The 57671-nt window shown below is 35.6% G+C and carries 51 protein-coding genes, 1 pseudogene and 1 other annotated feature (2 of these 53 running past the window's edge); of the genes and pseudogenes, 11 read left to right on the top strand and 41 right to left on the bottom strand.

The window, feature by feature from the left end; all coding sequences use genetic code 11:
- A protein-coding gene (locus IGJ02_RS00815; protein ID WP_430602858.1) for a 5'-nucleotidase C-terminal domain-containing protein crosses the window boundary here: on the top strand, positions 1 to 786 show its 3' end. The gene continues 2961 nt to the left of window position 1, outside the view; only the last 786 of its 3747 coding nucleotides appear in the window; its start codon lies off the left edge, out of view; it ends in the stop codon at positions 784 to 786.
- A 562-nt stretch (positions 787 to 1348) separates the two neighbouring features.
- Here the strand turns inward: IGJ02_RS00815 and glmU are convergent.
- Complete coding sequence (glmU, locus tag IGJ02_RS00810; protein ID WP_010761945.1) at positions 1349 to 2731, bottom strand: bifunctional UDP-N-acetylglucosamine diphosphorylase/glucosamine-1-phosphate N-acetyltransferase GlmU; 1383 nt, start codon at positions 2729 to 2731, stop codon at positions 1349 to 1351.
- Between the two features lie 438 nt (positions 2732 to 3169).
- On the opposite strand from glmU, the gene IGJ02_RS00805 reads away from it, so the two are divergent.
- From IGJ02_RS00805 to IGJ02_RS00785, 5 genes are all read left to right on the top strand, one after another.
- Positions 3170 to 3817 (top strand): FusB/FusC family EF-G-binding protein, encoded by a 648-nt coding sequence (locus IGJ02_RS00805; RefSeq protein WP_430602856.1) that lies wholly within the window; start codon positions 3170 to 3172, stop codon positions 3815 to 3817.
- Between the two features lie 775 nt (positions 3818 to 4592).
- The gene (locus IGJ02_RS00800) at positions 4593 to 4715 is read left to right on the top strand and encodes a hypothetical protein (RefSeq protein ID WP_430602855.1); all 123 of its coding nucleotides are present in this window, start codon (positions 4593 to 4595) and stop codon (positions 4713 to 4715) included.
- Positions 4716 to 4751: 36 nt separating this feature from the next.
- A complete protein-coding gene (locus IGJ02_RS00795; RefSeq protein WP_430602854.1) occupies positions 4752 to 5303 on the top strand; it encodes a hypothetical protein in 552 nt (183 codons plus the stop codon).
- 962 nt (positions 5304 to 6265) lie between these two features.
- Positions 6266 to 7405, top strand: a complete 1140-nt coding sequence (locus IGJ02_RS00790; RefSeq protein WP_430602852.1) for a C47 family peptidase — start codon at positions 6266 to 6268, stop codon at positions 7403 to 7405.
- Between the two features lie 238 nt (positions 7406 to 7643).
- Positions 7644 to 8018 (top strand): type II toxin-antitoxin system HicB family antitoxin, encoded by a 375-nt coding sequence (locus IGJ02_RS00785; protein WP_430602851.1) that lies wholly within the window; start codon positions 7644 to 7646, stop codon positions 8016 to 8018.
- 643 nt (positions 8019 to 8661) lie between these two features.
- Here IGJ02_RS00785 and IGJ02_RS00780 read toward each other — a convergent pair.
- Complete coding sequence (locus tag IGJ02_RS00780) at positions 8662 to 9135, bottom strand: hypothetical protein (protein ID WP_010761948.1); 474 nt, start codon at positions 9133 to 9135, stop codon at positions 8662 to 8664.
- Positions 9136 to 10089: 954 nt separating this feature from the next.
- On the opposite strand from IGJ02_RS00780, the gene IGJ02_RS00775 reads away from it, so the two are divergent.
- A complete protein-coding gene (locus IGJ02_RS00775; RefSeq protein WP_430602850.1) occupies positions 10090 to 10566 on the top strand; it encodes a GHKL domain-containing protein in 477 nt (158 codons plus the stop codon).
- 849 nt (positions 10567 to 11415) lie between these two features.
- On the opposite strand, the gene IGJ02_RS00770 is transcribed toward IGJ02_RS00775, so the two are convergent.
- From IGJ02_RS00770 to IGJ02_RS00695, 16 genes are all read right to left on the bottom strand, one after another.
- Positions 11416 to 11559 carry a hypothetical protein gene (locus tag IGJ02_RS00770; protein WP_430602849.1) on the bottom strand — a complete coding sequence of 48 codons (144 nt, stop codon included), beginning with the start codon at positions 11557 to 11559 and terminating at the stop codon, positions 11416 to 11418.
- A 300-nt stretch (positions 11560 to 11859) separates the two neighbouring features.
- Complete coding sequence (locus IGJ02_RS00765; protein WP_430602848.1) at positions 11860 to 12030, bottom strand: helix-turn-helix transcriptional regulator; 171 nt, start codon at positions 12028 to 12030, stop codon at positions 11860 to 11862.
- Positions 12031 to 12331: 301 nt separating this feature from the next.
- Entirely contained in the window at positions 12332 to 12688 is a 357-nt protein-coding gene (locus IGJ02_RS00760) for a YtxH domain-containing protein (protein ID WP_430602846.1), read from the bottom strand.
- 31 nt (positions 12689 to 12719) lie between these two features.
- Complete coding sequence (locus tag IGJ02_RS00755) at positions 12720 to 13148, bottom strand: DUF948 domain-containing protein (RefSeq protein ID WP_430602844.1); 429 nt, start codon at positions 13146 to 13148, stop codon at positions 12720 to 12722.
- A gap of 33 nt (positions 13149 to 13181) precedes the next feature.
- The gene (locus IGJ02_RS00750) at positions 13182 to 13928 is read right to left on the bottom strand and encodes a hypothetical protein (RefSeq protein ID WP_430602843.1); all 747 of its coding nucleotides are present in this window, start codon (positions 13926 to 13928) and stop codon (positions 13182 to 13184) included.
- Positions 13925 to 14899, bottom strand: coding sequence for a DUF5067 domain-containing protein (locus IGJ02_RS00745; protein WP_430602841.1), 975 nt, complete (start codon positions 14897 to 14899; stop codon positions 13925 to 13927). The genes IGJ02_RS00750 and IGJ02_RS00745 overlap by 4 nt, the downstream gene beginning before the upstream one ends.
- A complete protein-coding gene (locus tag IGJ02_RS00740; protein ID WP_430602840.1) occupies positions 14899 to 17508 on the bottom strand; it encodes a YfhO family protein in 2610 nt (869 codons plus the stop codon). The genes IGJ02_RS00745 and IGJ02_RS00740 overlap by 1 nt, the downstream gene beginning before the upstream one ends.
- Before the next feature lie 17 nt (positions 17509 to 17525).
- Positions 17526 to 18161 (bottom strand): signal peptidase I, encoded by a 636-nt coding sequence (gene lepB / locus IGJ02_RS00735; RefSeq protein WP_430602839.1) that lies wholly within the window; start codon positions 18159 to 18161, stop codon positions 17526 to 17528.
- Between the two features lie 26 nt (positions 18162 to 18187).
- Positions 18188 to 18940, bottom strand: coding sequence for a signal peptidase I (gene lepB / locus IGJ02_RS00730; protein WP_430602837.1), 753 nt, complete (start codon positions 18938 to 18940; stop codon positions 18188 to 18190).
- A gap of 21 nt (positions 18941 to 18961) precedes the next feature.
- Entirely contained in the window at positions 18962 to 19627 is a 666-nt protein-coding gene (locus IGJ02_RS00725) for a YccF domain-containing protein (RefSeq protein ID WP_430602836.1), read from the bottom strand.
- 17 nt (positions 19628 to 19644) lie between these two features.
- A complete protein-coding gene (locus tag IGJ02_RS00720) occupies positions 19645 to 20721 on the bottom strand; it encodes a DUF916 and DUF3324 domain-containing protein (RefSeq protein WP_430602835.1) in 1077 nt (358 codons plus the stop codon).
- A gap of 90 nt (positions 20722 to 20811) precedes the next feature.
- A complete protein-coding gene (locus IGJ02_RS00715) occupies positions 20812 to 21597 on the bottom strand; it encodes a WxL domain-containing protein (protein ID WP_430602833.1) in 786 nt (261 codons plus the stop codon).
- Positions 21598 to 21627: 30 nt separating this feature from the next.
- On the bottom strand, positions 21628 to 22437 hold the full coding sequence (locus IGJ02_RS00710; RefSeq protein ID WP_430602832.1) for a WxL domain-containing protein: 810 nt from the start codon (positions 22435 to 22437) through the stop codon (positions 21628 to 21630).
- Positions 22438 to 22441: 4 nt separating this feature from the next.
- Entirely contained in the window at positions 22442 to 22783 is a 342-nt protein-coding gene (locus IGJ02_RS00705) for an LPXTG cell wall anchor domain-containing protein (RefSeq protein WP_430602830.1), read from the bottom strand.
- Positions 22784 to 22800: 17 nt separating this feature from the next.
- Positions 22801 to 28176 (bottom strand): MucBP domain-containing protein, encoded by a 5376-nt coding sequence (locus IGJ02_RS00700; RefSeq protein ID WP_430602828.1) that lies wholly within the window; start codon positions 28174 to 28176, stop codon positions 22801 to 22803.
- A 195-nt stretch (positions 28177 to 28371) separates the two neighbouring features.
- Positions 28372 to 29076: a winged helix-turn-helix domain-containing protein gene (locus IGJ02_RS00695; protein WP_430602826.1), complete on the bottom strand. Its 705-nt coding sequence runs from the start codon at positions 29074 to 29076 to the stop codon at positions 28372 to 28374.
- 298 nt (positions 29077 to 29374) lie between these two features.
- On the opposite strand from IGJ02_RS00695, the gene IGJ02_RS00690 reads away from it, so the two are divergent.
- Both IGJ02_RS00690 and IGJ02_RS00685 read left to right on the top strand, forming a co-directional pair.
- On the top strand, positions 29375 to 30127 hold the full coding sequence (locus IGJ02_RS00690; RefSeq protein WP_430602824.1) for a LytR/AlgR family response regulator transcription factor: 753 nt from the start codon (positions 29375 to 29377) through the stop codon (positions 30125 to 30127).
- A gap of 248 nt (positions 30128 to 30375) precedes the next feature.
- On the top strand, positions 30376 to 31467 hold the full coding sequence (locus IGJ02_RS00685) for a sensor histidine kinase (protein WP_430602822.1): 1092 nt from the start codon (positions 30376 to 30378) through the stop codon (positions 31465 to 31467).
- A gap of 170 nt (positions 31468 to 31637) precedes the next feature.
- Here the strand turns inward: IGJ02_RS00685 and IGJ02_RS00680 are convergent, their stop codons facing one another.
- Complete coding sequence (locus IGJ02_RS00680) at positions 31638 to 32783, bottom strand: ArgE/DapE family deacylase (RefSeq protein WP_430602821.1); 1146 nt, start codon at positions 32781 to 32783, stop codon at positions 31638 to 31640.
- A gap of 294 nt (positions 32784 to 33077) precedes the next feature.
- Between IGJ02_RS00680 and IGJ02_RS00675 the strand changes: the two genes are divergently transcribed.
- Positions 33078 to 34781: an IS1182 family transposase gene (locus tag IGJ02_RS00675; RefSeq protein WP_430602820.1), complete on the top strand. Its 1704-nt coding sequence runs from the start codon at positions 33078 to 33080 to the stop codon at positions 34779 to 34781.
- On the opposite strand, the gene purR is transcribed toward IGJ02_RS00675, so the two are convergent.
- The 5 genes from purR to ispE form a co-directional block, all read right to left on the bottom strand.
- A complete protein-coding gene (gene purR / locus IGJ02_RS00670) occupies positions 34766 to 35593 on the bottom strand; it encodes a pur operon repressor (RefSeq protein ID WP_084013317.1) in 828 nt (275 codons plus the stop codon). The genes IGJ02_RS00675 and purR overlap by 16 nt on opposite strands.
- A gap of 266 nt (positions 35594 to 35859) precedes the next feature.
- Entirely contained in the window at positions 35860 to 36696 is an 837-nt protein-coding gene (locus tag IGJ02_RS00665) for a metal ABC transporter permease (protein WP_430602819.1), read from the bottom strand.
- Entirely contained in the window at positions 36669 to 37349 is a 681-nt protein-coding gene (locus IGJ02_RS00660) for a metal ABC transporter ATP-binding protein (protein WP_010761980.1), read from the bottom strand. The genes IGJ02_RS00665 and IGJ02_RS00660 overlap by 28 nt, the downstream gene beginning before the upstream one ends.
- A 75-nt stretch (positions 37350 to 37424) precedes the next feature.
- Positions 37425 to 38393, bottom strand: a complete 969-nt coding sequence (locus tag IGJ02_RS00655) for a metal ABC transporter substrate-binding protein (protein WP_430602817.1) — start codon at positions 38391 to 38393, stop codon at positions 37425 to 37427.
- A gap of 532 nt (positions 38394 to 38925) precedes the next feature.
- Positions 38926 to 39777, bottom strand: a complete 852-nt coding sequence (ispE, locus tag IGJ02_RS00650; protein ID WP_430602815.1) for a 4-(cytidine 5'-diphospho)-2-C-methyl-D-erythritol kinase — start codon at positions 39775 to 39777, stop codon at positions 38926 to 38928.
- Positions 39778 to 40252: 475 nt separating this feature from the next.
- Here ispE and IGJ02_RS00645 point away from each other — a divergent pair, with 475 nt between their 5' ends.
- The gene (locus tag IGJ02_RS00645) at positions 40253 to 41773 is read left to right on the top strand and encodes a lytic polysaccharide monooxygenase (protein WP_430602813.1); all 1521 of its coding nucleotides are present in this window, start codon (positions 40253 to 40255) and stop codon (positions 41771 to 41773) included.
- A 442-nt stretch (positions 41774 to 42215) separates the two neighbouring features.
- Here the strand turns inward: IGJ02_RS00645 and IGJ02_RS00640 are convergent, their stop codons facing one another.
- The 17 genes and pseudogenes from IGJ02_RS00640 to IGJ02_RS00560 all read right to left on the bottom strand — a co-directional run.
- Entirely contained in the window at positions 42216 to 42461 is a 246-nt protein-coding gene (locus IGJ02_RS00640; RefSeq protein WP_010761984.1) for a Veg family protein, read from the bottom strand.
- A gap of 133 nt (positions 42462 to 42594) precedes the next feature.
- Positions 42595 to 43155 (bottom strand): sigma-70 family RNA polymerase sigma factor, encoded by a 561-nt coding sequence (locus IGJ02_RS00635; protein WP_430602812.1) that lies wholly within the window; start codon positions 43153 to 43155, stop codon positions 42595 to 42597.
- An 86-nt stretch (positions 43156 to 43241) separates the two neighbouring features.
- Complete coding sequence (locus IGJ02_RS00630) at positions 43242 to 43772, bottom strand: NYN domain-containing protein (protein ID WP_010761986.1); 531 nt, start codon at positions 43770 to 43772, stop codon at positions 43242 to 43244.
- 84 nt (positions 43773 to 43856) lie between these two features.
- Positions 43857 to 44696: a 23S rRNA (guanosine(2251)-2'-O)-methyltransferase RlmB gene (gene rlmB, locus IGJ02_RS00625; protein ID WP_430602811.1), complete on the bottom strand. Its 840-nt coding sequence runs from the start codon at positions 44694 to 44696 to the stop codon at positions 43857 to 43859.
- Positions 44686 to 45084: a Mini-ribonuclease 3 gene (locus tag IGJ02_RS00620; RefSeq protein ID WP_010761988.1), complete on the bottom strand. Its 399-nt coding sequence runs from the start codon at positions 45082 to 45084 to the stop codon at positions 44686 to 44688. The genes rlmB and IGJ02_RS00620 overlap by 11 nt, the downstream gene beginning before the upstream one ends.
- Positions 45081 to 46493, bottom strand: a complete 1413-nt coding sequence (gene cysS, locus IGJ02_RS00615) for a cysteine--tRNA ligase (protein ID WP_430602810.1) — start codon at positions 46491 to 46493, stop codon at positions 45081 to 45083. The genes IGJ02_RS00620 and cysS overlap by 4 nt, the downstream gene beginning before the upstream one ends.
- Complete coding sequence (gene epsC / locus IGJ02_RS00610; RefSeq protein ID WP_430602809.1) at positions 46490 to 47026, bottom strand: serine O-acetyltransferase EpsC; 537 nt, start codon at positions 47024 to 47026, stop codon at positions 46490 to 46492. Before epsC ends, cysS begins: the two co-directional genes overlap by 4 nt.
- A 119-nt stretch (positions 47027 to 47145) precedes the next feature.
- Positions 47146 to 47346 (bottom strand) — a binding site (T-box leader).
- A 1-nt stretch (position 47347) separates the two neighbouring features.
- The gene (gene gltX / locus IGJ02_RS00605) at positions 47348 to 48805 is read right to left on the bottom strand and encodes a glutamate--tRNA ligase (protein ID WP_430602808.1); all 1458 of its coding nucleotides are present in this window, start codon (positions 48803 to 48805) and stop codon (positions 47348 to 47350) included.
- Between the two features lie 15 nt (positions 48806 to 48820).
- A complete protein-coding gene (gene ispF / locus IGJ02_RS00600) occupies positions 48821 to 49294 on the bottom strand; it encodes a 2-C-methyl-D-erythritol 2,4-cyclodiphosphate synthase (protein WP_010761992.1) in 474 nt (157 codons plus the stop codon).
- 10 nt (positions 49295 to 49304) lie between these two features.
- Positions 49305 to 50030, bottom strand: a complete 726-nt coding sequence (ispD, locus tag IGJ02_RS00595; protein ID WP_010761993.1) for a 2-C-methyl-D-erythritol 4-phosphate cytidylyltransferase — start codon at positions 50028 to 50030, stop codon at positions 49305 to 49307.
- The gene (locus tag IGJ02_RS00590) at positions 50017 to 51159 is read right to left on the bottom strand and encodes a PIN/TRAM domain-containing protein (RefSeq protein WP_010761994.1); all 1143 of its coding nucleotides are present in this window, start codon (positions 51157 to 51159) and stop codon (positions 50017 to 50019) included. Before IGJ02_RS00590 ends, ispD begins: the two co-directional genes overlap by 14 nt.
- 89 nt (positions 51160 to 51248) lie before the next feature.
- Positions 51249 to 52619 (bottom strand): DNA repair protein RadA, encoded by a 1371-nt coding sequence (gene radA / locus IGJ02_RS00585; protein ID WP_430602807.1) that lies wholly within the window; start codon positions 52617 to 52619, stop codon positions 51249 to 51251.
- A gap of 103 nt (positions 52620 to 52722) precedes the next feature.
- Positions 52723 to 53202, bottom strand: a complete 480-nt coding sequence (locus IGJ02_RS00580; protein ID WP_010761996.1) for a dUTP diphosphatase — start codon at positions 53200 to 53202, stop codon at positions 52723 to 52725.
- 111 nt (positions 53203 to 53313) lie between these two features.
- A complete protein-coding gene (locus IGJ02_RS00575) occupies positions 53314 to 54681 on the bottom strand; it encodes a hypothetical protein (RefSeq protein WP_430602806.1) in 1368 nt (455 codons plus the stop codon).
- Positions 54682 to 55192: 511 nt separating this feature from the next.
- Positions 55193 to 55351 (bottom strand): annotated as a pseudogene (locus IGJ02_RS00570) (IS110 family transposase); the annotation flags it as partial.
- On the bottom strand, positions 55327 to 55569 hold the full coding sequence (locus tag IGJ02_RS00565; protein ID WP_430602805.1) for a hypothetical protein: 243 nt from the start codon (positions 55567 to 55569) through the stop codon (positions 55327 to 55329). The gene IGJ02_RS00565 and the pseudogene IGJ02_RS00570, both read right to left, overlap by 25 nt.
- Positions 55570 to 55599: 30 nt before the next feature.
- Positions 55600 to 57671 carry the 3' portion of a hypothetical protein gene (locus IGJ02_RS00560; protein WP_430602804.1) on the bottom strand. It continues 571 nt past the right edge of the window, so 2072 of the gene's 2643 nt are visible here — the last part of the coding sequence; the start codon falls outside the window, past its right edge; its stop codon occupies positions 55600 to 55602.

The raw sequence follows: 57671 nt of genomic DNA, 5'->3' as shown, positions 1-57671 counted from the left end.
CCAGGTAAAGTGACGTTAGGTGATGTCATTGCTGTTATGCCTTTTGGTAATAGTATTTCTCAAATAAAAGTGACAGGTAGTCAAGTTAAAGAAATGTTTGAACTTTCGCTTCGTTCAATGGCGCAAAAAGACGAAAATGGCACAGTAATTTTAGATGAATACAACCAACCGAAACTAGGGGCAAATGGTGGTTTCCTTCATGTTTCAAGTACCATTCGTGTACACTATGATTCAACGAAAAAAGGCTCTCTACTGCCAGCAGATGAAGGAAACGGAACAGACAAAACCATCATCGGTGAACGAATCTTACAAATTGAAATTCAAGACCGCAAGACTGGAAAATTTGCACCAATCGATGAAAAAGCCACTTATCATATGGCAACGAATGATTTTCTGGCAGCTGGTGGTGATGGCTACGATATGTTAGGTGGTGAGCGTGAGGAAGGACCTTCTTTAGATACCGTTTTGATCGATCATCTAAAACAAGGAACAAACATTCGTCTATACGATGCCGCAACAAATATCGATCTCGCACAATACAAAGAACCCTTTCCAGGTGAACGGATCATTTCTATTTCAGAAGCTGAGTTTAATAAGAAAAACAAACCAGATCCTGTACCTAACCCAGATCCAAAAGATCCAATTATAACAAAACCTGTTGGAAAAACAGCAGATTATCCAAAGATGGGTGAAACGATTGTTACTTATGGAAGTTTAGGGTTACTTATCATTGGTCTTTCAAGTTATAGTTTTTATAAATATAACCGAAAGCGGAAAATAGGATAGATAAAAAAGAGAGCTAGCCACCTGCTTAGCTCTCTTTTTTGTCTTCTAATATATTTGGCGAATAATGGTTTTCTTTTTTTATACATCCACGCTCTTTCTGATTGTTTCTCGTTAACACTTTTCTTTATAAATGTTAGTTTATTTGATCTATAATTCTTTGTTTGAGCTCATAAATATAACTCATCACGTCTATATCATTGCGTTCAATATATCTCCACAGAATAGCGCCCCAAAAAAACAAATTCCCTAACACCAAAAAAGAAATAATCTTTTTGTTTCTTGCAGAAATATACGCCTCTCGCCATTTAGGATCATTTCGTCGCTTTTTTAAGAATTCATAGGTATGGTATGCCATAAGTTCACTCCTTTAACATGCTACAAACCAACATATTATTTTCTTCATGTTACACTTATAATTAATTATGACATAAAAAGAAAACAATAACTATAAAAATATGTATGATTTTTAATATTAAGTAGGAATAATGTTTTGCAGACGTGATAAAACAAATAAAAAAGAAGATGAATGCCAAAATATCAGCATTTATCTTCTTTTTATTCTTTACTTCTCGTTATTCATATAAGGCATATTCTTCCCATAGCCTTCTTTATTCACTTGTCTTGCTCGAGCAATTGCCAAGTCAAATTCTGCCACATCATCCGTAATCGTTGAACCTGCTGCGATAACAGAATTCGCTGCAACATTCACAGGAGCAATCAAGTTTGTCGCTGACCCAATAAATGCATGATCGCCAATGCTAGTCCGATGTTTGTCTTTGCCATCATAGTTCACAAAAACTACACCGCAGCCAACGTTAATATTTTTACCTAAGTCAGCGTCCCCAACATAAGTCAGATGACCGACTTTAGTATCTTCTGCCACCGTTGCATTTTTGATTTCCACAAAATTACCAACGTGAACACGTTCGCCGATTTCAGCTTTTGGACGGATATGCGCAAATGGCCCTACATCCGCATCTTTGCGAATAATACTTTCTTCGACAACTGATTGGGTGATTTTCACATTATCTTCAATTACACTATCAACGATTTCAGAATGGGAACCAATAAAACAATCATCACCGATCACTGTTTTCCCTTTTAAATGCACACCAGCTTCAATCACTGTATCTGAACCGATCACGACACCTTCGTCAATATACGTTGAGTCAGAATCGACAAATGATACACCATTTCTCATATGCATCGTATTCAAACGACGGTGCATGATTTTATTCGCCTCAGCTAAGGCCACACGATCATTGATTCCCATCGCTTCTTCAAAATCAGCCATTTGATAGGCCGCGACAGTTTTACCTTCTTTTTTAAGGATCTCAATAATATCTGTTAAATAGTATTCCCCTTGGGCATTGTTGGTATTGATTTTAGATAAAGCATTAAACAAGGCTTCATTATCAAAACAGAATGTTCCAGTATTGATTTCTTGAACACGAGCTTCTTGTTCTGACGCATCTTTTTGTTCTACGATTTTTTCAACGATCCCTACATGATCGCGAATGATACGACCGTATCCAGTTGGATCTTCCGCATGCGCTGTTAAAATCGTCGCACTTGCGTTTTTACCTTGATGGTAATCAAAAAGGTTCGCTAATGTTTCGGAAGTCAAAAGCGGTGTATCTCCTGTAATAACCAGAGTCGTTCCTTTTTTTCCTGCTAAATGCGATTCTGCTTGCAACACAGCATGTCCTGTTCCTAATTGTTCTGCTTGTAAAGCATATTGGCTACGCTCACCTAAATGGCTTTTGATTGCCTCTGCCCCGTGCCCTACGATTGTGACAACTTCACTTGGATTCGTTTTTTCGACTTGGTCCATGATGTGCTCTACCATTGGTTTTCCAGCGACAGGATGCAACACTTTATAAAGTTTTGATTTCATACGTGTTCCTTTACCAGCAGCGAGGATAATGACATATCTGTTTTCCAATTGCTTCACTCCTAAAATTTGTTTTATTTTCAATAGTTTAGTTCGATTTAAAATAGCGCCATGTTTTAGTTTAGCCTACTCTTTATGGTTTTTCAACTGAACCAATTGCTTTTTTGCTATACCAATTTATAATTTTACGTGTTTGCGTTATAATATATCTACTTATACGTTATCTAGCTACACGAGCTAACCTTTCGAAAAAAAGATAAAAATGGATTGTGACAAAAAACGTCACATTCAATTTTTCCTATTTTTCTGTCAAGGTTGAACGAGCTCGTTTCGCTTTTATTTAGGGGGGTGATAATATGATACTTAAACAAACACACGTATCTCATTCAAAAGCCCATTCAGGTTTGACATAATAAAGTGCTTTGGTTGTTGAAGGATTGCCTTTACGCAAAGTACTTTATCACTTGAATGATAGAGAGGAAATCCATTATGACAAAACAAATACAACCATATCAATTTAATTTTATTAGAAAACAAGCCAATATTTTGCTACAAGCTCATTTATCTGTAAATGATAAAAATACAATCAAAACACTACAAGCGATCGTTCTTGAAAAAGTCAATGAACAGTTTGGTACAGACAAAGAACAGTTACAGCCTTTATTAGATGGATTTTTAGAAGCTGCGACTTCTAAGCCTAGACTGGAACAGTATTTGGAAGGGTTAAAAGAGGCGGTTATTCCGTTTGATCCGCCTTCAAAACAACAACTGACAAAGCTCTTTAAAAAGACGAAGAAATTGAAAATTCCAGACTGGGAAACAATGGATTTGAGAGATTATACTTTTTATAGTTGGAATGATAGTGGAAAACAGCAGAAATTTATTATCGCTTCAATCGATGGACAGCTAGTCGGCGTTTCAGGAACGATTGCTCCTACGACTCAAAAAGGCATCTGCCCGATTTGTCATGAAACATCAGAAGTTTCGATGTTTCTGTCTAAGGTGAAAGAATCTGGTGATGGTATGTACACAAAGCGTGGGAATTATATTTGCTATGACAGTGAGAAATGTAATCATAATATTGAACGTAGAGAAGAGTTAGAAGCGTTCGTTCAGAATGTGAAGTTTATGAAGTAAAACATTACCTAGAGGAAATCGCCTCTAGGTTTTTATTTTTTTGACTTTCTCAATTTTGCTATTGGCAAGGAAAAATTGGGGGAACTTGATGTTTTTATCAAATTTAGCCTGATTTTTAGAATCATTTGACTATTTGGCATTATTAGATTAACTAGCTATTTCTCTTTAAACTAAAATGATTTATTCTGTCAAAAAGATCTTAAAAAAAATAAGCTAACAGTTGAACAAATACGCATTACTGCGTATCATACTCTATATAAATAGAATGAGATTTAAAATAAAACACAGCTCATTTTTTAGTATGTTGTGTGTAAAAATTGAGTATACGTATATTTAACAGTAGACAGGGTTTGTAATTTTTCTTTTTAAATAGCATAAATTTTATACCGATAAATGTCACAAACTAATATTATATTGAGAAGAACAGCTATTTACTGAGGTCCATTCGTCTATTGTGCTGAATAAGTCGAAAAAAAGTGTGCTATTTAAATAAAAAGTGACATTATTTTTTTAGCGGTAATTTTGAATGGAAATAAATTGTAGAGTACAATATCGACAGGGCTGATGTCCGACTTTAAAAGCATGAAAAGCACTATGATGAAAATCGTAGTGTTTTTTCATACCGTGTACAGAACTTTCGGGCTGAACTTAAAGAATAATATATTATGCAAATAAGCATGATTTTCATATTAATATTTACAAATAATGAAACTAATGTTATTTTAAATTATGTAAAGTGTAACGCTTACAAAAATAGAATATGGAGGTCAGCTAAATGAAAAAAATGTTAGGTTTAGTATTGTGTACCATAATTACATTAAGTTTTGCAGCACCGACAGTATCTTTAGCAAATGAACAATTAGAGCCACAGTCTGAAGATTCGGTATCACCAATTTAAAATCCTCAAGGTACTTTTGAGAATTTTAAAAGTTTCGTGGATAGTAAAATCAGTTTTAATGGAAATAAATATGTTCTTGATGACCCTATAGAAATTAAGGAAGTTTTGATTCAAAATGAAAATCAAATCAGTTTAGAAATTAATTCAGAATTTTCAGGTTTAGCATACTTTGATTTCATTATAAAAAATATTGAAGATATGAATGCTAAATTAGTAAGTGGGAGTTACCATGTAGCTGCTGATAATGGAATTGAAAAAAATACCTTAGCAGTAAGAAAGCCAGCTCCTGAAAAACCATATCAGTTGACTTCTCATTGGTGGGGATTGAAATTTCAGTCATTTGGACACAATGGAACTATAGACATAAAAACATTATTTACTAAATCAGTTACATTACAAGGAATAGCAGCAGGAGTATTGGGATGTACTCCCGCGCAAGTTTTAGGGATTATTCCAGCACTTGGTGGTGGATTTGATCTATTGATTGTAAATTCAATAGATGGTCTTATTGATAAAGAACAAGATAAAAAAGGTATTCAGGTAGATACAAATAATTGGGTGCCACATTTTTCTGTTTATGCAAATTAAAAAATAGATTGGAATGATTGATTATGAAAGAAGTAAGTAATTGGGTAACGTTGGTTCTTTTAATTTTAGCCTTATTTCTTTTATACTCGTATTTTTATGTTGGGCAAGAAATTCAATTTTTGCTATGCGCTATATTTCTTTTAGTTGTTTGTAGCTACCGTTTAGTTAAAAAATTTGTAAAGTGAGATAACAATGATAATTATTTTATATCTTAGTAATTGTTTGCATAGTTAGGCTTATTAAAAAAAGTAATCCGATTAAAACTATGAACAGGATGAATGATTATGAAAGAGATGAATAACTGTCTAACCTTAATATTTTTAATAGTGGGGCTGTTTCTTCTATATTCGTATTTATTTATGGGACATGCAGCCCAGTCACTAATTGGTGCAGCAATTCTTCTAATCGTTTGTTTATATCGTGTGATTAAAAAGTACAGATACTAGACAATAAGAGTATACGTAGATATAAAATTAAAAGATTTAAAAAGAAAAACATAAGGATATTAAAGACCGACAGATCTTTAATATCCTTATGTTTTTTATCTAGGAGGAGAAAAAATGGAGCGACAAAAATGGACAAAAAACATTTTTTTATTAGGTATTTTTTTTTGTATTTAGTTTTTCGTTTTTAGCAGATAGCAAAACTGTACAAGCAGATTTTGTACCACCAGAAGTAGAAACAGTTGTGATACCTGAATATAATCAACCATTCAATAAAGTATTTACTATGCAACCTACACCATTATCAGTAGTGAATGTATTAAATTTGGTTGAAGGATCAACTAGTCGACAAGTGAATCAATTACTCAAATATACTTATCCCTCTTACAGCGATGCTCAATTAAAGTCTGTAACAGCGAACCTAGAGCAATCAAATAAATTTTTGACTAGCCAAGGCTATAAAACTAAAATCAGTACAGGTCCTTATATAGTTTTCATAAATAAGAGAGGTGGATACTAATGAATCAGTACAAAAAAATAGGAATTTCACTGGCTTTAAGCTTTTCGTTCATGGTTGGTTTTTCTTCACAACAGTCTGAAGCAGCAGAGTTATTTGTGAAATCTGAGGAGATCCCTTCAGATATAACTGAAACAGCTAAACTGAAGTGGGAAGGCTATTTACAAAATATGTTGTATTTAGAAGGTTCCAATTTAGGAGACTATTATTTAGGACAACCATTCACCATTAGTTATTCTGAAGGACTGACATACAATTTTCCAATTGTAAAGAATGAAAACAAAGAGATTAAATACGTATTGCAGGTAAATAAGGACGATCAGCAGACTGATCAGTCAATTATCTTAACACAAGCGATAGCAAAGCAACTAGAAAAAATAAGTACTGAGTTGAATACTACGAATAATCAATCAATTTCTTTAAAAGGAAATGTACAGAATGTGTATTATGAATTTAAAGAAATAGAAAAACCACTGATTTTAGTAGATGATGATGTGAAAAAAGTAGAAGATACTAATACTGAAGAAAATGAAATATCTAAAGATATCACTCAACCGCTTGCTACACCGAGAAAAAAATTATTGCGATCAGCTGTTGAATTTGAGCATAATATACTACCATGGAAAGCCTATGAGTTACAAACAACTCAACCATGGTGTCATTACTTTTCAGTAGCAGCAATTATTAATTATCAAGCTGGAAAACAAATTACTAGTGCAAGCAATCTTATACACGGAACTTATCCAAATGCAACTGAAGCACAATTAATGGATGTAAAATGGATTGTAAATGAATCAAAATACATGAATGTCATTAATTATACAAATAAAAAATATAATATGGCTATTAAATATGACCCAACTAAAGTTCCTTTTTCAAAAGTGAAAAGTGAAATTTCAGCAAATGCTCCATTAGCTGCGGTGTTACGAGATTATGAAGGAAAGACTGATGGTCACTCAATTAATGTAATTGGTTATACAGCGCCTAAAAATGGAGATACCAAAACGTATCCACCCTATTATTACTACTGGAACCCATGGTGGGAAGAAATATTTGTCGTCTCAAGTTCTTCCGATTATATGACATTAGGACAAACTAAGTATAAATGGAATGAGACAGAGTACAACTACAGATATAAATAAAAGAATAATAAATAAAAGCAATTTAGAGAATGCCTCTAAATTGTTTTTATTTGTCTTTACTAATTTGTTCAGTAGAGTATACTCATATTTTACATAGAAAGGACTGCTTTTTGGGAAACACGTTTTTAAAATATACTGACACAATAATTTTATGCCAGCTCTATTTTGTTCGATCAGTAGTTTTAAGATTTCATATCGTTTTTTTGATTTCCTCAATTTTACTATTATCAAGGAAAAATTGGGGGAACTTGATGTTTTTAATCAAGAAGGAAATAACTATAATGTTACATTTCCTGATGTTCCAGAAGTAATGACATTCGGCAATGGTATCGATCATACTGTAGACATGGCTCAAGAAACTTTGGGTTTGGCAATTTATAATAAAACAGAATTGCCTACCACATCTGATCCAAGAAAAATAAAATTAGACAATGAAACGAATTTCGTCTTAATGATCACGTTAGATCTAAATGAATATAGAAAAAAACTTCATTCAAAATCTGTAAGAAAAAATACAGCGATTCTAGAATGGATCAACGACTTAGCCGAAAAAGAGAATATAAATTTTTCACAGACTTTGACAGAGGACCTTAAAAATAAGTTAAATGTTTGAAAAATTATGCATGCTGTTTAAAGTTATTGTACGAACTAGCTCTTGTTAATAAAGCATTTCCACCGAAAACAAATATGGTCAAAGTCCACTTGGTTTTCACACTAAAAATGATATCCTTTTTTAATCAACTTAGTCTTCTCTCACGGGAAAAGTAACTAAATTAAGATTCTGCTGGATGGGGATTAATCTAATTGTTTTTAGTTTCCTCAGATTGATAGTATGATCTTTGATTTTTCAAACTTGATGAAAGAATAAGAAATTTGGTTATCTAGAAAATTTATGATGGATTGTGAAATTAGACTGTTTAGCTGTTCTTATGGATGCCAACCGTTGATTTTTAAAAACCACAGCGATATTCCCAGCAATCTGTGATAATGTCACTTTCAGACTGTATATTCCCTAGTAATGATTATTATAGAAAAAATTTATAGAGACAACCTGTCAACATTCTTATAACTCTCTATCGATATACTTTCATTTTCTTCTAAATAAAACATTCCTGGATCAATTTTGATACATTTTTTTATCTCTACAATTCAAATAAAAAGAATCTCACAGTATGGATCACTCCTTTAAAAAAAGCTTGATCCTAAAATCTAAACAGAAGGTTGACTCTACTCTAGAGTCTGATGCTACTTAATAATTAAACAAATGAAGTCCGGTGCTCAAGAACCCAGCTTCTCAACTCAGCTTTCTCCATTGAACTAACTACTATCACTTGATCCCAAAACTCACTTTCAGAAACAAAGCCATAATGACGCATCTTAGTTAAAAGAGTAGCTGCTTCTTTTTTTAGATAGTCCATGTTATTCAAACGTTCATCCTCATATTTATCAATGATAGGTTGTGAAACGTTTATAAATTGAATTAATTGTGCTTTATTCATATGAAGCCCAATTTTTATAAGATTAGAATTGAATTGATTAATACTAATTGCTCGAACGTTGTATAATTGAAGATTTACATCTCCCGCTTTTGTTACTAATAGATTGAATTCAACATCTCTATTTTGACTTGTTGTTACAACTGTTTTTGCTGAAGCTTCTGTATTAGAAGACAACAGCCCCCCGAAAATTGTTAAAGATAATACTGCCGAAAACAAAATCATTTTTTTCATAACATACTCTCCTTTTTCTAGTGAAATAAAAATCATCACTCTTGAGTAGAGTCAACCTTCTATTTAGTTTTTATTCACTATTATTCTGTATAGTCGACAACCACACCATAAATTTATCGCATTTCCCGATTTTCATTAAAGTAAATGCGCATTGATTGTGAGACTTGTTTCTTTCCTTACATTTCCTCATCATTACTAAATAAAATAATTTTTCTGCTGTTGCCCATTGGTCTACTTCAACGTCATTCTGCCATAAGAGACTCCGCACAATACTGCACCAAATAAACTGACGCTTCACTTTCCCTTTTGATAGACCTAACTCCATATCATAGAAGTAACAATAGCAAAGTCACCCCTGATGACCAATGATCTAGATACTCATAACGACGCCGATTGGACAATAAAACACTCGCAGCATAAACAAAAACCTATACAGTATATGAAGTCAGTGCTAAAAAATAAAAGAGGAAAAAAAACAAACCAGTCAGTCCAAAGTAAAAGAATGAGATACTACCATATCAACTCGTATCATTGACATCAACCATCGTTTTGACAGGTAGATTCCAAATTCCGATCTCTTTACTCATAGAAGCGCCACCTGCTAAGAAAGAAGGAATGAAGTAAGAAAACCAGATTTTTTTATAGCGCTTTGGATCCATCAGAAAACGGCAAAGGGGTAAATCTTTTAATAACATTAACTTACCATTTAAGTACTTTTTAAGGAACACACTTGCAAGCGCTTACCATCATACTTTTATGATATAATCACTTTTCACCATAATAATATTTGTATTTTATTGAAAAGTAGTTTTACAAAAAGGATATTAGAACTTAAAGCTGGGGTGAATAATCAAAACCAATTTCTACATTTTAGAAGCTGACAAAGCAATTGATTTAGTGAAAGTTATTACCGATTTTTCTACAGAGATTCTTAGCCCAAGTCTGTTTCACGCCATGCCCTTAATCGAACCCCCATCCGTTCAAGGGCTATTAAATAATTTTGTCAGTCATTGTCTTGAAAAAAATATTGCGCTTGACCTACAAGTCTGGAATCAAATCGTGGATATAGAAATCAGCACTGTATACCTGATACGCATTTTATCATTCTTACTAGACAATGCGCTTGAGGCCGTTGAACAAACAGAAGCGCCGCAAGTTCAAATCCATTTTTCTAAAGATAATACTAGCACAACGATTACTGTGGCTAATTCTTATCTACCTCTGGATGATAAAATCTATCTATCGATTTTTAAAAAGAATCATAAAGACATAGGTCTTGCTATTCTTTCAAGAAGTCTTAAACAGTACAAAAACGTTCGCTACACGATTAATAAAGATCCTACGACGTTTACCACTACTTTAACTATTACCGCTCCGGATTGCTTTTCATTTTTTTGCAATCAGACAAAAAAACAATCAATATGTACGTAATCCGTTTTCACTTTAAGCCTTTTTATCACAATGAAAAGAGAGATATGCGTTAACATACCTCTCTAATGTAGATTATGCCAGTGAAAAACTGGCAGGCTGTTTTCAGGTGTTTAAACCATCTTACTCGCCAAAGTAACACACTGCTCATTTTTAAATGCTATAAATAGTGAGGATTATTCCTCGCTATTTTAATGCGTCAAATATAAAAACTGGATATACTTTGTTTTTATATTCGTTCACCAACGCAAGTAAATCCAAAAAAATTCTCCCTCTTTTGTCAAACTTATCCTTTCTTTGGGACAGTTTTGACTATTTGAATTCTTTCACGATATTCTATTGACTATCCCAACCTCTTTACGTTAGAATAAATTTACAACATAAAATAAAAAAGGCGCCCTGTCAGAAGACGGACATCTTCTAAACAGAGCCCTGTATTATCAGCGCAAACTAATAATACAAGTTGCCTCGCCAATAATTTCTTATTGACTACCCTTATTGTACTAAAAGTAAGAACGGATTTCCATTCTTTTTTTACTTACTCAATAATGATAGTGAATGGTTATTTAACGATCGCTTCATGGTATTAGTAGCTGACTAATATCATTTTTTTGTGTTTAACATCAGGTAATTAGAGCGAAAAACAAAATAAAAAGGCACTCTGCAAAAGGACGGACATCCTCTTACAGAGCCTCATATTATCAGCGCAAACTAATAATATAAGTTGCCCTAGTCAATATTTTCATATCGACTCTTTCATTTTACTCAATTTTTGTAAGAAATACTAGTACTTTTTACAGATTTGAGTGTATTGAAGTAGTTGGTGGTTATTTGTTGCACTTTTGCACGGTATTAGTTGGTAGCTAATGCCGTATTTTTTTCGCTCTTTTTATAAATAGCAAGTACCGCTCTCTCCTTTTTCAATACGATATTTTCGTATTGGTATTCTACCAATTGGTGCTTGCGAGCGGATTTACTAGGATCGATCACTACCATATGTTGCCCCTTCAATCAAAAAAGGCAGCCAAGTCAATGCGTATAAATGGGTTAGAACAGATAAATAAAAAATTTCTTAAGTTTACATGATTGAATGGTGCAACGTAACGATTGTTTTTTAGTCTATCCGTATTCTTAGCAATCCGTCTGGCGGAAGATGGGTCGTTAAATAAAAAGTTCGCAGGCCTGCAGAACCTGCGAATTTCAAACAGCTGTTTATCACTTTAGAAACAACCCAACCATTTTTTTACTATTACATGGTGAGCAGCTGCTTGTTTTTTAATTTGTTTATAAAACCTATCATCTATCATCCAGCTGAATATTACTTATCTGTTTAAGAATATCGCTATTTGTCTTATTCTTCCCTGTTTCCCAGCTTGAAATACATTGTCTTGTTACATATAATATATCCGCTAACTCTTGCTGTGTTAATTTTAATTGTTGTCGCATCTTTTTCACTTCTGAAGCCATTCTTTTCTCCTTACACTTGAAAGCGGGGCGTTCAGCTCTGGCTGAAAAATAGGTAAATTTAGTTGCGTTGTTTTACCATAGCTAGATTTTATCTTTTCTCTGAAGACCTAACCCGCAAAACTAGATAATTAGTAATGATGTATACTCATTATGGCGCTATTGATTTTGAACCGTTGAAAACACTTTTCGATTTTCCCATCCTATTTCTTTAGTAAATCAAAACAAGTCTAGTATTGATAAATATCATCAAAATCGAACTTGTCTTCTCTACAGTTGAGCTTTTTTCTATGCGTTTAACCTTTTAATTATTTTCAAAAAGGTGCGTTGTTTCTTCTACCTCAACAGCATCTTCCGTAACCATTTTTTGCACGTCGTTCCCCTCTATGATAATATCATCTGACAGATTGTCCAATTCATCTTTTTCTTCTTCAATATCTTGAGTGGTCTTTTTGACACGATTAGATAAATCATTGGTTTGCTTTTTCAATGATTCTAACGTCTTATCCGATATAGCTTGTACTTTGTCCTTAAAGTCATCTGCTTGATTACCTAAATCCTCACGAAGCTTATCGCCTGATTTCGGTGCTAGTAAAAGTGCTGCGACGGCTGTCACTGCTCCTCCAATAATCGCGCCTAAAAATAATTCATTTTTTTTCATATCTGTTCCTCCGTTATCTTTTATTATTTCATTATTTTTTTAATGATTTCTTTGACTGGAATGCTCTAAAAGCTACTCCACCTACTTTGCTGACAACTCCTACTTTAGTTGCTGTCTTTCCAACCACGCGAACTTTTCCAAGTATATTTCTGCTAGAGTAATTCAACTTAGAAACGCTTTCGCTTAAATCTGCAACAGCCACAAACAATGGATCGATCGTTGCTATTTTTTTATTGACATCCTCTAGCAACTCGTTACTTTTCACTAAAAGTCCCTCAACTTGTCTAGATAAAATATCTACATCTTTTGTTACGACCCTAATTGTTTTATTCGCCTCATCAACTGTAGTGGCTACTCTCTCTACTGTTTCACCTACTTTTATCAATACTAAAATAATAAATACAACTAATACAGCAAATGCTACTGCAACAATAATGGCTGCAACTTCTCCGCCTGTCATTCGCTTGCTCCTTCCATTACTTTACCTACACCTTTATTCCAGCTGATCCGATAGCTCTACATAAAGCTCTCTAAACGTACCTTCTTCATCATAAACCGCCGAAATCTCTTTCAAAAATTCTTGCTTTTTATCTAAAACATTGGCATTTGAAGCAATCACAAGGTAGTCATCTTTGATTGGGGTTGTTGTTCCTTTTATTCTCTTTTCATAACCAGCCAAACCAGATACAAGTTGCTGGTCTGATAGGTTCATATTTTTCCCTAGTGCTTTGACCAAATCCTTGACATTATCATTTGGCAACGTTCCTTTGATGGGTGTAATTTTAATATTCACTATCTGTGATTTTACATACGTTTGTTCTTGATCGACTGAATAGGTATACGTCAAAACCATCTCTGAGAAAACCTGTAGTTCATCTCCTTTATAAAATGGAGTCAATAACCGAAATTCTAATTCTTTATTTCTAGCAAAAATAGAGTATTTTGTCTTTCCAGATTTTACTGTTACAGATGGAATTTCTTTTTCGAGAATCTTTTTTGTTTTTCCATAGTAAGTTGGCAGCATTACTTTATACTTATTTTTCAGTATTTCTATCGCTTCTCCTTCGTTCTTGATTGTTGAATAATCCGCATCACCAAACGATCGAGTCCGTTCTCCAGACCAACTGAGCGTTTGCTCTTCTTTTGAAAAATGATCAAAGCGACTGGATTGCTTACACCCTACAGTAATCACTAGAATAATAGCTAGTATGATTCCTATCTGCAGCTTCTTGTTTCTCACTCCGGAACCACCACCCGTGTCGGCTCTTGACCTGGGAATACATCTTGTGAAAAGCTCAACTCAACTGTACTCGTATCTGAAAGCTCATAAAGAACCACACTTTCTACGCTCTCACCTTGTTGCACTTCTTTTGATTGTGTGGCAACTAACTCTTTAATATCTAAAAACGACGTATCTTCTGGTAAATTACCAAGTGAAAGCGTCTGGCCGCCTTGTTTAGCAGTCACCCACTTACCCCATACAGATGGTTGAATCGCTTTTTCACTTAAATTAGTAAACGTATAACGAATGGCTAAAAATTTCTTTTTATCTACTCCTGTAACGCGTCGTACAGCCGTCGTTTCTATTTTAAGTTCATCGTTTGCGATAGTAACGACGTCACCTTCTTCTTTTTTTTGCAGTTCTTGCTCTTGTTCAGCTTCCTTCTCATCAAAGCCTGTTTCTTTAAACGTAGCTACTGCACTATCAATTTTTTCAGAACGTTTCTCATATGAATTGTCATCTGCAGAATAAAAAGTCATTTGTACAAAACCATGTTCGGTCCAAATATAATAAAAATGGGCCCAGACACTTTTCTCATCATATTTGGTATTTAATGTATATTTATATGCTGGATAGTTTCCGACTTTAAATTTTTTCATATAAACATCTTTTAGCTTTTTATAATTATAACGCTCTTGCAGTTTTTTTCTCGTTTGCTCACCAAATCCCTTTTGAGTAACTTCTTTTACAGGAGACGTTATAATAAACAGATACGAGTTACTTTTCATATCTTCTGCGCTAAAAATCGTTTGAAGTCTATAGTCATTTTTTACTTCTTTATCTGGTTTCCAAGCAGCTGGTAATTGCATTTCATAAGAAACGCCTTTGTTTTGAAACTGTTGCTTAGTTTTATCCAATATTTTTGTACATCCGCTTAAAAAAAATAAAATAGTGACTATAGATAGAGTAATTGTCGTTATTTTTTTCATTATTTGCTCTCCTCTATACTTATCTTGCGATTCTTTTTCTGATACCAATGGGCATATAAACTAAAGAGAACGACACAACCAACAAATAACAAGATACCTAATTTCATTCCTTTTGGATAATACGTCAACTGAAGACTGTGTTTCCCTTTAGGCACTTTTATGGTAATCAACGCATTTTGAACTGCTTTGATTTTTACTGGTTGTCCATCAACTCGAGCTTGCCACCCTGAATCATATGGAATTGTAGTAAAAATAACTTGCTCTTTTTCAGAATAAGTTTTAGCCTTAGCTTGATTCCCCTTGACTTCAAAGACTGTTTCTTTCTCTTTGATTGCTTCGATAGCTTGATCAAGTGCATCTGTCTTCAATACTAGTACGGACGGGCGAATCAATTTTACAGCATAACTATTCTTGAATTTTGCCGTTACTTTTACTTTTGTTGCTTTCTCGTAATACCCAAGATTGTGATACGGTCCTGTTGAAGAAAGTGGACTCGTATCGTTGTGTCCTTCGACACTGACTTCGACTGTTCCCTCATCCATTCCATCGGATGCCCTGGCATCCAGATTAAGATAGGCTTGCGTTTTTTCAGGTATACTAACTTCCCAAGTAATACTTTTTTCTTCATTGCTACTTTCTTCTGAATAAAAGGTAAAATCTCCTTCTTCTCGCACATACATATTTTTTCTTGAGACTTCATTTAATCCTGTAAATTGGAAAATAGGCTCTTTCTTATCAGATAAATATTGGATCAATGCTGTTTGATTTCCATTATTTTTAATTTGATAGATTCCTTCATCGGTCGCCATGCCTAACGGTAACGCATATTTGTTTTCATACAATCCGTATTTCCCTTTCTCTCCAACTTTTTTAAAGCCATATTTTTTAGGATCTTTTTTAGCCAAGTTGTATTTAACACCCAGTAAATCATCCATTAAAATCGTATTATTCGCATATTGAATGGTTAGATTAGATCCTGGTGATCGGTAACCTAAACGATCTAAATACTTTGAAGAATTACGATTGCGGATAGATGAAAACATTGTCACTCCCGAATAATTGTAATTAAAACTATCCGTCCGACTGACTTCATCTAAATTTTCCAAGCGATAGAATGTATCATTATTCGATTTTGTTTGTTTCACTAAAGGGTCAATATCTTTATATCCATCCGTATATCTTGCTCTACTTGTATATCCCCACTCTTTATTGATTCCCAACATGATTTGATGGGTATTAAAAAAGAGCTCACTGCAAATACAACAAACTAATAGCACGGGCACTGCCCAAACATGCTTAGATAGCTTTTCTTTCACTATAAAAAGGAGTAAATAGATAACCAGCAAAGTACTAGTTACAATCAAGGATTCCTGTGTAATGTAGCTATATCTTTTTTTATTAGAAATAATCGCAATTACTATAAAAGTCCCCATAACTGTCAGTGCTATATTTCCTAATAAATTGAGATCTTTTTTCTCGAATTTTTCTAACCCAAATCCAGCTAATATAAGAACTAAGAAAGCATACAAAAAACTATAACGATACAAAAACATATTTGGAGAATGCATTCCTTGCCAAAATAAATTCAACGGTTGAATATAAACGCTTGCTATCATTATAAGAAGTAAGCCGCCATATAATAACTTGTTTTTCAAAGGAATCTTTTTGCTAACAAAATAGAAAATAGAAAATAATAATGGTAGTAGTCCAACAGAGATAAAGGGACTGCTGCTATACTTGGAGGTATCATACACACCAGAGATACTCTTCACAATAAAATCCCACGGACCAACATCTTTTGTAAAAAAGTGATTGATCTTGTCTAATTTTTCTCCGCTTGTTCTTAAATCAATCACAGATGGCAGAATAATAATCATTGATGCTCCACCAGCTAGTAAAGATGTGATTAGGTATGGAAAAACCGATTGTTTATATCGTTTCCAGTCTGTAAATGAACGAGTAAAAAAATATAAAAAGCTAAATAGTCCTACCATAAAAGCCATATAATAGTTTGTAACAAATAACAATAAATAGGAACTAAATAATAAAATGGGTTTTTGTTTATCCATTACCCGATGAATACCTAGTACAACTAAAGGAAGGTAAATTAGTGCATCCATCCACATTAACATAATAGAATATGCTACAGTATAACTCATCAAAGCGTAGCACACACTCATAGAAATTTTTGTCCATTGAGGGATCCGATATGTATGATGAGCGAAAATCCAAAAAGTTACACCCATTCCACCAATTTTTGCCAATAAAATCACGTACATCGCATCTGGCATATGTATATTATCAAAGAAAATCACAATAAAACTGAATAGACTATTTATGTAATAACTCATCAACGAGACAAAGTTCAAACCTAACGAACCTGTCCATGTATAAAAGAAAGATTGTTCTCCATGTAATAAGTTATTGAAACCTGAATAGAAATTGACTAATTGACCAAAGCCGTCACTCGCTAAAATCGTCCGATCACTTGTGGGATAGATCCCTAATTGAAAATAACTAGCAGCCATGATTATAACTGGGAGCGTAAAACTAAGCCCTATAGCTAAACTATTTCTTTTAAAAAATGATTTTTTTCGTAGTTGATTCATTCTTATCCTCGCTTTTCTTACTCAATTAAACCAAGTCGATTAAAAGGATAGTACCTAAATTTAACGACTCCTTCAATTTTATTTTTATCTACTAAACCTAATTCTCGACTATCTGTTGAATGCCTTCTGTTGTCTCCTAAAACAAAAAATTGATTATTGGGAATTTCAGAAAGACCTTCTAATTTAGCTGCAACCTCCCATGTCACGCGAATTTTTAATGTCCCATCAGGTAAATCAAGACCTGAAAGTTCCGATTCATTTGAAGGTGTAGGATTTTTTTTAGCCATTTGAGCATTCAAATATACCGTATTTTGATCTAACCAAATCCGATCTCCCGGCATCCCGATTACTCTTTTTACATAGGATTCATTCTTTTTTTCTCTTGGTTGGAATGTAATCAAAGAATACCGTTTGGGGGCTTCGTGCTTGGAAACAAATAGATGATCGTTATTTTGTAAAGTTGGCTTCATAGACTCGCCACTTACCGCATGGGGAGCGACCTTTATAAAAAATAAAATACCTAGTAGAAGGATTACTGTCAGAGCAATGGATTTAACTCTTCTATTTTTAGTTACTGGCATCTTAGATTTAAATGATTCTTTTTTTAACTCACTACTTAGTAACTGTTTCAACTTACTTTTTATGTTAACCATCCTTTCGTTTATATCTTTCACTTAATTTAAAATTGTTTCATTTGATGAATCGGTAATACTCTCATCTTTACAACACCTATGATTTCTTTTTCATCTATATAACCATACTCTCGACTATCAGCAGCATAGGGCCGGTTATCTCCTAAAATAAGATATTTTCCTTTGGGGATATATTCTATATCAGGTAACCAATCCTCTGTAAAAGTAGCCTTACTTGCTTTCACTCGTTTCAGTTCATTTTTCAAAAAGCGTTCATAAACTTCATGATTATTGACATACAGTTTATCCCCTTGATAGCTGATTGCTTCTTCTGGCAAACCAATCACTCTTCTAATCGACGTTTCCTTACTTTTTTTATCTTTATACAAGATTAAATCGAAACGCTTTGACTTAGCTAATTTATTGACGAAAACCCAATCACCATTGCTCAATGTTGGAACCATTGAATACCCTTCTACTTTAGCAAAGGAAAATGTAAACACAGACAGGGTATACAACAGCAGACTTAGTAATGCTAAACTAATCCCTAACTCCGCTAAAATCCGTTTGATACGGCGTATGTTTTTTTCTTTTCTATGACTCTTTTTCATTTCATGATCATTCTTTGACTTTTGTTTCTTCCTTATTGATCCTGATGGACACTTTTGCTGCGGTTTCCTTTTTCTGTTGGAATGCCCACTTCTCCTAACATCATTCAACGGATTAGCTGAACTGGTTGATTTTGTTTTAGTGCCTGTTTTGTTAAGAGTAAAGTGACCGTTAATGCTTTTTTTACTCATATCCCTCTCTTTTTACTATAATCATTTTTTTTGTTTCAATGCCGATTCATTCACGCTGAATAGCTTAAATATTTTCTTTTGTGATCCCTTAATTTGTTTCAAATCTTCTAAATAATCGGACACCGTCTCTTGATCATTCAACTGTTCTGTTGTTAGTGAATAGATGTTTGTCCCAAAGTCACGCAACTGAACATAATAACGATTCATCGCTTGTTGTCCATCCTTTGCAAGGCTATTTGATGGTGTTGAGCTTCCATAAGAGGCTAATAGTGAGCTTAGCTCCATCAATTTTTCTTTTGATTTCTCTATGTCTGCTCCATTTTGAAGTCCAAACAATTGTTTGTTTACTTCCTCTGTAATAAAATAACTTTGAACAATAATATTACTATCTGCTGCAGATAAATTTGTTAATTGATAGTAGCGAGCATACAAGCCGCTACCCGCAAAACATACGCTTAATACAAGTAACATGATTCCTCTTTTTAATCGAGCTTGTTTCATTTTTTTTAACAAACTTTGTGCACGTAGCCACTGTTTCTTTTTCCGTTTATTTTTTGGTCGCTTTCGGTTCAATTCGTTTAATTTTTTATTCGTAACATGAAATGAGAAGAAAGAAAAAATTCCTACAAAAAAAGTAATTAGAAACGCAGAGAAACAACTGACAAAAAGCCATTCCAATATAGTCATTATCTATTTCCTTCCTATTACTTAGCTTTTTCTTTCTGTTTCTTTTTTCGTTTCTTTTTATTTTTCTTATTAGACAATCTATTTACCAATAAATAAATGCCTAGTAAGCTTGCTAAAATTCCACCAGTAATCGCTGCAATTATTTTCCAATTGATTCCTCTATCTTGTATAAGTGAAACATCCTCTTCATTGTATTTATCCGCATTTTCTTTCGTAATGTTAAACTCTTCTTGCCATTCCCATTTCTTATCTCCTGCTGTGACTAAAATATGACCTACATAATCTCCAGCTACAAATGATTCGCCATTTAATTGAACAGGAAAGGTCATTGAGGAGTTTGGCGCCATTCGATAGTTTTCTTTTTTCGTTTCATACAGCACTTCATCCGAACCTTTTTTAAGGATTTGTGTATCAACAGTCATTCCTTCTACATAAGTAGCTTTTGTATTAGAGAAATTGACGAGAAAAGCATTTCGATAGTTGGTTAATCCCGCAGAAATTTTATTAAACGATAGATTGGGCTGCAATGTTGTATCGGATTCACTTAAAAGCATGCCAATAATAAATACATATTTATTTACAACACCTTTTGTAGCTGCTGCTGCTTTTTTTTCTTCTTCCGTTTCGGATTTCTGTAAATAAATCCCTCCAGAAATATATCCATCATATTTTTCTTTTGGCATAGCGATTTCTACAGCTACTCTTTTTGTTTCTTTTGGCGCTAGGGATACTTTTTCTGGTACCTTAACAATATCTTTTATGTCATACTTCAATGATGGATCATTTTCGATCTTTGTTGGTCCATATTCAATGACACCATTACTATTTGTTTTTGCACTATTTATACTCATGTCCACAGAAAGCTCTTTGTCGGTCATATTGTACAATTCAACTTCAACCGTTTGTTTTTGTTCAGGAGTCATTCGTAAATCAAAATAACCCGCACTTCCTACTTGATTTTTGGGTTTTATTATTTTATAACTATAACCAATTCCAGGCGATTCTTCTTTCGCATATGTAGTTTGTGGGATAATAAATGCCAGACAACTTATGTATAGGATAAAAAAAATACTTTGTTTAAAATAATACTTCATAATTAATTCCCTTCTAGTCTTCTTTACTAGAATGTGTTACCGACCCATGTGGATCGGTAACCATTCATTTGTCTTTCAAAAATAATTGACTTACTTAGCGGCAGTCATTGCCCAAGTCACTTCACCTTTATAGTTTCCTTCAAGAATTGATTGCTCTTTACCTACTGTTAATTTTACTGATTTATCAGATGCTTGTTCACCAGAAGCAGTCAATTTACCAAAATGGATAATTGATTGACCTTGTCCACGATCTTTATTTTCCCCTGTGTTGTCTACAATTACAGATGGCGTAGTTTCTGATACTTCTGCTTGAGAAACAACTGAACCTTCTGGCAGTGCAAGCTCTTGCGCTACATTTGTTTTAACGCCAATATTTCTATACAATAACGTTGCACCCTCAAGCGCACGATCAACTGTTTCTGCTCCTTCTGTTACTGTTGTTGTCATTGGTTTTGTAATTTGGGCAGTTAATGTGTAGTTATGGTTCAAGGTACTACGAACATCTTTGATGGTTACAGAGTTAGCCGCCACACCATTTTCTTCAGTATAGTTTTTAGCCCAGAACGTACGATCATTTCCGTCCGTCACAATTGCTTTTTCACCAAAACTCAATGGTGTTACATCTTGGACACCAAAAATAACTGGTTTAAGTGGACGAGTAATTGTTCCAGAAGCGATTTCTGTATCTTCTTCACCATTTGGGTCTGTGATTATCGGTCGGCTAGTGTCGGTGTCATCATCCGTATTACGAGTGAACTGGATGTCCATATCGCCCTTGAACGTTGTATCATCTGCCTTTGTGATTCCTGGTACTGCTACTGCTACTCCTACGGCTGCTAATAGTGCAGCTCCGCATAATTTACTTGCTAATTTCATTTCTGTTTCCTCCTAAAAAATATGTTTTATTTATGGTAACTCGGAAATAATCCAAGTCAGCACCGTTGAGTAAGTTCCTGGTTCTTTTTTTGTTCCACCAGGGATTGATAAATTAATTGCATCATTCATATATGCAGGTTGATTGCCCTTAGAAGATTCTTTGATGGGTAACCCATTTTGATCTACCCTAGGGCTCAATGTTGGTGTTTCATTCTCTGCATTGTCTTTGGATCTACCGAAAATAACACTCCAGGTTCCCCCGCCTGCTCCTTTGTCTGCTTTCGCCAAAGTATAGGTTTCTCCTATATTATTTAATCGAATCACTTCTTTTGAAACGGCAGGATGTTGGCTGATGCCATTTGGTGTATTGATCCAAGATTTATCAAAAGAGAGGATCGCTCCATTCAGCGATTGCTTCTGTTGATTAGTAAATTGTGTTTCTTGACGAACTTGTAGACTCCAACCTGTCTGCTCTTCTCTATAATCTGACACTTGAATGAATGTCCCTCGGGGAGCAAGAATTTTTTTGAATAATAGAGCGTCTGCAGAATAATTGATGTCTGTTGTAACTATTTTGTTACTGCTAAAATTAATACTAGGAACAAAATCGATCCTCAAAGGTCCCTCTGTGCTGCCGTATGCCTCTTCCGGTTCTAACACTTGGTTAGGATTAGGATTTTCAGGATCTAAGATGCCAAAAGCTGGATCTACCAATCCCTTAAATGTAATGCCCATCTCTCCATCAGTCTGAACTTGAGAATGAGCAATGATTGGAGTCAATACTCCGATTAGCCCCACAGTGAAAAAAAACAAACTAGAAATCCAATACCTTGTTTTCATACACTCACTGCCCTCCTTTGTTCTTTTTAGTAGATTTTGTTCTATTAGTTATAAAATAGAATAAACATACTAAAAGAACGATTAACAGTCCGCTAAAAAATAGGCTATATTTTACTAATTCACCGGAAGAAGGAAGTCGTCCTTGTGGTTTTACTATGCCCTCTGATGAACTGGAGACCTGTTGTTCACTACTGCTTACGTTGCTCCCATCAACTAAGGTGATTTCTCCCTTAGTTGGAACTTGGACCCCTTCTTCAGCAGTGACACTCCCACTATTTATGACTAGCAACGTAAGTAAAAGAAGCGTAGAGAGCATGATTTTCACTAAATAACTTTGTTTTTTCATCCTTTTCCTCCACCAATCTACTTCGCATTTTCCAAAGCAATCGTTATTTTTGCTTGATATTTACCCAGTGCTTTGATTGCTCCTGGAGCTAAGTCTAATAAGAAACCATCCCCTTTAGACCAACGTTCTTCGGTGACATTGTAACTGCCTGAAACGGCATTCAAGTGACTAAAAATAACTATACTTTCATCTGTTAGCGTTAATTCATCGTCTTCATATTTGTATTTGATTGATCCAGGCATTTTTGCCTCATCATCTTCTAAACTTGTCAACGGCTGATCTATTTTGGCTTTCAGATCCCATGTCATCTTATCCGCCCGTGTGTCAGATACAACTAACGGTTGACCAATGATTTTAGGATCGGTAAATTTCACGGCATTTATTGTTGCCTTTTGAAGTTCAAAATCTAGTACATCCGGTGATGAAAGAAGTTGTAACGAACCTTTAAATTGATAAGTAACTAAGTTTTCCCCTTCCGAAATGGTGATTACTTCATTATCCGGCCTTTTCACTAGATCATAATGAGCATCTCGAAGTTGGGATACTACTTCTGTAATTTCTGTCATTTTAGTCAAATCAACCACAGCATTGACTTCCTGCAATTCTTTGTACGGTTTATGCAGCGGGTTCCCCTTCTCATCTACAAAATTAACCGTCAAACTTGATTTAATGGTCGGATCAATCTTGATTTGAATTGATTCAGTTTCCTGATTTGTTCCTTTTTTCGCCTGAATGACTGCAGAGTAAGTTTCTCCTACTTCTGGTGTGTTTGTAAGTGTCGTATCAATTACGGTTAACTCAACACCCTCCGTTAGACCTGTTTCAACATCCCAACCTTTAGCCTCTGATTTTTCTAAAATCAAGGTATTAATTTGTTCTGTAGATAAATCTGCCACGTCATTCTTTTTAATCGTAAAATCATGCGCTCCGATAATTAATCCCGTGGTTGGCGGTGTATCTTCAACGACCATTACAGGCACTTTAATCACCGTCGTTTGTGATGGTTCATTGATATCTGTCATACGAACTTCTGCGTATTGTAGCCCAACTTTTGATGTATCTACTGGTTGTGCTGAATTTACATATTCAAATGTTGCAGTATGATCAGGCAGAACAACAGGATTTTTTATTAACGAGCTTGCTTCTTTTTCCCATGCACTCCCTTTTTTTATTGTTTGAGCTATTGGCGTTCCACCAAGATTGTAGACATTGATCTGAATTGCGTATTCTTCAGAAGGTAACCCTTTCATAGGACCTTCTGTTTCATCAATCGCCAGTAAGGACGTATTATATTTTTTGATGGTTCCAGGCACTTCATTTAGCTTATCTGGCAGCGTATTTCTTGGAATTGCCAATGTTCCCTCAAATTCTTTTAGGCTGTTGGCAGAAAAGGGAATTTTTTCTTCACTTCCATCAGGGTATGTCGCATAAATGGTTCCCTGATCGTTCTCCGTAGGTATTTGGCTCAACGTATAGTCTGTTTTAAACTCTGCTTTTGAATCTGAATAAACATTGAAGCTTTCAGGATCAGCTTTCAGCTTCATATACGGCAATTCTTCTCCTGCAAATACTTCATAGCCTGTTTTGAATACCTTTCCTGATTCAATATTTTTCCCAGGAGCTCCTAATTGATAGGCAGAATCCTTATCTCTTAATAATACTTTCCCTTGCTTATAGTTTTTACTTTCCATACCATCACGACTGAAATCCTTACCAAAATAATTTTTCCCAGGGTAAACGTAACTAGACCAATCACTTACATGATATTTCCGATAATCAGATAACCAATTTCCTTGAGCGTCTTTTAGTTTAATCGTAAATCTTTTTCCTTGTTCTGGCTCCATATAAAATCCACTATTATCCCCTAATGAATAAACAGGAACGCTATCATTCAAATAATCCAGATCCACTGACTCTAACATTGAAAAATGCCTAGTTATATCAAGTAAATTGTGCATTTCTAATTGAACTGAAAAATTTAGATTTCGATTCAAAGATAATTTATATACGTATACAATTTGGTTTTTTCTATCCACTAGAAATTGCCTTATTTCATTTTCCTTTTTATAAAAATATTTCTGAAAATTTGCCGATTGGCTAACAACCCCCAAGTCAGCTCCCCAATGAATAGTCTCACTGCCATCGAGATAAACTGGTCGTTGGTCAATTGCAGGAATAGGATTTACTAAAGCTGAACTAAACACATAGTTAGCATTTGATTGGTCATAAATTCGAAAACCGGCCTGACCTGAACCTGCCAACTTAAGAGTTGAGCCATTAACAGGATTGGTAATGATCCCTTCTGTAGAACCTGCATCTATTTCTTGCCAGCCATTTTCCTCACCTGAAGGAAACTTTTGAAAAATAAGCATTGCTATTGATTTGCTTACTGGGCTTTGCTCCGTCGTAAGCGTAATTTCTAGATTATAGGATCCTACACTATTTTCATTAATAGTAGGAATTTCTAGTTTGACATCCGGCTCTTCACCTGATGATAATTCCCATACTTTTAAAGATAGATAGTTTTTAATATATTCCTGAATTTGTGCTGGTGTCTTCCCTTTTAGCTGTCCAGGCGATATCCACTCGATAGCTGGATTGTACTCTAACGCAAATTTGTTTTCTAAGAACTCTATTTTTTTTTCATCTGTAATCGGAGTGACTGTCACTGGAATCGGAATCACCGTTGAAACTTCTGGAACTGCTCTATCTGTCATCTTGATATATCCCCAATGGAATCCTATTTTACTGGAATCATAGTCATAGGTATTCACAGGTTCTGTGGGATGCCCTTCTTTATCTGCTACCCATTCGTAGACTGCATTTTTAGACTCTGAGCTCCCTGTAGTTTGATATTTTTTAAAAATCTTATTCCCATCACTTCCCATTTCCAATGTTTCTCCTTGTTTGATAGTGAAATAGGCTGATTTTAAATTGGCTCCAAAAACAATGAATTCACGTATGGTCACACCTTTTTCTCCGTTTAACTCAACTTGAATCGTTCCAGTATACGTCCCCACAGAATTATTCTTTATGGTAGATGTTGTAAAAGAAGTTGGTACTGATTCACCTGTACTCATATTCCAAGCTCGTAAATGAGCTTTGGATTGGATCAAGTCCAGTAATTCCTCTTTATTTTTATCTTTTGTGTCATCAGGATAAAGAAGTGTTTTTTCATCCGCTTGAACCATCACTTGATTTGTTAATAAAGCGGTTGTTTCTCCTTTTCTCGTCACATTGATTGGAACTTTAATCGTGGTTGATACGGTCGGATATACCTTATCCGTCATTTTTACATGCGCCCAATGAAAGCCTACCTCACTAGTATCGAAGTCAGACAATGCCTCTCCTTTTCCATCTACAAGTTGATAGGTTGCATTCGTAGCTGTTGTATTATCCACTGTTTGAAATTTTGAAAGTAAGTTCGTGGGATTCGTTCCTAACGTTAGTTCTCCATTTTCTTCAATTGATACGACTTTGGGATTTGCGCCAAAAACAACGGCTTTGCGGGTAGTTGTTGCCACTTCCCCATTCAGCTCAACTTGAATCGTTCCAGTATACGTCCCCACAGAATTATTGTTTATGGTAGATGTTGTAAAAGAAGCTGGTACTGATTCACCGGTACTCATATTCCAAGCTCGTAAATGAGCTTTGGATTGGATCAACGCTGCTAATTCTCCTTCGTTTTTACCTTTTGTGTCATCAGGATAAAGAAGTGTTTTTTCGTCCGCTTGAACCATCACTTGATTTGTTAATAAAGCGGTTGTTTCTCCTTTTCTCGTCACATTGATTGGAACTTTAATCGTGGTTGATACGGTCGGATATACCTTATCCGTCATTTTTACATGCGCCCAATGAAAGCCTACCTCACTAGTATCGAAGTCAGACAATGCCTCTCCTTTTCCATCTACAAGTTGATAGGTTGCATTCGTAGCTGTTGTATTATCCACTGTTTGAAATTTTGAAAGTAAGTTCGTGGGATTCGTTCCTAACGTTAGTTCTCCATTTTCTTCAATTGATACGACTTTGGGATTTGCGCCAAAAACAACGGCTTTGCGGGTAGTTGTTGCCACTTCCCCATTCAGCTCAACTTGAATCGTTCCAGTATACGTCCCCACAGAATTATTGTTTATGGTAGATGTTGTAAAAGAAACTGGTACTGATTCACCGGTACTCATATTCCAAGCTCGTAAATGAGCTTTGGATTGGATCAACGCTGCTAATTCTCCTTCGTTTTTACCTTTTGTGTCATCAGGATAAAGAAGTGTTTTTTCATCCGCTTGAACCATCACTTGATTTGTTAATAAAGCGGTTGTTTCTCCCTTTTTAGTCACATTGATTGGGACTTTAACAATCGTTGATATGTTTTCGTTAGTTGCCTCTGTCATCTTTACATAGGCCCAATGAAAACCTACCTCACTAGTATCAAAAGCAGACAAAGCTTCTCCTTTCTCATCCACAAATTGATAACGTGCATTTTTTCCTGATGCACTTTTTATGGTTTGAAACTTACCAAATAAATTGGTTGGATTCTCACTTAAAGGTAAGGGGTCATCTTTGGCAATTGATACATACGCTTTCGGATTTGCGCCAAAAATAATGACATCTTTTTGCACAACTTGCTTTTGTGAATCCATAGTCACTTCATATTGCGCCTTATACGTCCCCACAGAGGAAGCATCAATCGTTGTTTGAGTCAGTTCTACTGAAACTGCTTCTCCAGTCTCCATATTCCAAGCTTGAGCTTTTGCTTTTGCTTTTACTAACTCTTGTAATTCCTCGGCCGTTTTATCCTTTGTGTCTTGTGGATAAAACAGAATTTTCCCTTCTATGTTCTCTGTTTGTACAGCCACTAGATTGTTAAATGCAAGACTTGTTCCTGCATCAGTAATCGTTACAGGAATAGGCACACGAATACTAGAGTGATTGGTGTTTTCAGTGATTTCTACATAAATCTTTTGAAAGCCAACCTTAGTACTATCTGGAATTAAGGGTGAGCCATCTTCCTTTACGTATGCATAAGTTGCCCCAGCAGTTGGATTGGGAATCACTCTACTTGAAAAAAGTAATTTAAGTCCTGTTTCAGTGGTGATGTCAGGAAATACCGCATCTTTTGCTAATTTCAATACTTTAGGCGTAGCTTTCAATCCTTCAGCATTTTCCACAGGATCAAGCGCTCTGGCTTGTGCATCTTTTTTAGTTAATGCATTAAAAGAATCTGTTGGATTTACACTAGTCTTACTTGTCGATTTGCTATTTTCTATCCCTTTGATATTTTTTCCTGTTTCAGCAGAGATTGGGGTAGTCTGTCCGAATACTATATTCGCTGCCCCTATTCCTAATATAGCTAGACTAATAATGCCCCATAACTTGATCTTTTTCCGACTATCCATTTAGTTCTCCTTTCCTATTTTATTGGAACAATCAACACTCTCCATGCGTATATGCAACACCTCCTTTGAGTCAATCGACACATTGAAAAATTCTACATTACATGCTGTTTTTGAGTGTTGATGATGATAGATAGCTGTTCCCTTATTTCACTTAGAATTTATTAAAAGGATTCTTTCAGAGAGAAACTATTTTCATTAATGAATTAAAAACATGTAACCTTTCGTTCGGACTGTGCGGATATAGCTTTGGCTCTTATTGTTTTCCCCTAATTTTATTCGGAGTTTAAAGACAACATTTGTCACTAAGTATTGATAGTTTGTAATCGTATGTTTTTCTTTCCCCCATACTTCTTGATAAAGTTCATGGTAAGAAAGTGTCCGTCCCTCATGCTTCATTAAATATGTAAGCATCTGGTATTCCGTATTGGTCAATTGGATTTCTTCGAGACCATTTTTAATTACACTAATATTTAGCGAATTCAGTTCCAATGAATCAGTTTTCTTTTGTTTGCTTTGTTTTGTTTCATTTCCACGCTTAAATCCCTTCATCCGATCCAACAAATGTTTCAATTGAATAAACGAGACTTCATAATCCATACCTTCGCGAACTATTCCATCAATTCCCAAATGTAAGTAGACCAAATCTGTGGTTTTAGTTCTATTTTTTGTTAACAATATAAGGTGCCCATCAAATACGTCTCTTACTTTTAAAATCGTTTCGTAACACCTTTCAGAATTTGTAGCTTCCATTTCATCTATGAGCAAGATATCTAAATGATTCTCTTTCTGTTCAAAGCCGTTTACATGCGTCATGTGAATTTGAAAGTTCAACTTCTTTAACACCTCCACATACGGTCGTTCTGTGTTGGTTTCGCTAGATAAAATACCGACAGAATACATACATATTCCTCCTTTTTTCTTCGTGTATCATTTATTGATTTCCTGAACATTTAACGTTATTAATAAGAAAGAAATTATCCAATTTCATTATTTTTTTATTATTTAATATTTTTTTAGATAAAAAATATTTTTCAAATAAATTTAAATTATCACTTGAATGCATACTTAGTTTAATCTAAAATAAACAATATGTTTCGCCGTTAAAACGTTTCCATTCTGCTTTAGCGTTTTTTTCAACTGCCTTATCCAGATAAATTGACTAATTATGTATGAAATAACAACTATGGGGGAAAAAATTATGAGAGAAAGTATTTCTATTTATATTGTAGAAGACCAGCTAGCTTACAGAAAAGAGCTACAAAAATTTATCGATTCATTAGAAATTTTTAACAACCATTTTTTATTGAAAGTACATTCACTTGACAACTTTATTACATTTTATGAAGAATTAGATTATTTAGATATAAAGGATAACGATATAATTTTGCTCGATATTGATTTACAAATGTCTTTTTCTGGCATTCATTTCGCAAAAAAGATTAGAAAAAAAAATAAACAGTGCTTTATTCTGTTTTTAACGAATATGGAAAATAAGGGAATAGAAATAATTAATCAAAATATCAACGCTACCTCTTATATTCTAAAAGGGAATACCATAGATACAGGCCACCTAAAAAATCTATTTATTTCTCTTAAGTCTGAAATAGACTCACGAATTCAAAATACCGAAGGTTATCTATCTCTCAAAAAAAACAATGAGACTATTTATATAAAATATGAAAAAATTCTCTATATTCAATCCGTTACTGGTATACGAAATATGCTCCTCGTCAAAACTATTAATTCTGAACAAATAGTAGATGGCTCGATTAATAAGCTGAAAAAAGAAGTACAATCCAACTATTTATATACTGATTTACGCTCCTTTATTATTAATTTGACACGTATTGCTTCATTAAACTATTTACTAGGACTTGTCGTATTTGATGATGGTACGGAATTGGAAGTAGGTGAAAAGATTGTATACAAATTAAAAAAAGCATTAATATAACGCCTTCTTAACAAAATTTTACTTTAATAGAAAGGGTGATACTACTGGAACCTTCCTTACAAATTATTTTATTTGCTTTGAATTTCTTACAAATCTGTTGGTTAATAGGATATAAAAATTATTATTCTTTCAAAAAGTCTATGTTTTTGACTAGTTATCTTATTATCTTGATACTTGTAACTGGAGCCTATCCACATATAAATACAGTTTGGTTCCTAGCCATTTTTGTTCTAATTGAAATATTTTTTATGTACCAACGTTTTAAAAAATGGCCTCTGATTGTCTTCTTTTACTTTTTAAAAAATGCTTTGATGATTCTTTCTTGGTCATTTACTTGGCACCTCCTATATTTTTTATCGGTAGGTAATCATATAGATATGAAACAATTCATTGCTCTGATACCGATGGTGTTAATACTTCAACAAATACTATTATTTTTATTAATCCAACTCAGTAACTGGTTAAATAATAAATATTCTATAATTATATCTATTGCTCAGCTTCATAAAAAATATACATTACAGTCTCTATTTTCTCTTTGTCTTCTTTTGATTTTCAATGTTTTAAAGCGGGAAAATCGTATTGAATATGATTTAGAAACATTTTTTTATCTTACTTTGATCTTATTAGCTATGACCGTAGTATTTAGTTACATCGTTTATCTCATTAGTCGATATTATCAACAGCAACAAAGTATTGAGCTGCTTACAAAAAAGACCTTAGACGAATCAAATAAAGTTTCTTTAGCTAATGAATTTCAACATGATTATCGTAATATTCTACTGAGTTTAAATACCTATCTTGATCAAAATGATATTGACAATGCTCGTGCCTATCTTTCCTCTATTACTAACTATTCAAAAACCTTGATTAGTGAAGACGTATTTTCCCAAATTTCCATTATAAGTAATTTACCGATTCAAGGATTGCTTATAAATTTTTTTGGAAAAGCTCAAAAAAATGATATCTCTATACATTTTTCAGCAAATAAACAAATTTCTGATTTAAACATTACAATCGACCTGATAGATTTTATCAGATGTATGTCGATCCTTCTTGATAATGCTATTGAAGCATCTCTTAATGAAGAAAATCCAACTATACAGATAAGTTTTAAGGTGAAGCACCAGCAACTGACTGTTGAAGTAAGAAACGCTTACAAAGGGACTACTCCCCTTAATAAGATGCTTAAAAATAACTTTACAACTAAACAGAATCATCAAGGGAAAGGATTACATATTTTTTCCAAATTATTAAAACAATATGCACATGCCAACTACTCCTTTGAACAAGATACAGATTCTTTTATAGCAACATTTTCGTTACCAAAAAGTAGCTAAACTTTTATAAAAATAGATGTAAAAATCCCCCAAAACAAAACTAACAATCCGTTTTGTTTTGGGGGGATTTATCTGAGTAAACGTTAATAAACAAATAAATGTGTCATTTATTTGTTTATTAACGTTTATTGTAACTATTCGCTTTTTACTTTATTCCTTCTAACTGTCAATTAAAATAAATATGTCGTTGCCATTTCTTTATAAATATCCACCATTTCCAAATAATTATCCACATCCACATACTCATCTACTTGGTGAGGCGTTTCATTACCGGGACCAAAGATAATTACCGGGAAAGCTTGTTTGCCTTTGGTAAATTCAGCAGCATCCGTCGTGCCAGACACGCCAACCATTGGAATATCGACATTGACTTGTTTTTTTGCTACTTGTTGGGCGATTTTTGCGATATCAGAATCTTTTTCGCTTTTCACTGAAATTTTATTTGCTTCGATACTTAACGTTAAATGATACGTATCTTTTTTGTTTAGTTCATCGATCAGTTCATTCATTTTTTTAATAACAAGATCATTATCATAACCAGGGATTGTTCTGATATTCCCTTGAAGACTTGCTTCACTTGGAATACTGTTGATTTGTTCCCCGCCGGAGATCATTGTTACATTATAGATAAAATCGCCTAAGACTTCATCTGTATGAACTTCACTACGGAATAATTGGTTTGCTCTTGTGTAAAAGTCATTCAAATGATCGATTGCATTTACACCAAGTTGAGGCATTGAGCTGTGGGCATTTTTGCCTTGACTGGCTACTTTAAAATTGATTGAACCTTTGTGTGCATAAACGATACCTGCATATCCTGAGGGTTCGCCGATCACCATTGAAGTTACATCATCCACGTAGCCTTCTTTGGTTAATTGTTCGGCTCCTAATTCGCCGACTTCTTCACCCACTGTGGCGATTAAACGTAAACGTCCGTTAAAATCTGCTTTTTCTTCTTTTAATTCAATCATTGCAATTGCCATAGCGGCTAACCCACTCTTCATATCACAAGTGCCGCGACCATACATCTTGCCATCACGAATTTCAGGTTTGAACGGATCAGAGGTCCAGTCAGAAACATTTCCTGCTGAAACGACATCCATATGTCCTGAAAATGCTAAGACTTTTTCACTATTTTTATTACCGATTTCAACAATTAGGTTATCACGGTCTTTGTCATATTCTAAAAAGCTTGAGTCGATGCCGTGTTTTTTGAATAGTTTGCTTAAATACTCAGCAACTTCTTTTTCATTGCCATTGACTGATTTGATTGCAACAATGTCTTTTAGGATTTGGATTTTTTCTTGTTTTTCCATGGTGTTTGCCTTCTTTCATTTGACTCATTCAGTTTCTCATCGTGTGTGAAAAAAACTGGATAAATTTGTTTACAGGTTAACTATACACCTAAATGGAAAATTCGTTAAATAAAAGTGGTTATTTCGGGAAAGATCTCCTATTCTCAAAAAAAAACGAGCTTGGGACGTAAGTCCTAACGAAAAATCCAGATATCAGTCAAATTGATTGGCATCTGGATTATTTTTTTGTACAAAAATAAGAACACCTTTGCTAAAATAAAAGTGACTAAACCAATAAACTAGCGAGGTGTTCTTATGTTTAAAAATTATACCACAAATCAAGTCGTTCTTCCTCTAGATTTTAGTTTTCAGTTAGAAAAAAATGATATTGCTTTTGCCATTAATCAATTAGTCGAAAGTATTCCAGAGGAACGCTTTCTTCCTTTTCACCATCAAATGGGGCCTTCTTCTTATCATCCAAAAATGATGATGAAGATGATTTTATGTGCTTACACGCAATCTGTATTTTCTGGTCGTAAGATTGAAGCGCTAACGAAAGACAGTATTCGCATGATGTGGCTTACTCAAAGTTATCAACCTAGTTATCGAACCATCAATCGTTTTCGAGTGAATCCTTTAGTGAATGCACTCCTTCGGGAGTGCTTCGTCCAGTTTCGTAGCCAATTAGTCAAGGAACAATTAATCGATGAAGAAGCCATTTTTATCGATGGTACAAAGATTGAAGCCAATGCCAATAAATACACCTTTGTTTGGAGAAAATCCATTGATAACTTTGATAAAAAGCTTACTGAAAAATCAAATTTTCTCTACGATGAATTGTTAAAAAATCAAATTATTCCTGAAATTGAGCGAGAGTCCGCAAAGGAATTATCTGTCACTGAATTAGGCAAGATTGAAGAAAATCTAGCGCAGGTTGTAGAAAAGTTTACAGTCAAAATCGAACAAGCAGAGGATGGAATTACTCGCAAATCAATTCGTTCTAAACGAAAAGTTCCAAAAAAATTAAGGAAACTTTTCAAGGACTTTAAAGAGCGAAAACTCGCTTATCAAAAACATAGACAAATTTTAGGACAACGAAACAGTTACTCTAGAACAGATCCAGAGGCCACTTTTATGCGCATGAAAGATGATCATATGAAAAATGGTCAGTTGAAAGCAGGTTATAATCTTCAAATCGCCACGAACAGTCAGTATATTTTAGGCTATGATCTTTTCTCAAATCCAACAGATACTCGAACATTCCGCCCTTTTTTAACCACCTTAAAAGAGCGTTTCTTTGATCTACCAAACTATATTGTCGCAGATGCCGGCTACGGAGGAGAAGAAAACTATCAAGCGGTTTTAGAGGATCATGAGCGAACACCACTCATCACTTATGCCATGTATCATAAAGAACAGAAGAGAAAGTTTAAACAAAATCCGTTCCTTCCAGCAAACTGGCCGTACCAAGAAGTAGAGGATACGTTTCTTTGTCCAAACGGACGGAAAATGAATTTTCGAAATTATTCTATTCGTACAGATAAATATGGATTTAAACGATATTTAAAACGGTATGAATGTGAAGACTGCTCGAATTGTCCTCTTCGAAGACAATGTACAAAAGCGAAGAGTGACAAGAATCGTGAGATTCAAAAGAACATGAACTGGGAATATTTTAAAGCGACAGTTCAACAGCTGCTTTCAGAAGTAGAAACAGGTAAACTCTATCGCCAACGAAAAATTGACGTCGAACCTGCTTTCGGACATTTGAAGGCTTGTTTAGGCTTCACTCGTTTCTCTGTTCGAGGAAAACAGCAGACACACAATGAAATTGGTTTCGCGTTAATGGCAGTAAATTTAAGGAAATATAGGCTAACTAAGCTAATAAACAAGGATGATTCTCTACACAATCTAAAAAATAGAAGAGCGAAAATCATTTTTTACGATTTTCGCTCTTCTATTTTAAGATTCTTGGGACTTACGTCCCAAGCTCGGTCTCCATTCTATTCATCAAAATAATTCCCAGGAACTACATTGATCGTTTTCGTCCGTGTATCCACATCTTCTACATAAAGCAATGACGTATAATCTTCAATCGCTCGTTGTCCTTTAAATTTAGATTCCGCAAACACAGTGATCCCAACAAGCTCTGCCTCAAATTCTTCAATCAGGCTCTTCATTCCGTTAACCGTGCCGCCACCTTTCATGAAGTCATCCACGACTAACACTCGTGAACCACGTTTTAAACTGCGTTTTGATAGTTCCATCTTTTCGATTCGTTCAGATGAGCCTGAAACGTAATTCACGCTAACTGTTGAACCTTCCGTGATTTTTGAATCACGACGCACGATTACAAACGGCACATTCAAGTAATACGAAACCGCTTGGGCGATCGGTACCCCTTTTGTCGCCACTGTCATAACAGCATCGATTTTCTCACCTAAATATTTAGAAGCAATGATTCTCCCAACTTGGCGCAACAATTCTGGCTGTCCTAGTAAATCAGAAAGATACACATATCCTCCGGGCAACAGACGATCTTGTTCTGATAAACGTTCACACAAAGCCATCACTAATTCTTTTGATTCCTCATATGGAATTTCTGGGATAAATCGTACACCGCCAGCAGCTCCTGGAATTGTTTCAAGAATGCCTGTCCCTCTTTGTTTGAATGTCTTTTTGATGATCGCTAAATCCTCACTGATCGATGATTTAGCTGATTTATAGCGTTGTGCAAAATGGGTCAAAGAAACCAATGTATGGGGATGATCCAACAAGTACTGTGTCATATCAATCAATCGTTCGCTTCTCCGAATTTTAGAATCTGTCACTTCTTCTCCTCTTTCCTTTAAGGTTTATTATTCGTTTGAATAATGACTATCCCTTATTTTTTATAGGTTCGTTATTCATTATTTTTCAACAAGTAAAATAAATGATACTTCCTCATAATCTATCGTTCCTATTATAGGGTGTTTTGCAAAAAAAATCGAGCATTTTTTGTAAAAATCGAAAAATAGTTCGCAATTTGAGAAACAAAAAAGAAGATAAAAGAGAGAACTTTCGTTTTTCTCCTTATCTTCTTTTCATTTAAATTGATTTATCTTTGACTCATCTTCTTATTTCGTTGCATCGATACAACTACTTTACGGACGATGCTGACAAGGATAAATAGCGCGATAAAAATCAATGTAATGCTGGCACTTGGCGGTGTTTCTAAATAATAAGACCCCGTCAATCCTGTTAGCATGCCAATCAATCCCATGATGACACTAATAATAATGACTGTGTTAAATCCTTTACCGATGCGCATCCCGATTGCAGCTGGTAAAACCATGATCGCTGATATCAATAACGCACCCGCAATTGGGATCATTACCGCGATTGCCACACCTGTGATCACGTTGAACAACATCGACATCCAGTGAATCGGTAATCCGTCCACATGAGCTGTATCTTCATCAAAGGTCAACACATACATTGGACGTTTAAATAAAACAAACAAAATCACTAACACCACAAACAGAACCGCTAAAATAACGACCTGTTGCCACGTGATCGTCACGATCGAACCGAATAGATATGACTGAATACTTGCTGCTGAATTTCCTCCGCTGAGGTTCATCAGCACCAGCGCTAATGCTAAACCACCAGACATTAAAATCGCAATCGAAATTTCCGAGTACGTACTATAAATCATTCGCAAGTATTCTAAAATAATTGCTGCAATAATCACGACAACCAGCGTCATGATATCTGGATTCCAATTTAAGAAAAATCCTAAAGCAACTCCGGCGAGTGATACATGAGAAAGAGTATCCGCCATTAAAGATTGTCTTCTAATCACAAGAAACACACCTAACATCGGTGCAATCACCGAAATAAAAGTTGCAGCTAAGAAGGCTTTTCTCATGAACTCATATGAAAGCATCTCCATTGTGAATCCTCCTTCCGAACTAAACGAATTTGCCGATCAGCATATGATTTGATATCCTCATGGTCGTGAGTAATCATCAAAATCGCTTTACCATGATCATGGGCATTATGCCGTAAAAGGCGATAAAATTCATTTCTAGACGTTTCGTCCATCCCTGTTGTTGGTTCATCTAAAATAAATAAATCAGGGTCTGTCGCGAAAATACGAGCCAAACTGATACGTTGTTTCTGCCCACCAGACAGTTCACCGATCCGTTTATGGCGCATGTCCCACATACCAACTGCTTTGAGTGCTTTTTCCACATGTTGATGATCTCTTTTTGTTAGTGGTTTAAACCAGCGATTACGTGGAAAACGGCCTGAGCGAACCAATTCGATCACTGTACTTGGGAATCCCGCATTAAATGATGCTACTTGTTGGGGAATATACCCGATGCTCAATTTTTCACCTGTCGTATTTTCTTTGGCAATCGTGATTTCCCCTTTAGTTGGTTTTAATAACCCTAAAGTACTCTTGATCAAGGTCGATTTTGCTGCACCATTTTCTCCTGTTAGAATCACAAATTCGCCAGGATCAACATGATATGAAACATCTTCTAAGACTGGCTCATCATCATAATAAAATGTGAGGTCTTTGACTTCTAGATAATGCATGACTCTACTCCTTCTTTAACCTTATAAACTGCTTAAATCGGGAAAAAAACGGTTCGTCTTTTATCCCGATTCTATTTACTTGATACTTTTCTTCAACGCTTCAAGATTGGCTTTCATCACTGAAATGTAATCTTCACCTTTATCTTGTTCTTTTTGGGTAATGCTTTCTAGCGGATTAAGGACTGCTAATTCTACATTTGTTTCACGTGCTAATGTTTCCGCAACTTTTGATGAAGCTGATGTTTCAAAATAAATCACTGATACATTATGTTCTTTGATGTATTTTTTCAACTCTGCCAAACGGCTTGGTGATGGTTCTTGATCAGGCGATATTCCCGCAATTGATTCTTGTGTCAAACCGTATTGTTTTGCTAAATAACCAAACGCTGCGTGCTGTGTCACAAATGTTTTGTTTTTAGCACTCGCAAATGCTTCTTTATATTCTGTATCTAACTCTTTTAATTTTTCAATATACGCTGTAGCATTTTTCTCAAATGTCTCTTTTTCATCTGGGTATTTTTCAACTAAGGCATCACGAATTGCTTCGACTTCTTTTTGTGCTAAGACTGGATCTAACCAGACATGAGGATCTAATTCGTGATCATGGTCATGTTCGTCATGATCAGCTTCTTCGCCATCATGATCATGCTCGTGAGCGGCACCTGCCATTAAATCGATTGAACCAGCTGCTTCTACAACCGCAACTTTTTTCTCGTCAACATTTTCTAGAACATCCTTGACCCATGTCTCTAATTCATGACTGTTGTACACAAACACATCTGCATCTGTGATTTTGGCAATGTCTTTGGCACTTGGCTCATAGTCATGGGGCTCTGTTCCAGCCGGGATCAATAATTGAACGTCTCCAGCGTCACCTACCACATTTTTAGCGAAATCGTACATTGGATAAAAAGTTGTCACGACTTTTATTTTATCACTTTTCCCTGAATTGTCTTGCTCTTTTGTTTGTCCGCAGGCAGTTAGTGTAACCATTACAGCCATTAAAAGGAATCCTACAATATATTTCCAGCTATTTTTTCTCATCTATTTTATCTCCATTTCGATTTGTCTCAATCAAATCGTAATATTTACGATTTACTAGCAAGAACTAATTTAACAGAAGGAAAAGAGAACGTCAAGAGAAAATAGAAAAAAGATTTTATTAAGATTAAACTAATGAAACTATTTCCTGAAATGCATGAAGCAATAACCAAAATTTACAATTTCGATGAAGAGGTTGGGACAGGAGTGTTTAACCCCGAGAAATAAGAAGAAATTCACGAAAATCGCTCTTCTAATTTTTGTGAATTTCAGCTTACTTCCGAAGGGGTTGCTTCTGCTCCCACCGTTCATTCGTATTTAGGGTGTGAAACAAAAGTGCTGTTTACTTTTGTCCCACATCCAAGATTACGCACTATTCTACCGTATCAATGAATTAGGAAGAAAAATTAAGTTTGGGAATATGTCCCCTCAAAAATAGATGCATCTCTCCTTTTAACACTCTCATGACTAACAAAAAACCACTCAATTGAGTGGTTTTTTGTTAGATTCAATGTTCTAATATTTTCTTTTTCGTTTATTTTAAAGTCCGTACAATATACACTTCATCGCAAAAGCCTTTTAAGCCATTATAGATCCGTTGTGCACGTGTTTTCTTCTTGCATAAAGCAAAAACGGTTGGACCGCTACCGCTCATTAACGCTGCATCTGCTCCATATTTCATCATACGATCTTTGATTTGTTGAATCACTGGATGACGCTTGATCGTCACACCTTCTAACGCATTACCGATTTTTTCAGTCATTAACTGATAGTCATCTGTCTCAATCGCTTGTTTCAACCCATGAATATCGGGATGCTGAATACTATTGAAGGACAAACTGCCAAAAATCGAACTCGTTGAAACACTCATTCTAGGTTTTACTAAAACGACCCAACATTGCGGCATGGATGGTAAAAACTCGATCTTCTCTCCACGCCCAGTAACAAAGGCTGTACCACCATGGATACAATAAGGAACATCTGAACCGATCTTGCTACCTAGTTCAGCTAGTTCTTCTAAAGACAATCCTAAGTTCCACAAACGGTTCAAGCCACGTAATGCAGCAGCACAATCACTACTACCGCCAGCCAATCCAGCTGCTACGGGTATTCTTTTTTCTATATAAATTTTAACTCCTTGAGTAAGATTAAACGTGTTCTTCAGCAATTCCGCTGCCTGATACACATGATTTCTTCGATCCACTGGTAAAAAGGAGCTATCTGTTTCGATCACTATTTCGTTTTTCGGCAATACCTCAAAAGTCAGCCGATCCGCTAAATCTACACTAGCCATGATCATTTCTAACTCATGATAACCATCGTTTCTTTTATAGAGAGCATCCAACCCCAAGTTGATTTTTGCGGGCGCTTTTTCTATGATTTCCATTATTTTCACCTATCTAATCCCATACCTAACCGTCTTCACAATCTTTTAAATTCTAACATATGTTGTTGGAGAAGTATATATTTGTTGAAAATTTGATATAATTTCCAAACGTTGCATGAGCGAGGTTGGGACAGAAGTGTTTATTTCCGAAGGTGTTACCGTTTATTCACCCTCCCATCGTTACAACCCCTCATATATCAATGATTTTTTAATACTTAAACATTAAATATAGCAGAAGCATTTTTTACGTTCAGTTTAGGGAATTTTTTTGAATAAAAATGAGCTTTTTCTTTATTTTCGTCAATAAAAGAACGGTGGTTATTTAACTATCATTCTATCAAACAAGTTTTTTATCTTAAAATACTGAAAAATAATGACAAAATTGAACAAACAAATTAAATAAATAGCGCTATACTCTTTTTGTTCTCATGACGATGAGGATTAAAAAATTAGTTTTTAAATAGGAGGAATAAGTATGAAAAAAAATCTTTTACGTGTAACCTTAGCTACATCGATTATTCTAGGTGGATCAGGAATTTTTACTGCTCAAGATGCATCTGCTCATGGTTATATTTCAAGTCCACCATCAAGAGCTTACTATGGGGCACTTGAAAAAAATACGATTGGGTATCAAGCCGCACAACAAAAGTACGGCGCAGTTATAAACGAACCACAAAGTTTAGAAACTGGAAAAGGGTTCTCAAAAAATTTTGGAATCAATTTATTTCCATGGGAAACGGGTGCTTCTGGAAATGGACCTGCTGACGGAAAGATCGTCTCTGCAAATGATGCATTAGGCAGTCAAATCAGTATTCAAAAAGAGAATTATTGGAAAATGAACGACATAAATACAGGTAAACTGGATATTACTTGGCATTATACAGCCACTCATGCGACAAGCCGTTGGACCTATTACATCACAAAAAATGGCTGGAATCCAAATAGCCCAATTAAACGCAGTGACCTTCAATTAATCAAAGATGTTCCATTTACTGGAGCGCAAGCTAATACTAGCTTAACACATACGGTGGATATTCCAGCAGATCACAAAGGTTACCATGTTATTTTAGGGGTTTGGGATGTAAGCAATACAGGAGCTGCTTTCTATCAAGCTGTGGATGTAAATATCAAAAATGGTACCGAAACAACTCCTCCAAAACCTGAAAAAGCGCCTGCCACTCCAACGAATGTAAACGCAACGGAGATAACAACTACTTCTGCAAAATTAACATGGGTAAAAGTAGACAATGTACAAGAATATAACATTTATAGAAATAATAATAAAATTGCAACAACGTCAGCAAACACCCTCACCGACGAAAACTTAAAAGAGAATACAACCTATAATTACCAAATCGAAGCAGTTGGTACAAATGGACAACTATCTGAAAAATCTAATACAGTGACGATCCTAACAAAATCTGCTGAACAAAAAGACAACCAAAATCCAACGGTTCCCGCCGGCCTACACACAATGGAAATAACTGAAACTTCTGTTACCTTAATGTGGACAAAATCAGAACACTTTTTAGGAGTCAAAAATTATGAAGTGTATCGTGACGGGAAAAAAGTTACGACAACTGCAAATACAAATTTTAAAGATACAGGATTACAAGCCAACACGACTTACGCGTATACAATAAAAGCCTTCAGCTTAGGCGGAAACCCATCACAACTTAGTGAAAAATTTTCTGTCACAACTAAAAAGGCAGCAGTAACTTCTGGAAAATCAACTTGGGATAAAACAAAAGTGTATAATTCTGGGGACGAAGTTTTCTATAATGGCTTAAAATATCAAGCAAAATGGTGGACTCAGAATGAGAAGCCTGACGAATCAGATGCTTGGAAATCACTCTCTAATACTGCTGTAGAATGGAGTGCAAAAAAAGCTTACAATGCAGGTGAACGTGTGATTTTCCAAGGAAAAACATACAAGGCAAAATGGTGGATCAAAGGTGCTCAGCCCTCAACCTCAAATGTTTGGGAATTAGTTTAACGACCTATCGTATCCTTTTATAAATTTAATCAACAAAAAATCCTAGCCAAAAGCAGTTTCGCTTTAGCTAGGATTTTTTTGTCTGTATTTATAAGCAATCAAAGAATTTTTCTTCTATTTTTAATGTAAAAAAAATACAACTGGAAACATAGATTTCACGCCTTATCAACCTATATACAATCGTTTAGTAATATATCACCTGAAATGATGATCGTACGGGTAGCCATCATTTTTTCAGCTAATACATCTGGTTGTTTTTGTTCTTCTTTAACCTTTTCTTATTCACTCATCTCTTATTCTTCTTTGTGTATCTAGCGAAAGTCTGGCATAATTTTAATTTGTACACAAATTATGACATGAGCGATTTAGCTACCATTCATCAAAAAAGTAGAGCTAAAGCGAAAACGCTTTAGCTCTACTTTTAAAAAATCAACTAAATTCTTTAGACTGCTTCACTGACAAATTCAATCTCTACTGTGCGTGTTAACACATCAGAATAACTATAAGAAACTCGTTCAAATGAGTTTTCATCTGGATCTAAATCTACAACGAAGACAGATGGATATGTTTCTGTCAAAATACCGTTACGTTCTGTTTGACGCTTTCTGCCGGTCTGAGCAACTAATGTGATTTTGCTGCCGATACGACATTCTAGATCTTTTTTAATGGAAGCTAAAGTTGTTGGCATTGCATTCACCTCATTTTCCATTGTACCACATATTAATAAAAATAACAAGTTTACCATAGCAGAAAATGAAATGCAACTAATTATAATTTATAAATGGATAATTATTTAATGTGAAAAATACTAAAATTCTCATTTAATCATAAATAATAGCTTTCAATTTCTTTTTTGCTCGATCATAAGCACTTCTAACCGTAACCTCGCGGCTATCTGTGGCTTTAGCAATCTCTTCTAATTCTTTGCCACTCATATACTCTTCAAATGTCGTTCGTTCAAATGGTGACAGCACGATCGGTAGTTGTTCTAATTTTTCCCGTATGATCATTTGCTCTAATGCATCTCCATCTTCGATTCCTATATAATCAAAAAAAGCTTCTCCCTGATTTTCTATTTTTTGATCTAAAGAAATGGACTGTGTATCGATTGTCCGTTTGAGCGCACATTGCTTTCTGATCAAACTACGAATATGATTTTCAAAATTTGACCTAAAAAATTTTCCAATAGAAACATTATGCACTTCTTCATATTTTTCTAGTGAACGATGAAAAATGATCCGACCTTCTTGTAGCCAATCTTCTCGATCAAAATCCTTCAGGTAATACTTTTTTTGAAACTTGTACACCACCGGATGATATTTTCGATACAGACGGTCAAATGCTAATGGATCTCCTTTTAATACAACTTCATACTTATTCATCAACAACATTCTCCTTCCAAGCATTCTACCAAAATGCTTGGAAAAATCGTACCATTGTTTTTTGAAAAAAGGGAATAAATTCACAATTAATCTTTCTTTTTGGACAATTCGTCCAATTTATCGGACAGTTTTGACAATTGTTCTAAATTCCACGGAGAATTTCGTCGAAAATCTTGAAAATGGATATCCGTTGCATGAACTGCTATCGTACGTTCTGTTTTTTGAACATTTTTATACAATTCATTCGCTGATGCTCGTAAAGCGCCTTTTGAAAAAACCAGCCATTGCTCTGCCAAGTCACTCGTTGCAACCGTCACTTGAGTCAATCGATCATTTTTCTCTCCTGCAATCCGCTCAATATAACTATCTGCAGTCTCTTCTTCTTTCGTGAAAACTACTGTTAAATGGTATTTTTTATACGTTTGCTGAATTCCAGGAACTAACTGCGCATCAAAAACCACAATAACATCCAAATCTTCGTATTTGGCATAATTAGATAAACGCTGCAGTAATAATTCTCTAGCATCTTCAAGTTTATTTTGATTTTTTAGCTGAACCAACTCCGGCCAAGATCCGATCATATTATAACCATCAACGATCAATAACTGTTTTTTCATTCTGCTTTGTCACCTTCTTTATACAGTTGCTGAGACAGAAGATTAATACCAACATTACTTCTATCTCGCCATTAAACTAACGATTTAAAGAGGATTTCGTCCACGATAAGCTTCATACATCAACAAACCAGCTGCAACACCCGCATTCAAACTTTGAACATGCCCGCTCATCGGAATCGTCAATAGTTCATCTACTTCTTTATGCAGTCCCTGACTCATGCCACGGCCTTCATTACCAATGATCAAAGCAATCGCGCCTTGGCTATTCCATTTACGGTAATCCGTGCCTTTCATATCTGTTCCGAAAATCCAGAAACTATTTTCTTTAAGCGCTGCAATACTTTGCGCTAAATTTGTTACACGAGCAACTGGGATATACTCGACTGCACCAGTTGAAGCTTTCGTCACAACTGGCGTAATTCCAACTGCACGGTGTTTAGGAATAATGATCCCATCTACGCCAGTTGCATCAGCTGTTCTCAATATCGAACCAAAATTATGCGGATCTTCTAAACTATCTAAAATCAAGAAAAATGGTGTCTCTGTCTTTTCTTTCGTACGATCAAGTAATTCATCCAACGTTAGGTATTCATACGCTGTAATCGCCAATACGATCCCCTGATGGACACCATGATTGGTCATTGCATCGAGTTTTTGCTTTGGTACCCATTTTACAGGTACAGCATTTTCTTTTGCTAGTAATTTTAAATGTTCGACTTTCTCACTTTTGCTATCTTCTTGAAGAAATAATTTATTCCCTCGACCTTGCTGAATCGCCTCTATCGTTGCATGATTGCCAAAAACAAAGTTGTCTTCGATCTCTTCTTGGGAGACTTCACGCTCTTTTTTTACTGGTTCTTTTTTAAACGGCTGATTTTTTTGCGGCTTGTTTCCCTTAAAAGGACGTTTTTTATCATTTCTCATTTTTTTCACCTACTTTTTTTATACACCAATCGATCAATTCTTCCAAACGTTCCGTTTGTTTAGTAAGGTGCAGATAGCCCATCAACGATTCAAATCCAGTTGCAATTCGATACGTTGTGATATCAGCATTTTTCGCAGACGTATGGCTTTTTGCATTGCGGCCGCGTTTGTACATTAATTCTTCACTTTCTGAAAGTAATTTTTCTTCCAACATTTCTTGAATCAAAAAAGCTTGGGCTTTTGCTGAAACATAATGTGTTGCCATACGGTGTAGCGTATTTGGTTTGGTTTGTCCTTGTTCCACTAAGTAATCGCGGATATAAATCTCATAGATTGCATCTCCTACATAAGCCAAAGCTAAACCGTTTAATTGAGTATAATCTCTCATTCACTTCTTCTCCATCTAGTTCCTTGTGCTGTGTCTTCCAAGGTTATTCCTTTGTCTTTTAATAAATCACGAATTTCATCACTACGGGCAAAATCTCGGTTTGCACGTGCTTGATTACGTTCTTCGATCAACTGATCAATGTCGTCATCTAGCAACTCTTCTGATAAAAAGAAAATACCAAAAATACTTAACCATTGTGTAAACTGTTCTAGCGCTTTTTCGATTACCACTGCTGATACAGCCTCTTGCTCACTGTATTGATTTAGCCATTTCGCCATTTCATACACCACAGTGATTCCGTTTGCTACGTTAAAATCATCATCCATTTCAGTTGTGAAACGTATTTCCAAATCTGCTAATTCTTGTAACTTTTGAGTATCTTCGTCACGTTCTGTTACTGCATCGGTTTTTCTAAAGGATAGATTCTCAAACGCATTTTTTAATTTTTGTAAATTAACGCCTGCTTCTTTCATCGTTGTTTCACTATAACGAATTGGGCGGCGATATTGTGTAGTAGCCATAAAGAAACGCAAGACTTGAGGGTCGACTTGCTTCACTAGTTCATGAACTGTTACAAAGTTTCCTAGTGATTTGCTCATTTTTTCATCGTCTTCACCAATCGTGACAAAACCATTGTGCATCCAGTAATTGGCGAATTTTTGACCTGTTTTTGCTTCGCTTTGCGCGATTTCATTTTCATGATGAGGAAACTCTAAATCTTGACCGCCACCATGAATATCAATTGTATCACCTAAGTGTTTCGTTGCCATAACAGAACACTCGATGTGCCAGCCAGGACGACCAGCTCCCCACGGAGAATCCCAAGAAATTTCGCCTTCTTTTGTACCTTTCCACAACGCAAAATCTAACGGATCTTCTTTCAGCTCTTTTTCTACGCCTGTCCGTTGACTAGCACCAACTTCTAATTCATCGATCGATTGATGGCTAAGTTTTCCATACCCTTCAAACTTGCGTGTCCGATAATAAACATCGCCTTGCGATTCGTAAGCATAGCCTTTGTCGATCAATGTTTGGATAAAGGTTAAAATATCCGGCATGTGATCCATTACGCGTGGGTGAAGTGTTGCTGGTTTTACATTCAAACTATTCGTATCTTCTTCAAATGCATGAATAAAACGATCTGCAACTTCTGGTGCTGTGATGCCAAGGTCTTTCGCAGCTCGAATAATTTTATCATCTACATCAGTAAAGTTTGAGACATAATTTACTTCATAGCCGCGGTATTCTAAGTAACGTCTGATCGTGTCAAACGCCATCGAACTGCGAGCATTGCCGATATGAATATAATTGTAGACTGTTGGTCCGCAGACATACATCCGGACTTTTCCTTCTTCTATTGGTTGAAATACTTCTTTTTCTCTCGTTAATGTATTATAAATTTGAATCATACGCTACCTCCAATTTTTTCTCCTTTAATCCTGACAATTTTTGCCGGGATTCCGACGGCTGTTGCATCATCTGGAATATCTGTTAAAACAACGGCAGAAGCACCTATTTTGGCTCGTTCACCTATTGTAACAGGTCCTAATATTTGAGCATGTGCATGGATCATCGCACCTTTTTTGACAGTTGGATGTCGTTTTCCAGTATCCTTACCTGTTCCGCCTAATGTCACACCATGAAATAACACAACATCTTCTTCGATTTCTGCAGTTTGACCAATCACAACGCCCATACCATGATCGATAAAAACACCGGGTGCGATCGTTGCTCCGGGATGGATTTCAACTCCTGTTAAAAATCGCCAAAACTGCGCGTGGATCTTCGCTATTAAAAACAGCCGATGTCTATATAAAAAATGAGAAAAACGATGCCAAAACAACGCATGCAACCCTGGATATGTAAGCAATGCTTCCAATGTTGAACGTGCAGCTGGATCATTGTTTTTGACTGCCCTAACAGCTCTTTTTAACCAACTCATATTTTTGCTCCTTTCGTTTGATTTTAATCATAAAAGCTTAGCAAGCCCATTCAGTTCTTTTTTTCTGGAGGCCTATTGATACTAAAGAAATAAACGCCTTTTAAACGAAGTAACTTCGTTTAAAAGACGCTTATGCGTGGTTCCACTTTTTTTCACAGGTTTCCCTGCCTCAAAACAGATAACGGTTGTTGGCCGTTTTCAGCTACGTATCGCTGAAACTATTCAAAGATGCATTTCAAAAAGTGCTGACAACTGTTTTCACCATCCACAGTCTCTCTAAAGACAAACGCTTTTTTACTTCTTCTTCTCAACATATTTCTATTATAAAACGTTATTTAAATGATCCAACGCTTTTTCTTTCCCTAAAAGTTCAATTGTATCGCCTAATTCTGGCCCATGCATTTGTCCTGAAACAGCTACACGGATCGGCATAAATAGATTTTTACCTTTAACGCCTGTTTCTTGTTGAACCGCTTTGATACCTGCTTTAATACTTGGGACATCAACCACGTCCATCGCTTCTAGTTGTGCTTTGAAAGCGGCTAAAACAGCAGGTACAGTTTCTCCAGCTAAAACTTCTTTCGCTGCATCGTCTAAGACTGGATGTTCATTGAAGAATAATTCAGATACATTAACGATTTCTGCAGCATAGCTCATTTGTGGTTGGTATAAGCTAACGACTTTTTTCAACCATTCTAATTTTTCGCTACTTGGTTGCGCTTCGACTTTGCCTTCGGCTACTAAATATGGAAGACACATATCCGTTAAGACATCTAAGTCTAATTGTTTCATGTATTGGTTATTGACCCATTCAAGTTTCTTCCCATCAAAAGCTGCTGGTGATTTGCTTAAACGTTCTGGATCAAAGATTTTGATCAATTCTTCTTGTGAGAAGATTTCTTCTTCTCCAACTGGTGACCAGCCTAATAAAGCGGTAAAGTTGAACATCGCTTCTGGTAAATAGCCAAGTTCACGGTATTGTTCGATAAATTGTAAAATTGATTCATCACGTTTACTTAATTTTTTACCTGTCTCAGAGTTAATGATCAAGGTCATATGGCCAAATTCTGGTGCTTTCCAGCCAAATGCTTCATAAACCATCAATTGTTTAGGCGTATTGGCAATGTGATCGTCGCCACGTAAAACATGGGTGATTTTCATCATATGATCATCCACTGCTACAGCAAAGTTGTAAGTTGGCATACCGTCACGTTTTTGGATAACAAAATCGCCGCCAATATTATCTGATTCAAAAACGATTTCGCCTTTGACCATATCTTCAAATGTATAAGATGTATTTCTTGGTACACGGAAACGAATAACTGGTTTCAATCCTTGTGCTTCTTTTTCGGCTTGTTCAGAAGGTGTCAACTCTGAACATTTACCTGAATAATGAGGCATTTCGCTGCGAGCACGTTGCGCTTCTCTTTCAGCTTCTAATTCTTCTTCAGTACAATAACATTTATAAGCACGATTGCTTACCAACAGTTGATCGATCAAAGGTTGATAAATTTCGCCACGTTCTGATTGACGATAAGGACCGTACTCACCTGGTTTTTCAGGAGATTCATCCCAATCCATCCCTAGCCAAGCTAAGTTTTCTAGTTGGCTTTTTTCGCCATCTTCAATGTTTCTCTTTTGATCGGTATCTTCAATACGAATAATAAAATCACCATCATTATGACGGGCAAATAAATAATTAAATAAAGCCGTTCTTGCATTTCCAATATGCAAGTGTCCAGTTGGACTTGGTGCGTAACGTACACGTACTTTTGTCATTGTGCATTCCTCTTTCTATTTATCAAGTAAAGCGACCGCGATCGCTCCCATACCTTCTTCTTGACCAATAAAGCCCATTTTCTCCATCGTCGTTGCTTTTAAATTGATTTGATTTGTTTCGATTTGACAGGCTTTGGCGATGTTTTCTTTCATCTGTTCTAAATAAGGTTTCATTTTTGGTTGTTCTGCTAAAATTGTACAATCAATATTGCCAATAGTAAAGCCACCAGTTAAAATTTTTTGATTTGCTTCGTATAATAATTTCATTGAGTCCGCATCTTTAAATTTCGGATCTGTATCAGGGAACAAATGACCAATGTCGCCAAAGCCAGCAGCGCCTAACAGCGCATCCGTAATTGCATGCAACAATACATCTGCATCCGAGTGTCCTAGTAATCCTTTTTCAAATGGTAGTTCCACACCACCGATGATCAATTTTCGTCCTGCTACCAATTGATGAACGTCAAATCCTTGCCCGATTCTTATCATATTTTTTCACCTAGCTTCTTTTTCGTTTCACGATTGCTTCGCCAATCAGCATATCTTCTGGCGTGGTCAATTTAATATTTTCATAACTACCCAATACCATTGAGACAGGTAAATGACTATATTTTTCAATAAGTGATGCATCGTCTGTTCCTAAATATTCTTCTTGTTGGGCACGAACATGAACTGCCAATAAATCCTCCCCATAAAAAGCTTGCGGCGTTTGAATTTGCCATAATGTTTCACGTGGAACTGTCTCTTGTACGATTCCTTCAATCACTCGTTTGATCGTATCTTTGACTGGAACACCTAAAATTGCAGCTCTCGTTTCTTGTACCTTTTGGTGTAATAATTTCAATTGTTTCAAAGTGACAAATGGTCTTGCACCATCGTGAACCATCACAATATTTTTTTGATCAAGTAATGCTTTTAACCCATTATAAACACTGTATTGCCTTTCACAACCACCAGAGACGATCGTAATTTGACAGTTTTTTTTCTTTGTTTCTTTTTTGACCATTGCCGCTAATAAATCTTGTTCCTCTTCTTGCGTAACCAAGACAATGTGTTTACATGCAGGATCATTTAAAAATGTATTTAATGAATAAGAAATAACTGGCTTTCCAATTAAATGCAATAAAATCTTATTTCGGCTGGCACCCATTCTCTTACCTTGTCCAGCAGCCAATAATATGACTTCATAATCCAGTGCTTTGTTTCTATTTTCAGCTTTTTTCATTGGCTCTATGTTCTTCTTTACTCTCGTCGATCCCACGACCTGAGTGAGCTGGTTTAGCAAAAATCATCCGACCTGCTGCCGTCTGCAATGCGCTTGTTACAACTACTTGAATATGTTCGTTCATGTAATGCTGCCCATCTTCAACTACAACCATTGTGCCGTCATCTAAGTAAGCCACACCCTGTTGTCGTTCTGTACCAGCTTTAACAACCATCACGTTCATCGTTTCACCTGGAATCACAACAGGTTTTACGGCATTTGCTAAGGCATTAATATTCAATACCGGAACATTTTGAAACTCAGAAACTTTGTTCAAATTATAGTCGTTTGTTACAACTACACCATCCAATAATTTGGCTAATTTAATCAGTTTACTATCGACTTCTGAAATATCTTCAAAATCGCCTTCATACATTTCAACTGAAATCCCATCTTCTTTTTGCAGTGCATTTAAAATATCCAAACCACGACGTCCACGAACACGCTTTAGACTATCACCAGAATCAGCAATGTATTGCAGCTCATACAGCACAAAATTCGGAATCAAAATAACCCCTTCTAAAAAACCAGTTTTAGCAATGTCGTAGATTCTACCATCAATGATCACACTTGTATCCAAAATTTTGTATTTATGAAAATGATCCTCGACTCTACGATCTAGTACTTCGCCTTCATTTTCAACCTGAATTTTCTTTTGCTTAGGAGTGAAGATTTTGCGCCACTCATCAATACGAGTTGTTCCCATACGAAATCCAAGGTAACCAAAAATAATCATGACCAAAATCGGTAATACACTATTTACAAACGGGATATTCAAGTTGTACATTGGAATCGAAATAATCACACCAATGACCAGACCAAGAATCGCACCGATACTACCGAATAATAGATACGTCAAACTCATTTCATTTAATGCTGCTTCTACTTTTTTTACAGCTGAAACAATATACTTCGCTAACCCTAACGATAAAATAAAGAAAATAAGTGCACCAATCAAACTGTTAGTAAAGTTATTGTTCAGCCATGTATTATCTGCCTGTTTCGCCATGTCCCAAGCCATCGGTAATAATGAGATACCTAAGCTTGCACCTGCGACGACCATCAGCAGTGTGATGACACGTTTCTGCATAGATTCATCCTCCAATATAGTCATACTTATTTAAAGATTGAAAGGAGAGATCGATCTTTAAATCTTTTATCGATCTCTTGACTCTCACTCTATTTGAATACTTTTCTTAGTGTTTCTCCGATTGTCGCAACACCAACAATCTCGATGCCTTCTGGTGGAGTCCAACCACCTAAATTATTTTTTGGTAAATAAATTTTAGTGAAACCTAGCTTCTGTGCTTCTCGTACTCGTTGTTCAATACTATTCACACGACGAATCTCACCAGTCAAACCAATTTCACCAATAAAACATTCTGTTGGCTTTGTACCATTTTCTTTATAGCTGGAAGCAATGCTCACAGCCACTGCTAAATCAATGGCTGGTTCGTTGATTTTCACGCCTCCAGCAGCTTTCAGATACGCATCTTGATTTTGAAGCAGCAATCCGGCACGCTTCTCTAAAACTGCCATAATCAAGGAAACACGATTAAAATCTAGTCCAGTCGTTGTCCGTTTGGCATTCCCAAACATCGTTGGTGTTACCAAAGCCTGAACCTCAACTAAAATCGGACGTGTTCCTTCCATCGCTACAACAATTGCTGAACCAGTGGCATCAGCCAGTCGCTCTTCTAAAAAGACTTGAGAAGGATTCACGACTTCTTCTAGTCCATGCTCCCGCATTTCGAAAATACCGATCTCATTGGTGGAACCAAAACGATTTTTTACTGCTCTTAATATTCTGAATGTATGATGCTTATCACCTTCAAAATATAAAACAGTATCTACCATGTGCTCAAGCATACGTGGCCCTGCAATCGAGCCTTCTTTGGTCACATGACCTACAATGAAGATCGCAATCCCATTGGTTTTAGCTATTTTCAATAGTTCAGCTGTCGTCTCTCGTACTTGGCTGACGCTTCCGGCCACACTGGTCACATCAGGTTGCGTCATTGTTTGAATGGAGTCGATGATCACATAATCTGGTTCCAACTTTTCGATTGCACGACTTATTTCGTTCATATCTGTTTCAGCATACAAATAAAATTCCGTATCGATCGAGCTTAAACGCTCAGCACGCATTTTGATTTGTTCCGCACTTTCCTCACCAGATACATAGAGTACTTTGCCGCCGATTTCAGCAAGCTGTTGTGACACTTGTAATAACAGTGTTGATTTACCGATCCCAGGATCTCCGCCAATCAGAACAAGTGATCCAGGAACGACACCGCCACCTAACACACGATTCAGTTCTACCAACTTAGTTTTAACCCTGGGTTCTTTCTTAGGAACAACTTCCGCTAAACGCTGCGGCTGAGTCTTTTTACCAGTTAAACTAACTCTAGCACGACGATCTGTCGTATCTTGAATGATTTCTTCGGTCATTGTGTTCCACTGGCCGCAATTCGGACAGCGTCCTAAATATTTAGGGGAGATATACCCGCACGTTTGACACTCAAATTGAACTTTTGCTTTTTTTGCCATATGCTATCCCCTCGTTTTGATGTATTCTTTATTTTACCATAGTATCGGTCTCTTAGACTAAGACTTCCCACTATAAAATACGCAGTTTTCCAGTGAATTTGTCTTAATTTTTACCAGAAGAGCCAAATCCGCCTGTGCGTTCTGTTTCTACGTCATCAACATCGGCTAAAAGAAATGGTTTAAAGATTCCTTGTCCAATTCGTTCGCCTTTTTCGATGACCATCTCTTCATAGCCGAAATTTAAAAATTGAAACATGATATGCCCTTCATTGCCTTCGTTATTATAATAATCGCGATCAATCACACCAACGCCATTGGCTAACATTAAAAAGCGTTTCAAAGGATTTGATGAACGACTCACTAATTCTAAATACTCATTTTCAGCCATGTACGCTTTGATTCCAGTTTTTACCAAAACTGGTTTTGGTGCTATACCTTGTGCTTGTAGTTTCCAAATGCTTGGGACAACGACTGTTTCAGCCGCTTCAAAGTCGTAGCCTGCAGCCCCTTTTGTCGCACGCTCAGGAAGTGCAATGCCTTGGTCTTTATAATCTGTAATAATCTCAAATCCTCGTTGTTTCATCAAAAATCTCCTCTACTTGTAAACTATTTCTATTTTAACATATTCCAATGATTCCAAGCTTACTTTTACAGTATCTTTACTATTCTCTCGTATTTTTTTAATGTTTACACATTATTTGGACTCATTTTGTTCATATTTTACTACTTCATAAAGTATAAAAGAAAAAAATAACATCAATCCGACGATGCTAATCACATGGACATGCTCTACTAACTGAAGAGCGGCTGGATTATGCGTTCGATGTGCCGTAATCTGCAAAACTGTTTTAACGGGTAACTGTGCTTGTTTCGCTAACAACCATAAAACACTCATCAATAACAACTGGTGAGTCACACTGCCTTTGGTTTGAGTGCTGTATTTCGTAATAATGCGTTGGTCTTGAGGTAAACTCTCTTCTTGATAATACTGCTGATTCAAGAAATTACCTGTCGCACTTATAAAACAGCTGAGCAAAAAGACGCCTACTGGAAAAAGCGGTCGAAACAATAACAACAATAATGACAGGATAAAACCGCCCAGATGAATAATTTTAGCATCCACTTTAGGAAATATGCGGTATAAAAATTTAATAACAACGGCTGACCCGATTATTCCCATAATATAAGGAACATATAAATTAGTAGTCAGGCGATCTATTCCTAAACGTAACGAAACATAAAACGTCCCAAAAAGCAGTAGAAAATTCATACACATACCATTAGCAAATGTTAACAAATTCAACCATAAAGGGAGTTTCCAACTTTTTATTTGACTGTTTAAATACCAGCCGGCCACTAAAAATAAGATAGAAAAACCGATAATGCCAACATCTAGAAGTTGCGGATCAAATAGCAATCGGGCGGATCGAATAAATAATAAAAGAATAAAGAAAAACAAAAATAAAAAGAACTCTTTGACTGAGATTACTTGTTGATTAACTTCATTGAAATCAATTTCATAATCTGGGTAATGAGTAACCGTATGATAAGCTGCTATATACAGTAAAGTATACTCGGCTAAAACTAAAGGAAGCCTCAATTCTTTCGACAACATCAGCGTTGCAATCACGCCCCCGAATATCAGTAAAATAAAAAGATATTTTCTACCCGTCAAAGTAGAATATCCTTGGTGCTTCTCATGATAATTGACAGTAGTATTAGCGGCAGGCAACCATGACGCACTGATCCCAAGTAAAACAGCTGAAAAAAGATAGGCAGGAAAATAAAATTGGCCTAACACGCCAACCAAACAACCGGCACCTCCAAGCAGAATCGAAATGATCAGCACATTAAAACTCGTCAACGCTAGTTTGAAACTTTTTAACAGAAATATCCCCGTCATCCGAAACGTATAAAAAAGGACAAAAGGTAAAATTCTCTCCATCGTGGTTCCATCACTTAAACTCAAAAATAAAAAATATGGAATAAAAATAATTGTATTGGATAAAATAAACGGCGCAACTTGAAGAAAATTGCGGGCTAGTTCTTTTAGTTTGGACATCAATCATGCTCCTTCAACCTAGTCTATTTCAAAATATACCTCTGTATTAGACTTATTCAAAATAATTAAGCCCATTTTATCGTCGCTCTTATTATAACCCATTGTAACTTTGATGACTCTTTTTTTAAAGATCTGACCATTCATTATCTAGCCTATAACACTTAAGCACTAAGATTCAGTATTGGTATCTAAGCAAACACATAACAACTATGGGGTCAATCAAACCTTTACCTAATCAAAAAAGTGACTAGGACATAACTCTGTGAGTCATATCCCAGTCACATGGAATCCGGATAAACGGTGGGAGCAGAAACAATCCCTTCTTATTTCTCGGAATTAAACACTTGTCCCAACCTCGTTCCTACGATTAGTCAAGTAGAAAATAAGGAAAAATCGTTTAAACGTTTGTAAACGAAGGAAGTATTTTAGACTAAACTGCGTAATAAATAACCCTGATGAGTCTGTATTTTTTTCAATCAGGGTGTTATACTCTATTTTATAAGGCTTTGCCTTATTGGTCCTTAGAGGCCGTGTACGCATAGTCGTACTTTGTCTCGTTCTTAATCATGGAATAGAGACACTTCAGTAGTTTGTTCATACAGGCTACGGTCGCATCCTTATCCTTTTTGGGTAGAGGTTGCGTTTTTAATTTGTAGGTGTATCCACAAATGGAACTAAGGCTTCTGTAGCACTAATTTGAGTCCAATTCGCTCCAACTGTTGCTTCTTTTTCAGTTTGAGAATCATTGCCTAATAATCTGATGGTCAATTTATCTTTAAAATTCGGATTGACCTGTCTCACTCTCAATTCAGTATCTTCTCTTAAAATAAAGCCTAGATCTTGACGGTCATGATACTTCCCGTTGCTCATCCCTGATTTAATAATCATAGTCGGCTCGGGTATACTAAAAAACCTCTTTCATCTTACGAGACCATATTCACTGACCTCAAAATGAATGGTCATATTCCCTTTATACACATCTGTATTTTTAAACTTGCTTTCTGGAGCTGACAACTTAAAATCGGATGATCTATTGGCTGGTGTCAACTCAGCTAGTAGCTCGCCTGATTTTAGTGGTTTCATCGAACCTTTTCTTCGTACATTTAAATCTACTAAATTCTTGTCATCACTATTTTTAAGCTGCACAACCGGCTCTGTATAAACTTGAATTCTAGCATCTGACTGCCCTGTAAAAGAAACTGCTCCGCTTCCTTCGACGGACTGCCCTTCATTTTTTAGTTCTATACTTTTATTGGTCGTAATGTATGCTAACGGGTTCTCAACAACCGTGACCTCTACCTCAATATCAGCTAGTGCATTTGTTGCCTTACTCTTTATAGTGACCTCAACCGTTGTTTTCCCCAGCTTATCAAATACCTTCTCACCCTTAAATCCAACGACCTCTATCGTGTCAAAAGGAAGAATACTTTTTAGATCTTTAACAAAATCTGATGCGTTTAAATCACTAACTGTCGTGCCTAATTCAACCATCTGTGGTACGCCTTGTGCTGTCGGTTTTGGCATTTGAACAGAAGAAACACTTTCACTAATTCCTCGCTCATTTGAGACGTTCACAGGTATTTTAAACATCAAATTGCTAGCATCATAGACATCCATTAGCGCTGCATCCAATGACAGAGGTGCTTCAACAGCAATGTTGATAATCGCAGCCCCAGTCTCTTTTCCTAGCTGTTCCAGCAGGTCCTTACTAACATTAAGATGCGCAACCTGTTCCCCATTTTCTGTCGTAGAATAAGTTACTTCAGCATTCTTTGACCAATCATTATTTGTTTTATCATCTGTTATTTTTATCTTTGTATTTGCTTCATCCAATTTACCCGCATATTTACTTAAATTTATATCCAAAGATAAGGGTTCATAATATTTTGAGCTCCCTTGCTTCGGTAAAAACTGGTGGAGTTCCGCTTCAATCTTTCCATTCGTTTGATTTATTTTTCCTTCTATTTCTGCTTTTTGATACTTAACTGGAACATTTATTTTAGCCGTAGTATCTAAAATTCCAAAAATTCTTCTTCTTGGTACATCAAATATGCCAAACTGCATTGCTTTTCCCCACTGGAAACTCATATTTTTATAAAGGAGAGTAAATACATATGGATTATACGCCATATTTTTTTTCGGCCAAAACAGCTTATAATATTCTTTTGTGCCACTAGTAAATGTATTGGCTTCTAAATCTTTCTTGAAAATATCATCATCAACTACCGCAATATTTTGGAGAGAGTCTAAGGAAAAATCCAAGCTTGACTCAAGGTCAGGATTTTCTTTTACAATTGGAAAAATGATATTAACTCCCTCCAACGTGTGATTCAAAGCTGTTCCAACCATCACCTCCAACAAGAATGGTTTTCCAGGAGCTGCCGGAACACCAGGATATATTGGCGCTGCTGACGAAGCAAACTCAAAAAAAGGTTTGTTATAAAATTTTGGGATATAGACACCGTCTTTAGTTCGTATGTTTACATAAAGATTTAGATACTCACCATCTTTATATGCTACATTTTTAATTTCTATTGAGTCATAATAAGCTAGCTTTACTTCCTCGCCCCCAAGACTTTTCCAACTCACAAATCGTCCTTCTTTTGTAAATGTTACATCATCCAAAAAGCTTTTCCCTAAATACTGGAGAACGACTGTATCCCTAAGTAATTCTTCCTCTATAGGTTTACCACTTTTGTAGTCACCTTCTTCATTCATAATTGTTGTCAATTCAGACGTGTAAAAATTACTTTTTGCTTTTTCTACTTTGATTGGGATACTAATTCGACTCTTTCTCTGCGTTTCTTCACTCTGAATCATAACAGCTATTTTCGTGTCGCCTACTTGATCAAATTTTTTAAACTCTTCCACACCTAAAACATTAACTTCGTCAAACTCTAAATCACTTTTTAAATCAGTGACTAGTTTATCTGCGGATAATTCAGCCGTAGAGCTACCTGCACTAACGGTGGTTGGGATCGCCTTAGCCG

The organism is Enterococcus sp. DIV0724b, from assembly GCF_050531475.1.
GTDB classification, from domain to species: domain Bacteria; phylum Bacillota; class Bacilli; order Lactobacillales; family Enterococcaceae; genus Enterococcus_L; species Enterococcus_L haemoperoxidus.
Note: the sequence above shows the minus strand (reverse complement) of the source record. Positions and strands in the feature narration are given on the sequence as shown.

Coding starts and splice junctions, on each gene's coding strand:
- IGJ02_RS00805 (WP_430602856.1), top strand. CDS start 3,170: ATGACAAAACAAATACAACCATATCAATTTAATTTTATTAGAAAACAA.
- IGJ02_RS00800 (WP_430602855.1), top strand. CDS start 4,593: ATGAAAAAAATGTTAGGTTTAGTATTGTGTACCATAATTACATTAAGT.
- IGJ02_RS00790 (WP_430602852.1), top strand. CDS start 6,266: ATGAATCAGTACAAAAAAATAGGAATTTCACTGGCTTTAAGCTTTTCG.
- IGJ02_RS00780 (WP_010761948.1), bottom strand. CDS start 9,135: ATGAAAAAAATGATTTTGTTTTCGGCAGTATTATCTTTAACAATTTTC.
- IGJ02_RS00775 (WP_430602850.1), top strand. CDS start 10,090: ATGCCCTTAATCGAACCCCCATCCGTTCAAGGGCTATTAAATAATTTT.
- IGJ02_RS00770 (WP_430602849.1), bottom strand. CDS start 11,559: ATGGTAGTGATCGATCCTAGTAAATCCGCTCGCAAGCACCAATTGGTA.
- IGJ02_RS00765 (WP_430602848.1), bottom strand. CDS start 12,030: ATGGCTTCAGAAGTGAAAAAGATGCGACAACAATTAAAATTAACACAG.
- IGJ02_RS00760 (WP_430602846.1), bottom strand. CDS start 12,688: ATGAAAAAAAATGAATTATTTTTAGGCGCGATTATTGGAGGAGCAGTG.
- IGJ02_RS00755 (WP_430602844.1), bottom strand. CDS start 13,148: ATGACAGGCGGAGAAGTTGCAGCCATTATTGTTGCAGTAGCATTTGCT.
- IGJ02_RS00745 (WP_430602841.1), bottom strand. CDS start 14,899: ATGAAAAAAATAACGACAATTACTCTATCTATAGTCACTATTTTATTT.
- IGJ02_RS00740 (WP_430602840.1), bottom strand. CDS start 17,508: ATGAATCAACTACGAAAAAAATCATTTTTTAAAAGAAATAGTTTAGCT.
- lepB (WP_430602839.1), bottom strand. CDS start 18,161: ATGGTTAACATAAAAAGTAAGTTGAAACAGTTACTAAGTAGTGAGTTA.
- lepB (WP_430602837.1), bottom strand. CDS start 18,940: ATGAGTAAAAAAAGCATTAACGGTCACTTTACTCTTAACAAAACAGGC.
- IGJ02_RS00725 (WP_430602836.1), bottom strand. CDS start 19,627: ATGACTATATTGGAATGGCTTTTTGTCAGTTGTTTCTCTGCGTTTCTA.
- IGJ02_RS00720 (WP_430602835.1), bottom strand. CDS start 20,721: ATGAAGTATTATTTTAAACAAAGTATTTTTTTTATCCTATACATAAGT.
- IGJ02_RS00715 (WP_430602833.1), bottom strand. CDS start 21,597: ATGAAATTAGCAAGTAAATTATGCGGAGCTGCACTATTAGCAGCCGTA.
- IGJ02_RS00710 (WP_430602832.1), bottom strand. CDS start 22,437: ATGAAAACAAGGTATTGGATTTCTAGTTTGTTTTTTTTCACTGTGGGG.
- IGJ02_RS00705 (WP_430602830.1), bottom strand. CDS start 22,783: ATGAAAAAACAAAGTTATTTAGTGAAAATCATGCTCTCTACGCTTCTT.
- IGJ02_RS00700 (WP_430602828.1), bottom strand. CDS start 28,176: ATGGATAGTCGGAAAAAGATCAAGTTATGGGGCATTATTAGTCTAGCT.
- IGJ02_RS00695 (WP_430602826.1), bottom strand. CDS start 29,076: ATGTATTCTGTCGGTATTTTATCTAGCGAAACCAACACAGAACGACCG.
- IGJ02_RS00690 (WP_430602824.1), top strand. CDS start 29,375: ATGAGAGAAAGTATTTCTATTTATATTGTAGAAGACCAGCTAGCTTAC.
- IGJ02_RS00685 (WP_430602822.1), top strand. CDS start 30,376: ATGTACCAACGTTTTAAAAAATGGCCTCTGATTGTCTTCTTTTACTTT.
- IGJ02_RS00680 (WP_430602821.1), bottom strand. CDS start 32,783: ATGGAAAAACAAGAAAAAATCCAAATCCTAAAAGACATTGTTGCAATC.
- IGJ02_RS00675 (WP_430602820.1), top strand. CDS start 33,078: ATGTTTAAAAATTATACCACAAATCAAGTCGTTCTTCCTCTAGATTTT.
- IGJ02_RS00665 (WP_430602819.1), bottom strand. CDS start 36,696: ATGGAGATGCTTTCATATGAGTTCATGAGAAAAGCCTTCTTAGCTGCA.
- IGJ02_RS00660 (WP_010761980.1), bottom strand. CDS start 37,349: ATGCATTATCTAGAAGTCAAAGACCTCACATTTTATTATGATGATGAG.
- IGJ02_RS00655 (WP_430602817.1), bottom strand. CDS start 38,393: ATGAGAAAAAATAGCTGGAAATATATTGTAGGATTCCTTTTAATGGCT.
- ispE (WP_430602815.1), bottom strand. CDS start 39,777: ATGGAAATCATAGAAAAAGCGCCCGCAAAAATCAACTTGGGGTTGGAT.
- IGJ02_RS00645 (WP_430602813.1), top strand. CDS start 40,253: ATGAAAAAAAATCTTTTACGTGTAACCTTAGCTACATCGATTATTCTA.
- IGJ02_RS00640 (WP_010761984.1), bottom strand. CDS start 42,461: ATGCCAACAACTTTAGCTTCCATTAAAAAAGATCTAGAATGTCGTATC.
- IGJ02_RS00635 (WP_430602812.1), bottom strand. CDS start 43,155: ATGAATAAGTATGAAGTTGTATTAAAAGGAGATCCATTAGCATTTGAC.
- IGJ02_RS00630 (WP_010761986.1), bottom strand. CDS start 43,772: ATGAAAAAACAGTTATTGATCGTTGATGGTTATAATATGATCGGATCT.
- rlmB (WP_430602811.1), bottom strand. CDS start 44,696: ATGAGAAATGATAAAAAACGTCCTTTTAAGGGAAACAAGCCGCAAAAA.
- IGJ02_RS00620 (WP_010761988.1), bottom strand. CDS start 45,084: ATGAGAGATTATACTCAATTAAACGGTTTAGCTTTGGCTTATGTAGGA.
- cysS (WP_430602810.1), bottom strand. CDS start 46,493: ATGATTCAAATTTATAATACATTAACGAGAGAAAAAGAAGTATTTCAA.
- epsC (WP_430602809.1), bottom strand. CDS start 47,026: ATGAGTTGGTTAAAAAGAGCTGTTAGGGCAGTCAAAAACAATGATCCA.
- gltX (WP_430602808.1), bottom strand. CDS start 48,805: ATGACAAAAGTACGTGTACGTTACGCACCAAGTCCAACTGGACACTTG.
- ispF (WP_010761992.1), bottom strand. CDS start 49,294: ATGATAAGAATCGGGCAAGGATTTGACGTTCATCAATTGGTAGCAGGA.
- ispD (WP_010761993.1), bottom strand. CDS start 50,030: ATGAAAAAAGCTGAAAATAGAAACAAAGCACTGGATTATGAAGTCATA.
- IGJ02_RS00590 (WP_010761994.1), bottom strand. CDS start 51,159: ATGCAGAAACGTGTCATCACACTGCTGATGGTCGTCGCAGGTGCAAGC.
- radA (WP_430602807.1), bottom strand. CDS start 52,619: ATGGCAAAAAAAGCAAAAGTTCAATTTGAGTGTCAAACGTGCGGGTAT.
- IGJ02_RS00580 (WP_010761996.1), bottom strand. CDS start 53,202: ATGAAACAACGAGGATTTGAGATTATTACAGATTATAAAGACCAAGGC.
- IGJ02_RS00575 (WP_430602806.1), bottom strand. CDS start 54,681: ATGTCCAAACTAAAAGAACTAGCCCGCAATTTTCTTCAAGTTGCGCCG.
- IGJ02_RS00565 (WP_430602805.1), bottom strand. CDS start 55,569: ATGATTATTAAATCAGGGATGAGCAACGGGAAGTATCATGACCGTCAA.